Origin of the sequence: Microbacterium sp. SD291 (assembly GCF_017355365.1) — a bacterium.
Classification (GTDB): Bacteria; Actinomycetota; Actinomycetes; order Actinomycetales; family Microbacteriaceae; genus Microbacterium.
Map to the genome: position 1 here is coordinate 56,315 of NZ_JADIJR010000011.1, position 55,190 is coordinate 111,504.

At 70.2% G+C, this 55,190-nt stretch carries 57 protein-coding genes and 1 tRNA gene (2 of these 58 running past the window's edge); 37 read left to right on the plus strand and 21 right to left on the minus strand.

Annotated features, from left to right (window positions below; translation table 11 throughout):
- The 3 genes from IPV10_RS08330 to IPV10_RS08340 form a co-directional block, all read right to left on the minus strand.
- On the minus strand, positions 1 to 680 hold the 5' portion of the coding sequence (locus IPV10_RS08330) for an ABC transporter permease (protein ID WP_207482683.1). It extends 271 nt beyond the left edge of the window; 680 of the gene's 951 nt are visible here — the first part of the coding sequence; it begins with the start codon at positions 678 to 680; the stop codon falls past the left edge of the window.
- Between the two features lie 16 nt (positions 681 to 696).
- Positions 697 to 2,214, minus strand: a complete 1,518-nt coding sequence (locus tag IPV10_RS08335; protein ID WP_207482685.1) for an ABC transporter substrate-binding protein — start codon at positions 2,212 to 2,214, stop codon at positions 697 to 699.
- A 92-nt stretch (positions 2,215 to 2,306) separates the two neighbouring features.
- The gene (locus tag IPV10_RS08340; protein ID WP_207482687.1) at positions 2,307 to 3,227 is read right to left on the minus strand and encodes an alpha/beta fold hydrolase; all 921 of its coding nucleotides are present in this window, start codon (positions 3,225 to 3,227) and stop codon (positions 2,307 to 2,309) included.
- Positions 3,228 to 3,398: 171 nt separating this feature from the next.
- Here IPV10_RS08340 and IPV10_RS08345 point away from each other — a divergent pair, with 171 nt between their 5' ends.
- The 3 genes from IPV10_RS08345 to IPV10_RS08355 are packed head-to-tail and all read left to right on the plus strand — an operon-like array spanning position 3,399 to position 5,114.
- Positions 3,399 to 3,875 (plus strand): carboxymuconolactone decarboxylase family protein, encoded by a 477-nt coding sequence (locus IPV10_RS08345; RefSeq protein ID WP_207482689.1) that lies wholly within the window; start codon positions 3,399 to 3,401, stop codon positions 3,873 to 3,875.
- Positions 3,872 to 4,609: a tyrosine-protein phosphatase gene (locus tag IPV10_RS08350; protein ID WP_207482691.1), complete on the plus strand. Its 738-nt coding sequence runs from the start codon at positions 3,872 to 3,874 to the stop codon at positions 4,607 to 4,609. The genes IPV10_RS08345 and IPV10_RS08350 overlap by 4 nt, the downstream gene beginning before the upstream one ends.
- A 34-nt stretch (positions 4,610 to 4,643) precedes the next feature.
- A complete protein-coding gene (locus IPV10_RS08355; protein WP_207482693.1) occupies positions 4,644 to 5,114 on the plus strand; it encodes an SIP domain-containing protein in 471 nt (156 codons plus the stop codon).
- On the opposite strand, the gene IPV10_RS08360 is transcribed toward IPV10_RS08355, so the two are convergent.
- The 4 genes from IPV10_RS08360 to IPV10_RS17175 form a co-directional block, all read right to left on the minus strand.
- A complete protein-coding gene (locus IPV10_RS08360; protein ID WP_307861088.1) occupies positions 5,115 to 5,552 on the minus strand; it encodes a Fe-S oxidoreductase in 438 nt (145 codons plus the stop codon).
- Positions 5,549 to 6,352, minus strand: a complete 804-nt coding sequence (locus IPV10_RS08365; RefSeq protein WP_207482695.1) for an arginase family protein — start codon at positions 6,350 to 6,352, stop codon at positions 5,549 to 5,551. Before IPV10_RS08365 ends, IPV10_RS08360 begins: the two co-directional genes overlap by 4 nt.
- Positions 6,353 to 6,418: 66 nt before the next feature.
- Positions 6,419 to 7,162, minus strand: a complete 744-nt coding sequence (locus IPV10_RS08370; protein WP_207482697.1) for a PspA/IM30 family protein — start codon at positions 7,160 to 7,162, stop codon at positions 6,419 to 6,421.
- 49 nt (positions 7,163 to 7,211) lie between these two features.
- On the minus strand, positions 7,212 to 9,242 hold the full coding sequence (locus IPV10_RS17175) for a TPM domain-containing protein (protein WP_207482699.1): 2,031 nt from the start codon (positions 9,240 to 9,242) through the stop codon (positions 7,212 to 7,214).
- Positions 9,243 to 9,364: 122 nt separating this feature from the next.
- On the opposite strand from IPV10_RS17175, the gene IPV10_RS08380 reads away from it, so the two are divergent.
- Genes IPV10_RS08380 through IPV10_RS08400 form a run of 5 tightly spaced genes read left to right on the plus strand, consistent with a single transcriptional unit; the run spans position 9,365 to position 13,354 of the window.
- Positions 9,365 to 10,204 (plus strand): DUF3097 domain-containing protein, encoded by an 840-nt coding sequence (locus IPV10_RS08380; RefSeq protein WP_207482701.1) that lies wholly within the window; start codon positions 9,365 to 9,367, stop codon positions 10,202 to 10,204.
- 29 nt (positions 10,205 to 10,233) lie between these two features.
- Positions 10,234 to 10,959 (plus strand): tRNA (guanosine(46)-N7)-methyltransferase TrmB, encoded by a 726-nt coding sequence (trmB, locus tag IPV10_RS08385; protein WP_207482703.1) that lies wholly within the window; start codon positions 10,234 to 10,236, stop codon positions 10,957 to 10,959.
- Complete coding sequence (locus IPV10_RS08390) at positions 10,956 to 11,789, plus strand: CPBP family intramembrane glutamic endopeptidase (protein ID WP_307861089.1); 834 nt, start codon at positions 10,956 to 10,958, stop codon at positions 11,787 to 11,789. The genes trmB and IPV10_RS08390 overlap by 4 nt, the downstream gene beginning before the upstream one ends.
- 35 nt (positions 11,790 to 11,824) lie before the next feature.
- Positions 11,825 to 12,217 (plus strand): DUF1304 domain-containing protein, encoded by a 393-nt coding sequence (locus tag IPV10_RS08395; protein WP_207482705.1) that lies wholly within the window; start codon positions 11,825 to 11,827, stop codon positions 12,215 to 12,217.
- Positions 12,218 to 12,277: 60 nt separating this feature from the next.
- The gene (locus tag IPV10_RS08400) at positions 12,278 to 13,354 is read left to right on the plus strand and encodes a DNA polymerase IV (RefSeq protein WP_207482707.1); all 1,077 of its coding nucleotides are present in this window, start codon (positions 12,278 to 12,280) and stop codon (positions 13,352 to 13,354) included.
- 13 nt (positions 13,355 to 13,367) lie between these two features.
- Here IPV10_RS08400 and IPV10_RS08405 read toward each other — a convergent pair whose 3' ends face one another.
- Positions 13,368 to 13,775 (minus strand): RidA family protein, encoded by a 408-nt coding sequence (locus IPV10_RS08405; protein WP_207482709.1) that lies wholly within the window; start codon positions 13,773 to 13,775, stop codon positions 13,368 to 13,370.
- A 97-nt stretch (positions 13,776 to 13,872) separates the two neighbouring features.
- Here IPV10_RS08405 and IPV10_RS08410 point away from each other — a divergent pair, with 97 nt between their 5' ends.
- Positions 13,873 to 14,121, plus strand: coding sequence for a DUF2510 domain-containing protein (locus IPV10_RS08410; RefSeq protein ID WP_242684780.1), 249 nt, complete (start codon positions 13,873 to 13,875; stop codon positions 14,119 to 14,121).
- Positions 14,122 to 14,204: 83 nt separating this feature from the next.
- Positions 14,205 to 14,507, plus strand: a complete 303-nt coding sequence (locus IPV10_RS08415; protein ID WP_207482711.1) for a DUF2188 domain-containing protein — start codon at positions 14,205 to 14,207, stop codon at positions 14,505 to 14,507.
- A 50-nt stretch (positions 14,508 to 14,557) separates the two neighbouring features.
- Here the strand turns inward: IPV10_RS08415 and IPV10_RS08420 are convergent.
- Both IPV10_RS08420 and IPV10_RS08425 read right to left on the minus strand, forming a co-directional pair.
- Positions 14,558 to 14,630 (minus strand) — tRNA-Arg (locus tag IPV10_RS08420).
- Positions 14,631 to 14,646: 16 nt separating this feature from the next.
- Entirely contained in the window at positions 14,647 to 15,456 is an 810-nt protein-coding gene (locus IPV10_RS08425) for an SGNH/GDSL hydrolase family protein (protein WP_207482713.1), read from the minus strand.
- Between the two features lie 71 nt (positions 15,457 to 15,527).
- On the opposite strand from IPV10_RS08425, the gene argS reads away from it, so the two are divergent.
- Together argS and IPV10_RS08435 are read left to right on the plus strand one after the other, a co-directional pair.
- A complete protein-coding gene (argS, locus tag IPV10_RS08430) occupies positions 15,528 to 17,192 on the plus strand; it encodes an arginine--tRNA ligase (RefSeq protein ID WP_207482715.1) in 1,665 nt (554 codons plus the stop codon).
- Positions 17,192 to 17,974, plus strand: a complete 783-nt coding sequence (locus IPV10_RS08435; protein WP_207482717.1) for a DUF2993 domain-containing protein — start codon at positions 17,192 to 17,194, stop codon at positions 17,972 to 17,974. Before argS ends, IPV10_RS08435 begins: the two co-directional genes overlap by 1 nt.
- A gap of 12 nt (positions 17,975 to 17,986) precedes the next feature.
- On the opposite strand, the gene IPV10_RS08440 is transcribed toward IPV10_RS08435, so the two are convergent.
- On the minus strand, positions 17,987 to 19,024 hold the full coding sequence (locus IPV10_RS08440; protein WP_207482719.1) for a YihY/virulence factor BrkB family protein: 1,038 nt from the start codon (positions 19,022 to 19,024) through the stop codon (positions 17,987 to 17,989).
- Between the two features lie 150 nt (positions 19,025 to 19,174).
- On the opposite strand from IPV10_RS08440, the gene lysA reads away from it, so the two are divergent.
- The 5 genes from lysA (at position 19,175) to prfA (ending at position 26,058) form a co-directional block, all read left to right on the plus strand.
- Positions 19,175 to 20,602 (plus strand): diaminopimelate decarboxylase, encoded by a 1,428-nt coding sequence (gene lysA, locus IPV10_RS08445; protein ID WP_207482721.1) that lies wholly within the window; start codon positions 19,175 to 19,177, stop codon positions 20,600 to 20,602.
- Positions 20,599 to 21,903, plus strand: coding sequence for a homoserine dehydrogenase (locus IPV10_RS08450; protein ID WP_207482723.1), 1,305 nt, complete (start codon positions 20,599 to 20,601; stop codon positions 21,901 to 21,903). Before lysA ends, IPV10_RS08450 begins: the two co-directional genes overlap by 4 nt.
- A 2-nt stretch (positions 21,904 to 21,905) precedes the next feature.
- Positions 21,906 to 22,892: a homoserine kinase gene (gene thrB, locus IPV10_RS08455; protein WP_207482725.1), complete on the plus strand. Its 987-nt coding sequence runs from the start codon at positions 21,906 to 21,908 to the stop codon at positions 22,890 to 22,892.
- 107 nt (positions 22,893 to 22,999) lie between these two features.
- Positions 23,000 to 24,967, plus strand: a complete 1,968-nt coding sequence (gene rho, locus IPV10_RS08460) for a transcription termination factor Rho (protein WP_207482728.1) — start codon at positions 23,000 to 23,002, stop codon at positions 24,965 to 24,967.
- Positions 24,968 to 24,978: 11 nt separating this feature from the next.
- Positions 24,979 to 26,058 (plus strand): peptide chain release factor 1, encoded by a 1,080-nt coding sequence (gene prfA, locus IPV10_RS08465; protein WP_207482730.1) that lies wholly within the window; start codon positions 24,979 to 24,981, stop codon positions 26,056 to 26,058.
- A 2-nt stretch (positions 26,059 to 26,060) separates the two neighbouring features.
- Here prfA and IPV10_RS08470 read toward each other — a convergent pair whose 3' ends face one another.
- The 3 genes from IPV10_RS08470 to cysK form a co-directional block, all read right to left on the minus strand.
- Entirely contained in the window at positions 26,061 to 26,423 is a 363-nt protein-coding gene (locus IPV10_RS08470) for a hypothetical protein (protein ID WP_207482732.1), read from the minus strand.
- Between the two features lie 160 nt (positions 26,424 to 26,583).
- Positions 26,584 to 27,153, minus strand: coding sequence for a serine O-acetyltransferase EpsC (gene epsC / locus IPV10_RS08475; RefSeq protein WP_207482733.1), 570 nt, complete (start codon positions 27,151 to 27,153; stop codon positions 26,584 to 26,586).
- Positions 27,153 to 28,091 carry a cysteine synthase A gene (gene cysK, locus IPV10_RS08480; RefSeq protein ID WP_207482735.1) on the minus strand — a complete coding sequence of 313 codons (939 nt, stop codon included), beginning with the start codon at positions 28,089 to 28,091 and terminating at the stop codon, positions 27,153 to 27,155. Before cysK ends, epsC begins: the two co-directional genes overlap by 1 nt.
- Before the next feature lie 132 nt (positions 28,092 to 28,223).
- On the opposite strand from cysK, the gene prmC reads away from it, so the two are divergent.
- From prmC to IPV10_RS08560, 16 genes are all read left to right on the plus strand, one after another.
- Positions 28,224 to 29,084, plus strand: a complete 861-nt coding sequence (gene prmC, locus IPV10_RS08485) for a peptide chain release factor N(5)-glutamine methyltransferase (protein ID WP_207482737.1) — start codon at positions 28,224 to 28,226, stop codon at positions 29,082 to 29,084.
- A gap of 50 nt (positions 29,085 to 29,134) precedes the next feature.
- Positions 29,135 to 29,839: an L-threonylcarbamoyladenylate synthase gene (locus IPV10_RS08490; protein WP_207482739.1), complete on the plus strand. Its 705-nt coding sequence runs from the start codon at positions 29,135 to 29,137 to the stop codon at positions 29,837 to 29,839.
- A complete protein-coding gene (locus IPV10_RS08495; protein ID WP_207482741.1) occupies positions 29,836 to 31,005 on the plus strand; it encodes a glycosyltransferase family 4 protein in 1,170 nt (389 codons plus the stop codon). Before IPV10_RS08490 ends, IPV10_RS08495 begins: the two co-directional genes overlap by 4 nt.
- Positions 31,005 to 31,511, plus strand: coding sequence for a hypothetical protein (locus IPV10_RS08500; protein WP_207482743.1), 507 nt, complete (start codon positions 31,005 to 31,007; stop codon positions 31,509 to 31,511). The genes IPV10_RS08495 and IPV10_RS08500 overlap by 1 nt, the downstream gene beginning before the upstream one ends.
- Positions 31,512 to 31,658: 147 nt before the next feature.
- Positions 31,659 to 32,444 (plus strand): F0F1 ATP synthase subunit A, encoded by a 786-nt coding sequence (atpB, locus tag IPV10_RS08505; RefSeq protein WP_207482744.1) that lies wholly within the window; start codon positions 31,659 to 31,661, stop codon positions 32,442 to 32,444.
- 46 nt (positions 32,445 to 32,490) lie between these two features.
- Positions 32,491 to 32,727: an ATP synthase F0 subunit C gene (gene atpE, locus IPV10_RS08510; protein ID WP_207482745.1), complete on the plus strand. Its 237-nt coding sequence runs from the start codon at positions 32,491 to 32,493 to the stop codon at positions 32,725 to 32,727.
- 25 nt (positions 32,728 to 32,752) lie between these two features.
- Complete coding sequence (locus IPV10_RS08515) at positions 32,753 to 33,304, plus strand: F0F1 ATP synthase subunit B (protein ID WP_207482747.1); 552 nt, start codon at positions 32,753 to 32,755, stop codon at positions 33,302 to 33,304.
- Positions 33,304 to 34,092, plus strand: coding sequence for a F0F1 ATP synthase subunit delta (locus IPV10_RS08520; protein ID WP_207482749.1), 789 nt, complete (start codon positions 33,304 to 33,306; stop codon positions 34,090 to 34,092). The genes IPV10_RS08515 and IPV10_RS08520 overlap by 1 nt, the downstream gene beginning before the upstream one ends.
- Before the next feature lie 52 nt (positions 34,093 to 34,144).
- The gene (gene atpA / locus IPV10_RS08525) at positions 34,145 to 35,785 is read left to right on the plus strand and encodes a F0F1 ATP synthase subunit alpha (RefSeq protein WP_207482751.1); all 1,641 of its coding nucleotides are present in this window, start codon (positions 34,145 to 34,147) and stop codon (positions 35,783 to 35,785) included.
- A gap of 19 nt (positions 35,786 to 35,804) precedes the next feature.
- Positions 35,805 to 36,704: a F0F1 ATP synthase subunit gamma gene (locus IPV10_RS08530; RefSeq protein ID WP_207482753.1), complete on the plus strand. Its 900-nt coding sequence runs from the start codon at positions 35,805 to 35,807 to the stop codon at positions 36,702 to 36,704.
- Positions 36,705 to 36,725: 21 nt separating this feature from the next.
- Entirely contained in the window at positions 36,726 to 38,180 is a 1,455-nt protein-coding gene (gene atpD, locus IPV10_RS08535; protein ID WP_207482755.1) for a F0F1 ATP synthase subunit beta, read from the plus strand.
- Between the two features lie 2 nt (positions 38,181 to 38,182).
- The gene (locus IPV10_RS08540) at positions 38,183 to 38,443 is read left to right on the plus strand and encodes a F0F1 ATP synthase subunit epsilon (protein ID WP_207482757.1); all 261 of its coding nucleotides are present in this window, start codon (positions 38,183 to 38,185) and stop codon (positions 38,441 to 38,443) included.
- Positions 38,444 to 38,512: 69 nt separating this feature from the next.
- The gene (locus IPV10_RS08545) at positions 38,513 to 39,259 is read left to right on the plus strand and encodes a YaaA family protein (RefSeq protein ID WP_207482759.1); all 747 of its coding nucleotides are present in this window, start codon (positions 38,513 to 38,515) and stop codon (positions 39,257 to 39,259) included.
- A 117-nt stretch (positions 39,260 to 39,376) separates the two neighbouring features.
- On the plus strand, positions 39,377 to 40,159 hold the full coding sequence (locus IPV10_RS08550; RefSeq protein ID WP_207482761.1) for a large exoprotein: 783 nt from the start codon (positions 39,377 to 39,379) through the stop codon (positions 40,157 to 40,159).
- Positions 40,160 to 40,376: 217 nt separating this feature from the next.
- Positions 40,377 to 41,174 (plus strand): PP2C family serine/threonine-protein phosphatase, encoded by a 798-nt coding sequence (locus IPV10_RS08555; RefSeq protein ID WP_207482763.1) that lies wholly within the window; start codon positions 40,377 to 40,379, stop codon positions 41,172 to 41,174.
- 59 nt (positions 41,175 to 41,233) lie between these two features.
- Complete coding sequence (locus IPV10_RS08560) at positions 41,234 to 44,005, plus strand: FtsK/SpoIIIE domain-containing protein (protein ID WP_207482765.1); 2,772 nt, start codon at positions 41,234 to 41,236, stop codon at positions 44,003 to 44,005.
- A gap of 17 nt (positions 44,006 to 44,022) precedes the next feature.
- Here the strand turns inward: IPV10_RS08560 and ald are convergent, their stop codons facing one another.
- Positions 44,023 to 45,135, minus strand: coding sequence for an alanine dehydrogenase (gene ald, locus IPV10_RS08565; protein WP_207482767.1), 1,113 nt, complete (start codon positions 45,133 to 45,135; stop codon positions 44,023 to 44,025).
- Between the two features lie 46 nt (positions 45,136 to 45,181).
- Positions 45,182 to 46,177 (minus strand): asparaginase, encoded by a 996-nt coding sequence (locus IPV10_RS08570; protein ID WP_207482769.1) that lies wholly within the window; start codon positions 46,175 to 46,177, stop codon positions 45,182 to 45,184.
- A gap of 77 nt (positions 46,178 to 46,254) precedes the next feature.
- Between IPV10_RS08570 and IPV10_RS08575 the strand changes: the two genes are divergently transcribed.
- Positions 46,255 to 46,746, plus strand: a complete 492-nt coding sequence (locus IPV10_RS08575; protein ID WP_207482771.1) for an OsmC family protein — start codon at positions 46,255 to 46,257, stop codon at positions 46,744 to 46,746.
- Positions 46,747 to 46,773: 27 nt separating this feature from the next.
- Here IPV10_RS08575 and IPV10_RS08580 read toward each other — a convergent pair whose 3' ends face one another.
- Positions 46,774 to 47,553 carry a 1-acyl-sn-glycerol-3-phosphate acyltransferase gene (locus IPV10_RS08580; protein WP_207482773.1) on the minus strand — a complete coding sequence of 260 codons (780 nt, stop codon included), beginning with the start codon at positions 47,551 to 47,553 and terminating at the stop codon, positions 46,774 to 46,776.
- Positions 47,554 to 47,678: 125 nt separating this feature from the next.
- On the opposite strand from IPV10_RS08580, the gene IPV10_RS08585 reads away from it, so the two are divergent.
- Positions 47,679 to 48,674 (plus strand): FKBP-type peptidyl-prolyl cis-trans isomerase, encoded by a 996-nt coding sequence (locus tag IPV10_RS08585; protein WP_207482775.1) that lies wholly within the window; start codon positions 47,679 to 47,681, stop codon positions 48,672 to 48,674.
- A 46-nt stretch (positions 48,675 to 48,720) separates the two neighbouring features.
- Positions 48,721 to 49,803, plus strand: a complete 1,083-nt coding sequence (gene dxr / locus IPV10_RS08590) for a 1-deoxy-D-xylulose-5-phosphate reductoisomerase (RefSeq protein ID WP_207482777.1) — start codon at positions 48,721 to 48,723, stop codon at positions 49,801 to 49,803.
- Between the two features lie 78 nt (positions 49,804 to 49,881).
- Here dxr and IPV10_RS08595 read toward each other — a convergent pair whose 3' ends face one another.
- The 3 genes from IPV10_RS08595 to IPV10_RS08605 form a co-directional block, all read right to left on the minus strand.
- A complete protein-coding gene (locus tag IPV10_RS08595; protein ID WP_207482779.1) occupies positions 49,882 to 51,504 on the minus strand; it encodes a Mur ligase family protein in 1,623 nt (540 codons plus the stop codon).
- Positions 51,505 to 51,599: 95 nt separating this feature from the next.
- The gene (locus IPV10_RS08600) at positions 51,600 to 52,301 is read right to left on the minus strand and encodes a YcnI family protein (protein ID WP_207482781.1); all 702 of its coding nucleotides are present in this window, start codon (positions 52,299 to 52,301) and stop codon (positions 51,600 to 51,602) included.
- 101 nt (positions 52,302 to 52,402) lie between these two features.
- The gene (locus tag IPV10_RS08605) at positions 52,403 to 52,984 is read right to left on the minus strand and encodes a hypothetical protein (protein WP_207482783.1); all 582 of its coding nucleotides are present in this window, start codon (positions 52,982 to 52,984) and stop codon (positions 52,403 to 52,405) included.
- A gap of 81 nt (positions 52,985 to 53,065) precedes the next feature.
- On the opposite strand from IPV10_RS08605, the gene IPV10_RS08610 reads away from it, so the two are divergent.
- Complete coding sequence (locus tag IPV10_RS08610) at positions 53,066 to 54,379, plus strand: site-2 protease family protein (RefSeq protein WP_307861090.1); 1,314 nt, start codon at positions 53,066 to 53,068, stop codon at positions 54,377 to 54,379.
- Positions 54,380 to 54,384: 5 nt separating this feature from the next.
- Here IPV10_RS08610 and IPV10_RS08615 read toward each other — a convergent pair whose 3' ends face one another.
- Positions 54,385 to 55,190, minus strand: partial view of a chorismate-binding protein gene (locus tag IPV10_RS08615; RefSeq protein ID WP_207482785.1) — the final stretch only. The gene runs 1,078 nt beyond the window's last position; 806 of the gene's 1,884 nt are visible here — the last part of the coding sequence; its start codon lies off the right edge, out of view; the stop codon is at positions 54,385 to 54,387.

Here is a 55,190-nt window from a genome sequence, read left to right on the forward strand (position 1 = left end):
GCCCTGGTGCGGGTGAGGCCCTTCGCCGCTGCCGTGCGCACGAAGTCCTGCCCTGCCGCCTGGAGGGTGGCGCTGCGGACGAACCGCATGAGCATGGCGCCCTCGACGATCCCGATCGTGAGCGCGGGGAGCAGGAGCGATTCGAGCGCCTTCCACGGCGTCGACCACCCGGTGCGCGGGAAGCCCTGGGGAGGCAGCCAGCCCAGCCATACCGAGAAGACGACGATGAGCATCATGCCTGCCCACACCACCGGCACGGCGGCGAGTGCCTGGGCGCCGAAGCTGAGAGCGGCGCCGCCGCGGCGCCCGCGCTGCAGGGCTGCCAGCACGCCGAAGGGCACGGCGATGAGGACGGCGATGAGCAGCGAGAGGATGCCGAGCGGCACGGTGACCTGTGACTTCTGCAGCAGCTCCTCTCCGACCGACGCGCCCGAGAGGAGTGAGGTTCCCAGGTCGCCCCGGAGGATGCCGCCGATCCACTCGGCGTACTGTGCGGGCAGCGGGCGGTTCAGCCCCAGGGACTCGCGGAGCGCCTCGACCTCGGCGGGGGAGGCCTGCGTGCCGGCGATCAGCTGCGCGACGTCGCCGGGGAAGACCCGCAGCGTCAGGAAGATCAGGACGCTCGACACGAGGAGCCCTGCGATGAGCAGGGCTCCTCGGACGAGCGCGTAGCGGATCACGGAGCGGCGGCCGCCGTCACTTCTCGGTGGCGACCGTGACGCCGGAGAGGTCGATCCGCGAGTTGATCGAGTCCTTCGGGAAGCCGGACACCAGCGGGCTCACCGCGGTGATGGTCGCACCGTTGTACAGCCAGTCGGCGGCGTGATCCTCGGAGACGATCTTCGCGGCCTCCGCGAGGAGCTTCGCTGACTCGTCGGGGTCGACCTCGGCGAGTGCGCGGTCGTACAGCGCCTGCACCTCCGAGTTGTCGTAGCCGAAGTAGTAGTCCGGGTTCGCGAAGTTGCCGAAGTCGCGAGGCTCGACGTGCAGCACGAAGCTGAGGTCGTAGTCGTGGTTGCTGTAGACGTCCTCGAGCCAGGTGGGGAACTCGACCGAGTCGACCTCGAGGGTCACGCCGACCTCGTTGAAGTCGGAGATGAGCACCTTCGGCACCGTGGTGCCGTAGAAGGACGGGATGGTCAGGGTCAGCTCGAGATCCTCCTGACCCGCCTCCGCGAGGAGGGCCTTGGCCTTCTCCGGGTCGTAGGAGATCACGTCGGAGAGGTCCTCGTAGCCGGGGTCGAGCTCGGGGATCGGGCCGTACAGCGTGGATCCGGCGCCCACGGCCTCCACCAGCGCCTCATGGTCGATCGCCAGTCGCAGGGCCTCGCGCACGCGCGGGTCGTCCAGAGGTGCCTTGGCGTTGTTGAACGCGAGGGTCGCCTTGTCGGTCGTCCTGCCCGTCGTCAGGGTGAAGTCGCCGGACTCCTCGAGCTGCGATGCGAGGTTCGGGTCGACGGCCGTGAGCACCTGCACACCGCCGTCGAGCGCCGTGTTCACGCCCGCGGTGAAGTCGGGGATGTACTGGAACTCGACCTCGGCGACGCCGGCGGGCTCGCCCCAGTAGGCGTCGCTGCGAGCGAAGGTGATCGCGCTTCCCTTGCTCCAGCGGGTGAGGGTGAAGGGGCCGGTGCCGTTGGTCGCGGTCTTCAGGTCGGTGGTGTCGCCGTTCTGGAACACGAGCCCGGCGGGGCCCGTCAGCGCGAACAGGAAGTTCTGGTTGGGCTGCGTGAGCACGATCTGCACCGTGCTCGCGTCCGGGGCCGTGATCGATGCGACGGCGGCGAACTCGGCGTTCCCCTGCAGGGTGGGATCCGTGCGCACCGCTTCGTAGGAGGTCACGACGTCGGCGGAGGTGAGGGCGGCTCCGCTGTGGAACGCGACTCCCTCGTTGAGCGTGAACGTGTAGGTGAGCCCGTCGTCGGAGACCTCGAAGTCGGAGGCCAGGCGAGGGACGATCTCGTTGTCCTCCGCGCGGCTGACCAGGCCCTCGTAGATGTTGTCGATGAGGATCTGCTCAAGGGCGGCGCCGCTCGTGTGCCGGATGTCGAGGTTCGTCGGCTCGAGCACGAGACCGATCTGGAGCACGGCGGCAGGGTCCGGTTCGCCGGTGGGCGTCGCCGTCGGCTCGGGGGCGGGCGTGCAGGCGCTCAGGACGACGGCCGTGGCTGCGAGCGCGGTGATCAGCGCGAGGCGTCGCGTACGTCGGATCATGGGTGCTTCCTCTCGGTGCGGCAGTTGCTGTGTGCCGGTGGGACGAGCCTAGGGATGTGAGTGGTCGGGACGGTCGAAGACGGCACGGGACGTCACAAAGCGGGGACGGCGGAGGCGATCAGCGAGGCGAGGCCGGTCGGCGCCGTCTCCTGGACGTTGTGGGTCGCATCGATCGCCACGAGCCGGGCGCCGGACACCCGTCGCCCGAGCTCCTCGGCGTCGGCCTCGCTGACGAATCCGCTCGTCGCGCGCACGAGGGTGATCGGGGCGCTCGTTTGGAGGAGGTCGGCCCATCCGGTCTCGTGGAGCAGGGAGGGGGATGCCGGTGCACCGGCGTCGTGCGCGGCGAGCGTCTGAGCGGCCAGGTGCGCGAAGTGGTGTTTCCACTCCACGCGGCCGTCCGCGCGCACTCGCGTGTTGAGGAAGACCCCGCGCTCGGTGTCGGCGCGGGCGCCGCCGAAGCCGAACGCGATCGCACGATCGACGAGTTCGTCCCTGGTGGCGAAGTCCGTCGGACCGGCGTAGAACTCGCGCAGCGCCGCAGGGCCCGCGGACACGTCGATCCCCGGGGTGATGTCGACGACGATGAGCTCGGCGACCAGGTCGGGGCGTGCGGCGGCGAGGGCCGCGCCGGTGAGCCCGCCGAGGGAGTGGCCCACGACCACCTGGGGCGCTTCCGTCCACGCGTCGAGAGCCGCCGCGACGTCGGCGGCCAGCGTCCGAGGGGTGTAGTCCCGGTCGTCTCGCCACGAGGAATCGCCGTGGCCGGCGAGGTCGATGGCGAGCACGGGCCGCTGCAGAGACAGCACCGTCGTGTCCCACGTGTGCGCATTGAGTCCTGCGCCGTGCAGAAGCGTGACGCGGGGGGCGTCGGTGCCGTAGCGAAGAGCGCTGAGCGAGCGGCCGTCGGCGAGCTGAAGGGTCAGCCGCTCGACCGGGGGAACGGGGGCGCTCAGCGCCTGGGCCTGTGCGGGAAGATAGCGGAACTCGCTGATGTCGGTCACCACATCCATATTCTGCTCCCGCGCGACGGATGGAATGAAATGCGGGGGCGACATGGTAACTCGATCGGCTCGGACCCATGCAGAAAGCGCACTCAGAGTGTCCGCTTGGTGAGCATTATGTGTTTCGGGTGGATGCCGTGGGGTGGGAGTGGCGGCTCTGCGAGCGAATATCATTGAGCCATGAGCGAGACGCGAGTGCACCTCTCCAAGACCGAACCGGCCGCTTACCAGGCACTGGATGCCTTCTCCAAGACCGTGGGCGAGATCTGCGCCGCGAACGGCATCGACGATCGTCTCAAGGAGATCGTCATGATCCACTGCTCCCAGTTGAACGGCTGCGGCTACTGCACTCGGATCCATGTCGACCGGGCGCTCAAGGCGGGGCTCGACACCGACACGCTCATGCAGATCGCGACCTGGCGCGAGAGCGGCGTCTTCTCGGAGCGGGAGCAGGCCGCGCTGGAGCTCGCCGAGGCGTTCACCTTCATCTCGGAGGATGGCATCTCCGACGACGTGTACGACCGGGTCGGCGGCGTGTTCACTGAGAAGGAGTACGCGGCCCTGAGCTGGGCCTGCGTCTCCATCAACGCCTTCAACCGCATCGTCATCGCGGGGCGCTATCCGGTGCCGCCTCGCACGCCGCTGGCGCCGGCATGACCATCCTCGACATCGACGGCGTGAACAACGTCCGCGACGTCGGGGGGATGCCGGCTGCCGGCGGACGGATCCGCTCCGGCATCCTGCTGCGCTCGGGCCAGTTGTCCGGGGCCTCGACGGCGGGCGTCGACGAGCTCCGGCGACGCGTGCACCACATCGTCGACCTGCGTGACGGCGAGGAGGTCGCCGCCGAGCCGACCGAGATCGACGGGCCGGGCACCACCCATCTCCCGCTCTTCCTCGGCTCGGTCCGATCCTTCTTCGAGGCCGACACGAGCCTCGAAGACCTGTATCTGCACCTGCTGGAGGAGAGCGGCGAGCGGCTCGTCGCGGCCATCCGCATCATCGCCGAGGGCGAGTCGACGCTCGTGCACTGCACGGTGGGCAAGGACCGCACCGGTGTCACCGTGGCGCTGGCTCTCGCCGCCGTCGACGCCGATCGCGAGGCGATCGTCGCGGACTACGCGCTGACCCAGTCCCAGCTGCCGCTCGAGCGCTCCCGACGGATCGCGGCCTATCTCAGGGCGCAGCACCCGGAGGCCGTGCACGCGGTCGCCCTCGCCACGGAGTCACCCGCCCCGGTCATGCGCGCGCTGCTGGAGAAGATCGACGAGCGCTGGGGATCGGCGGCGGGCTACCTCCGGGCGAACGGGATGAGCGACCGCGAGCTCGATGCGCTTCGCGGGGTGCTGGTCGAGCGGATGCCGGGCGCGCAGCATTACGACGAAGGTTAGGCAACCCTTCACTCGGTGTTACGATGGGAGCACGATGAGCACCTCCCTCGAGACCCGCAGCACGCGCGCCGCACGCCGCGCGGAGCGCCGTCGCGCCCAGCATCTGGTGACGGCGGACGAGAACTCGCTTGGCGAACTCGAGGTCTTCCTCTCCACGCTGCCGCTGTGCGCCTCCGGTCGCATCTTCATCGAGGTCCCTGAGGCTTCCGACATCGGGATCATCGAGGCGCCTGCCCGGATGACGGTCACCTGGCTCGCCAGGGGAGCGCGCTCGGGGGCACCGGGAACGGGACGCTCGTGCGCACCCGGTCAGGCCCTGGCCAGGGCGACCTGCGCGTGGGCCGACGAGATGCTCTGCGACGACGCATCCGAGACGCAGATCACTCTGCTGGGCGGCTTTCTCGGCACCGCCGACATCGTCGACCATCTCACGGCGAGCCTCGAGGTGCAGCCGACGCGGATCAACGCCCCCGAGCGCTTCGGGCTGCTCCGCGCCGAGCGCTGATCAGCGCCCTCGACGCACGTAGTTGCCGTCTTCCAGGCCGGCCTCGATCTCGAAGCGGTTGCGCAGCGGATCGCGTCCCGCGAACAGGTACAGGATCGGCATCAGGAAGCCGTACCGCAGCCACTGCGCCTTGTGCACGGCCTCGTGCCGCAGCACCGCGTCGGACGGCCGCGCCTCGCCGGTGAGGAAGCACCCGCCCACGCAGACGCCGCCTCGAGCGAAGGTCCACGCCGGAAGTCCCCGGAACACCCAGAGGCCCGCCCTGCGCTCCACCGGGCCCGTGCTCCAGAGCGAGCCCCAGACCCAGCCGACCGAGGTGCCCCACCAATAGCCGATCCGGCTGATCGGCGAGCGCAGCAGGAACGAGGGGATGCGGCGGTCGACGCGGCGTCCGCGTTCGAGGATGCGTTCGGCCGCGGGACGCCAGTCGGCCGTCACGCCACGGACCCGACGAGCCGCAGCAGCGTGCCGAGATCATCGACCGCGGCGGCAGGGGAACGAGGTGCGAAGCCGGCGATGGTCGCTCCGGCGAGCGGCATCCGCTCCCGCAGCGCACGGACGGCCGCGCTCACCGCGGCGGCGGAGAGCCCGAAGGGCGCGGGGGAGGAGACCCCTGCGATCTCGGCCGGGTCGAGCACATCCACGTCGATATGAACCCACACGCGCTTCGCACCGGTGGCCTGCACCGCGTCCGCGAGGGCGTCTGCGCGATCCAGGTCGGCGACCGAGAGCTGCGTGAGATCGGAGATCGCCGTGATCTCCGCCTCGTCGAGGTTGCGCATGCCGACCGCCACGATGCGCTCTCGCGGGACGCCGGGCGACAGCACGAGCTGTGGTTCGCCCTCCCCGAGCACGGCGCGCAGCGCCATGCCGGAGAACGCTCCGGAGGGCGAGCTCGACGGGGTGTGCATGTCGGGATGGGCGTCGAACCAGACGACCGCGAGATCCTCGGTGCCGCCGGGAAGCGCGGCGAGGGCGGCCACGGTGACGCTGCAGTCGCCGCCGATCACGATCGTGCCGGTCATCATCTGCTCGGCGACGACCTCGCGGGTGCGCCGCAGCGCGCTGAGCCGGCGGACGCCGGTTCCGAGCGACTCACCCGCCTCGACCGGAACGTCGAGGACCGTGGTGGCTGCACGGGGGAGATCACCGGCGATCGCGGAAGCGCCGTCGACGAGAAGCATCGCCCGCGCAGCCGGAGAACCCTGCCACTGCGGGACCACGAGGAATCGCACCATGGGTGCCTCCAGTTGAGGGAAGTGCGGATGCCCCGGACCGCAGGTCCGAGGCATCCGCGGGGTGTGTCAGGATCCTTCGATCGCCTGACGGGGTGCTGCGCCGCCGGCCTTCAGCTCGGCGAGGCGTGCCTCGACCTCGGTGAGCTCACCCAGGTCCTCGAGGCTCTCGAACTGCGCATCCAGGCTGGATGCCGCAAGCTCGGCCTTGCCCTGAGCCAGCGCCTCCTGGCGACGGACCTTGTCCTCGAACCGGCCCAGCTCGCTGGTCGGGTCGAGGACGTTGATCGACGAGACGGCATCCTGGACCTTGGTCTGAGCCTCGGCGACCTTCGCGCGGGCGAGGAGCTCGCTGCGCTTGTTCTTCAGCTCGCCGAGCTTGTCCTTCATGCCGTTGAGGCCGGTCTTCAGCTTGTCGACGATCTCGGTCTGCGCGGCGATCTGCGGCTCTGCGCCGGTCGCCTCGCGCTCCGCGCTGATCTGACGCTGGAGGGCGATCTTGGCGAGGTTGTCGAACTTGTCGGCGTCGGGTGCGCTGCCGCCCGAGCGCATCTCGTCGGCCTTGCGGCTGGCGGCGAGAGCCTTGTTGCCCCACTCGGTGGCCGCCTGGACGTCCTCTTCGTGGTCGCGCTCGAGCAGACGCAGGTTGCCGATGGTCTCCGCGATCGCGGACTCGGCGTCGGCGATGCTGTTGGTGTAGTCCCGGACGAGCTGGTCGATCATCTTCTGCGGGTCCTCCGCAGAGTCCAGGAGGGCGTTGATGTTCGCGCGGACGAGGGTCGAGATACGTCCGAAGATGGACTGCTTGGTCATGCGTTTTCCTTTCAGAGGGTCGTAGTCGAGGTCTGTGCGTCGGTACGGATCAGAAGCGTCCACCTCCGCTGCGGCCGCTGCGTCCGCCGCCACCGCCGCCGAAGCCGGAGCTGCGGAAGCCGCCCCCGCCGCTGGAGCGCCAGCTGCTGCTGCGCGAAGAGCCGCCTCCGCCGCCACCGGAGAGCAGCCCGCCGATGATGCCGCCGAGGATGTCGCCGCCGAGGCCGGACGAGGTCGATCGCGAGCCGCCGCCTCCGAAGAGACCGCCGCCCCATCCGTCGTTCTCGTACCGGGCCGGGTTCATGGCTTCGACGTCCGACTGCGCGGAGGCCGTGGCCTGGCGGGCGAGATCGAGCGCGCGTCCCGCTTCGGTCAGTGCGGTCTCCGGTGAGCCGGCGCGGAGATCCACAGCCTGGGTCAGTGCCGCCTCGGCCTGGGACAGCCGGGTGCGGGCCGTCGAGCCGACAGTTCCCCTGCGGGTCTCGATGTAGTCGCGGGCCGCGCGGATCGCCGACGACGCCTGACTCAGGGTCTGCTCGAGCATCTGCTGCGTCCGGCGGGTGCGCTCGACGGCCTGGGTGCCCTGCGCGATCGCCGCATCGATCTGCGCGTTCGCGGCCGTGAGGGCCTCGAGGGTGCGCTGCGGGCTGCGCGCGGAGCCGGTGAGCTGAGACTGGGCCTGCTGCAGCTGCTGGGCGGTCGCCGTGGCGGCAGCGGCGAGCGTGCCCGTCGTGTCGGGGAGCTGCTGCGCCGCAGCGACATCGGCCTGCAGCTCGGCGATCAGAGCCTGCGCCTGCGCCTCGACGGTGGCCATCTCCTCGCCGAGGACGGTGATCGCCTGCACGAGCTGCGCGGCCTGGGCGACCGACTGCTCGGCCGTGCGGATCGCGAATGCCGCCTCGCCGCTCCTGCCCGCCGTGATGGCGGCCTCGGCGCCTTCGATCGACCGGTCGGCGAGGGCCGCGCGCTCCTGTGCCTGAGCGGGATTGTCGGCGACCGTGCTGAGGGATGCCGCGTCATAGGTGGCGGACAGGCTCGCGAGTGCACCCGATGCCCCGGCCAGTATCGGCTGCAGCATCGCGCGCTCGCCGCGCACGCGCTCGAGCTCCTGAGGCGCGTTCTGCTCGAGCCTGCGGAGCGCGTCGAACGCCTCGGTGTTCTGATCGAGCACGTCGTCGATCTCGTCGCAGATCCGGATGATGCGGATGTGCCATGCCCGGCGGTCGTGCACGGTGTCCTCGACCTCGTCGTCGAGCTTCTGCTTGAGGTCGAACGCCTCGGACATCTTCGACTTCGCCGTCTTGACGGCGCCGCTGAACTCGCCCGTCGCCGCTTCGCCGAACTGTGCGACGGCGAATCCGAGCTCTTCCCTGCTCGAGGTGATGGCGTCGTCGGCCTGCACGAGGGCTGCGCCGGCCTGCGATTCGACCTGCTCGTCGGTGAGCGTCGAGAAGGGGTCGTTCGGGTCGGGCGTCTCCGGCATGGCTCCGCGCCGGCGGATCGCGGCGTCGCGGCGCGCCCGCTTCACGAGGGACACGATCAGCCAGACGACCAGTGCGAGCGCGATGACTCCGCCGACGATCAGCATCGTGCGCAGCGCGCCCGCTCCGCCGTCGCCCTGGATCTCGTCGGCGGCGAGGACGATCGCGCCGTCCCAGTCCTCCTGCGCGAGCAGGGGCTGGATCCTGTCCTCGACATCGTCGAGCTTGCCGTCGCTCAGCGGTCCGCCAGCGGCCGCCGAGATGTAGTAGTTCCGCCCCTCGACGGCGATCGCCAGCAAGTACTGCTCCGGGCCGAGGTTGTTGTTCTCGGCGACGGTGTCGGCCCACGCCACGTTGTCGGCGGGGGAGGAGAAGTCGTCGACGAGCACGACGAAGAGATCGGCGCTGGAGTTCTCCGTGAGCTCGAGCAGCCGGGCCTCGACGGCTTCCTTCTCCGAGCCGCTCAGCACGCCGGCGTCGTCGGTCACATAACCCTGGTCGAGTGTGACCGGGTCGGTGGCGGACGCGGCGGAGACCGACAGCACCCCTGCGGTCGCGGCCAGTGTCAGTGCGGCCAGCGTGAGCCACCGAGTCCTCATAGCGATCCCTCCGACCGGCAGCCATGCCCCATGGCACGAGTCTATGCACACACGCCGACACGCGACAGCATCCGGCCGGTGTTCGCCGTTCGCCGTCAGCGGAGACGCATACGCTGGAAGGCATGGACGACAGGTATGGATCCGATGTGCTCTCCGCCGGCTGGCGCGAGCGCGCAGCGAAACCGGTGCCGCAGGTCGCGGCGGAGATCGATCTGGTCGTGGAGGTCGCCGAAGACGGCTACTGCGGCGCGGTCACGCGCGTGCAGGGAGGCAACGTCGAGCTCGAAGACCGCCTCGGGCGCAAGCGCCTCTTCCCGCTCGGCGGCGGATTCCTGATCGACGGGGCCCCCGTGCGCCTGGGGCCTCCGGCGCCGAAGACGCAGGGGCCGCGGCGCACGGCATCCGGATCCTTCGTCGTCGCCGACCAGCGCGCGCGGATCGCGCTGCCCAGCCGCATCCTGGTCGAGGGGCGCCACGACGCCGAGCTGGTCGAGAAGGTGTGGGGTGCCGACCTCCGGGTGGAGGGCGTCGTCGTGGAGTACCTGCAGGGTGTCGACCTCCTCGACGAGCTGCTCGCGGACGAGCCGCCGAGCGCCACGCGCCGGTACGGCGTGCTCGTGGATCACCTCGTACCAGGCTCGAAGGAATCCCGGATCGCGGATGCCGTGGCCCGCGGGCCCCACGGCCGGCATCTCCGCATCGTCGGCCATCCCTTCGTCGACGTCTGGCAGTGCGTCACCCCCCGCGCCCTCGGCATCGCCAGGTGGCCTGAGATCCCCCGGGGGACGGACTGGAAGACCGGCATCTGCCGCGCGTTCGGGTGGCCGCATGAGACGCAGGCCGACACGGCGCGCGCGTGGCAGCACATCCTGTCGAAGGTGCGCACCTACCGTGATCTGGAGCCGGCGCTGCTCGGCCGGGTCGAAGAGCTGATCGACTTCGTCACATCGCCCGCGGCGTGAGCGGCGGCTGCGCCGACTACCCTGGAAGCATGCCCGAACCCCGCATCTTCCGCGACGAACCGGTGTCCTTCGTGCGCCGGAGCGGCCGGATGTCCGACGCGCAGGAGCGCGCCTTCGAAGAGCTCGCCCCGCACTACCTGCTCGACGTGCCGCGCGACATCGCCTGGACTTCCGTGCACCCCGAGGCGCGTCTGGACCCCGCCGCCGAGTACGGCCGCGACGCGGATCTGTACGTCGAGATCGGCTCGGGGCAGGGGCATGCGATCGTCGCGGCCGCCACGGCCCGGCCGGATGACGACTTCCTCGCCGTGGAGGTGTTCCGGGCGGGTCTCGCCCGCACGATGCTGGACGCCGACCGGGAGGGCGCCCGCAATCTGCGGGTCGTCGAGGCGAACGCCCCCGAGGTGCTCTCGTCGTATCTGCCGGAGGCTGCGACCGCCGAGGTGTGGATCTTCTTCCCCGACCCGTGGCACAAGAAGAAGCACACGAAGCGCCGGCTCGTCCGGCCCGGCTTCGGAGACGCGGCCGCCAGGGCGCTGCGCGACGGCGGACTGCTCCGGCTCGCGACCGACTGGGAGGACTACGCCCTGCAGATGCGCGAGGTCCTCGATGCCGAGCCGCTGTTCGAGCGCGCGTTCGAGGGGGAGTGGGCCGAGAGGTTCGACGGTCGCGTGATGACCGCGTTCGAGCGCAAGGGGATCGCCAAGGGGCGCGACATCCGCGATCTGGTCTACCGGCGCCGGCCCCGCGCGTGATCGACGAGCCCGGCCGGACCGCCCTCAAGGCCGGCATCGCACCGGCCCTGCTCGTGTGCGCTGCGGCTCCCGCGTTCTTCGTGCTGCAGATCGCATGGCTCGGCTGGGTGCTGCTCGCGCTCGGGATCGGTGCCGCATGGCTCACCGAGCGGGGACGCGTGACGGCATCCGCGCCATCGCTCACCCGCGACCTCTCGCTGATCGCGATCGGCCTCCTTATCGTCAGCATCATCCCGCTCGCCGCCGAACTCGACGACCTCGCGATGGTGCGCTTCACGCTCGCACTCGGCGGCGCGGTCGCGGTGCCGTACGTGATCTCGCGCTTCGTGTACCGGGACAGGGCGATCGGCTTCCCGTGGCGGGCGCATCGCCCGTGGGGCCGACTGCAATGGGGCTGGCTGATCGCCGTCCTGGTGCTGGGCTGGCTGATCCTGCCGTTCTACTTCATCACCAGCGGCGTCTACCAGAACTGGCCGGTCGTCGACTCACCCGAGCTCATCGCCCGGCTCTTCGTCGGCGTCGGAGCGGTCGGCATCTGGGACGAGCTGTTCTTCATCTGCACGGTGTTCGCACTGCTGCGAAGGCACTTCCCCGATGCCGTCGCGAACGTCCTGCAGGCGATCGTGTTCGTGTCGTTCCTGTGGGAGCTCGGCTACCGTGAGTGGGGTCCGGTGCTGACCATCCCGTTCGCCCTCCTCCAGGGCTTCATCTTCCTGCGGACGCACTCGCTCGGGTACGTGGTCACGGTGCATCTGCTCTTCGACGCGGTCGTGTTCGGGGTGCTCGTGCACGCGCACAACCCAGGTCTGCTGCCGATCTTCCTCGTCTGAGGTCTCCGGCGGCCGGAGTGCGGCAGAATCAGAGCATGCTCATCGCCGGACTCGTACTCGCTGCGGCAGCCGCAGCCTTCCATGTCTTCATCTTCGCGCTCGAGTCCCTCAAATGGACCGAGCCGGAGACCAGGAGGATCTTCGGCGTGGCGAGCGAGGCGGATGCCGTCACGATGAAGCAGCTCGCGTTCAACCAGGGCTTCTACAACCTCTTCCTCGCCCTGACTGCGCTTCTCGGAGTCGGGCTCGTGATCGTCGGTGCCGCCACGGTCGGGCTCACGCTCGTCTTCGCGGGCACCGGCATGATGCTCGCAGCGGCGCTGGTGCTGATCCTCTCCGACCGCAGCAAGGCCCGCGCCGCGATCATGCAGGGCACGCTGCCGCTGCTCGCCGTCGTGGTCACCGCCATCGCCGTCTCGATCGGCTGAACTCGATCGGTCGCCGCCGCGACGGGTGACATCCGCAGCGGCAGGCGGCACACTCGTTGCATGAGCGACTGGGTGCTGCACGTCGACATGGACCAGTTCATCGCGGCGGTCGAGGTGCTTCGAAGGCCCGAGCTGGCGGGGCGGCCGGTGATCGTCGGGGGCGGCGGCGACCCCACCGAGCGCGCTGTCGTGTCGACCGCGTCGTACGAGGCGCGTGCCTTCGGCATCGGCTCTGGGATGCCGCTGAAGATCGCCGCGCGGAAGGCGCCGGAGGACGCCGTCTTCCTCCCGGTCGATCACGAGGCCTACGCGGCCGCCTCCCACGAGGTGATGGCCGCGCTCCGGTCGCTCCCGGGCGTCGTGCTCGAGGTCATCGGCTGGGACGAGTGCTTTCTCGGCGTGACGACGGATGACCCGGAGAGGCTCGCGCGCGAGGCGCAGGAGGCGGTGCTGGCGGCCACGGACCTGCACTGCTCCGTCGGCATCGGCGACAACAAGGTGCGCGCCAAGATCGCGACGGACTTCGGCAAGCCGCGCGGGATGTTCCGGCTGACGGCCGAGAACTGGTTCGAGGTGATGGGGGAGAAGGGCACACGCGAGCTCTGGGGCGTCGGCCCGAAGGTGCAGAAGCGCCTCGCAGGTCACGGGATCGAGACCGTCCGCCAGCTCGCGGATGCCGACGAGCAGGCGCTGGTCGCGGAGTTCGGCCCGCGGATGGGCATCTGGTATCGCGAACTGGGCTCGGGCATCGGGCCGCGCGTCGTCGACGACACCCCGTGGGTGGCGCGCAGCCACAGCAGGGAGACGACGTATCAGCAGAACCTCACCACACCGACCGAGGTCGAGGCGGCGGTGATCGAGCTCGCCGGGCACGCGTTCGACGACTGCGCAGCGGAAGGACGCCCGGTGATCCGCGTGCACCTCAAGGTGCGCTACGCGCCGTTCGAGACCAAGACCTTCGGTCGCAAGCTGCCGGCGCCGACGGCCGAGCGCGACGACGTTGTCGCCGCCGCAGTGACGCTCGCCGGCACGCTGGACACAGACCGAGAGGTGCGTCTGCTGGGAGTCCGCGCCGAGATGGCGATGCCGGACGACGGTGATCCTGCCGAGCGGACGCCGGTGCGAGGGAGGATCTGACGCCGCGGGCCGTTCAGACGCCGTCGCGGATCACGGCTGCGACGGCGCTCACTTCGATCAGTGCGCCAGGCACCCCGAGTCCTGCGACGATCGCCGTGGTGACCAGCGGCGGGGCGCCTTCCCGCGCGAGCTTCGATGCGACGGCGCCGTAGGCGGCGCGCAGGTCGGCATCCTGGCGGATCAGGACGGTCCAGCCGATCACGTCCTCGAGGCCGGCGCCGGCGGCCTCCAGCGCGATCCGCGCGTTCTCGACGGCGCGCAGCGACTGCTCGCCGGCATCCGCCGAGACGACCTCCCCGGTCTCATCGACGCCGTTCTGTCCGCCGACGTAGATCGTCGTCGCTCCCGGCGGCACGACGGCGACCTGGCTGAACGCGGGACTGACGACGAGACCGGCTGGTTGCAGGAGTGAGATGTCCATGCCTGAAGTATTCCGAGGGGCACTGACATCGTGTCAGCGGTTGCGCCGCGCGGGGCGACGTGATCGAATCGCCTGCAGAGTCTGAGGGGGGAAGCGCATGTTCGCAGGGTTGATGGGCTGGCATCTCATGATGCTCGTGGTCCCCGTCCTGATTCTCGCGGCGGTCGCCGCGGTCGTCGTCGTGGTGCTCGTCGCGTCTCGGCGGAGGGGAGCGGTACCGGCCGGCGCCGTCGTCGCAGGCTGGTATCCGGACCCCGCCGGCGGCGGCGGACGGCGGTTCTGGGACGGCATCCGGTGGACCGAGCACACGGACCCGCCGGCAGCCACCGCCGAACCTCGGCCCTGATCAAGGGGGTGGCGCGAGCCCGGCGCCGGACGTATCCTCGCCGTCCGAGCACCCGCCTGCATCGCACGTGTGAGGAGGACGAGTTGTCCGAACGAGACGTCACCACCAGGAACAAGAACGGCCAGTGGGTCAACGAGGTCGAGGGGTATCGCGAGCTCTCCCGCAGCTTCTCCAGCCGGGACGAGGCTGTCGAGGCCGGTCGCGAATTCGCCCGGCAATACGGGGCCAGGCACACGGTGGAGGAAGCCGCCGCCAGCGGAGTGATCACCGACGGGGGAGCGCCGGATGACGACGTGGCCGTCGTCGGCGAGAAGCCGGAGAGAACCGACGGCCTGCCCGACACGACCGACGATGAGGGGTTTCCCGGCGACAATCCGTCGGGCTGAGCGGGACGTGAAAAGGTCCGCCCAGCTGGGCGGACCTCTTCACACGCGTGTGCCCCCGGAGGGATTCGAACCCCCGACCTACGGTACCGGAAACCGGCGCTCTATCCCCTGAGCTACGGAGGCGTACCGAAAGACGATATCACTGCTCGAGGGGTGTCTCCGACCCGCCGGCCTCCGTCACCGGCGCGCCGCCGAGTTCGGCCAGCGCCGCCGCCACCTTCTCCGCGAGGTAGCGGTGCCCGTCGGTCGACGGATGCTTGCGTCCGATCTCGACGTCGATGACCTCGAGATAGTTCTGCGGGGTGATCCACTCCTGCGCGACCGGGGAGACGTACCACCAGCCGCGGGCAGCGGCGAGCTCGGACAGATCCGCGTCGATGCGCGCTGTGGCGGCTCCGACGGGTAGCTCATGCGGGGCAGGCCCCAGGATCACGATCGTCGCCTCGGGGTACTTCGCGGCCATCGCGTCCCACGCCGCCGTCACAGCCTCCCGGTAGCCGGCCTCGTCCTGGGCGCGATCGTTGATGGACCCCTGGATCACGATCAGGTCGGGCGCGAGGGCAGGGTCGAGCGCGTCGATGCGCGCGCCGAAGGCGGGTCCGTCGGCGCCGGGCTTGAGGTAGCCGCTGCCGCGCACGCCGTTCACGATCGTCTCGCCGTCGATCAGATCCGCGAGCAGGTAGGCGTAGCCGAGCGTCGGGTCGCTCGCGGCGGAGCCGTAGGTCCAGGAATCCCCGAACACGAGGACCGTCGGATGCTCGGGCAGGGCGAGCGGAGCGGGAGCGACCGTGACGGTCTCCTCACCCGCGGCCGCCGCCACCACGGGGGCGGTCTCCGGTGCCGGGATCCACGGCCGCCACACTCCCAGAACGACCGCCGCGAACGCCAGGATCACGGCGATCGCGACGCCGGCGAAGGGCCGGCGTCGAGGGGCGGAATCGCGATTCATGGGATGACTGTAGATCACCGCGCCGCACACGCAAATTCGGCACCGCCGCCGCGCCGTAAACTGGGTCATCTATGAACCCTGAAACGCTCGCCGAAGCCCTCCTCGCCGTCCTCGCACCACTCAACGAGGAACGACGTCCCGGCGAGCCGCTCGCGCTCGCAGCATCCGACATCGTGTTCGAGCGCCCGCGCAACCGCGACCACGGCGACTGGGCCTCGAACATCGCGATGCGCCTCGCGAAGCCGTTCGGCACGAACCCGCGCGATCTCGCCCAGCAGATCGCCGACGGTCTCGCACAGGTCGACGGCGTCGCCAGCGCCGAGGTCGCAGGCCCCGGGTTCATCAACATCCGCCTCGACGCCGCGGCCGCCGGCGCGCTCGCGAAGACGATCGTCGACGCCGGCGCCGCGTACGGACACAACGACACCCAGGCCGGGCGCTCGATCAACATCGAGTTCGTCAGCGCGAACCCGACCGGTCCGCTGCACATCGGCCACACGCGCTGGGCGGCGCTCGGCGACGCGATCGCACGCGTGCTCGCCGCCTCCGGCGCGACGGTGGCGCGGGAGTTCTACATCAACGACGCCGGCGCCCAGATGGAGCGCTTCGCCGCGTCGATCGTCGCCGCAGCGAACGGGCAGCCCACGCCGGAGGGCGGCTACGCCGGCAGCTACATCGGCGACCTCGCGACCCGCGTGATCGCCGCACGCCCGGAGTTCCTCGAGCTCCCGGCCGACGAGCAGCAGCTCGTCGCGCGTGAGCTCGGCTACGAGTACCAGCTCGCCGAGCAGCAGGACTCGCTGTCGAAGTTCAACGTCGACTTCGACGTCTGGTTCTCCGAGCGCACGCTCCACGCGAAGAACGACGACGGCGTGAGCCTCGTCGATCAGGCCGTCGACCGCCTGCGCGAGCAGGGCCACGTGCTCGATCAGGATGACGCCGTGTGGGTGCGCACCACCGATTTCGGCGACGACAAGGACCGTGTCATCCGCCGCTCCAACGGCGAGTACACGTACTTCGCCGCCGACGCCGCCTACTACCTGAACAAGGGCGACCGCGGCTTCGAGCACAAGATCTACCTGCTGGGAGCCGATCACCACGGCTACGTGCACCGCCTCAAGGCGCTCGCGGGCGCGGCAGGAGACGACCCGGAGAAGGACGTCGAGGTGCTGATCGGCCAGCTGGTGTCGGTCGGCGGGGCCCGCCTCAGCAAGCGCGCGGGCAACATCATCGAGATGGACGACCTGCGCGAATGGCTCGGCACCGACGCCCTGCGCTACTCCCTCGAGCGTTCGCCCGCGGACTCGCCGCTCGCCCTCGACCCGGAGCTGCTGCAGAAGCGCACGAACGACAACCCGGTGTTCTACGTGCAGTACGCCCACGCGCGCACGCACAACGTCGCCCGCAACGCCGCAGACTCCGGAGTCGACCGCTCCGAGTTCGCGCCCGAGACGCTCACGCACGAGACCGAGGCCGCGCTGCTCGGTGCGCTGCAGGAGTTCCCGCGCATCGTCGCCTTCGCCGCTGAGGTCCGTGAGCCGCACCGCATCGCGCGCTACCTCGAGGAGCTCGCAGGCCTCTACCACCGCTGGTACGACAACTGCCGAGTCATCCCGCAGGGCGACGACCCGCTCGAGAGCGTGCACCGCACCCGCCTGTGGCTGAACGACGCCGCGGGCCAGGTGTTCCGCAACGGCCTCGGCCTCCTCGGCGTGTCGGCACCGGAGCGGATGTAGTGGTCGATCCCGGCGGGGGATTCGCCCCGGCGAAGCGCCGGCGGCGCTGGCCGTGGGTGCTCCTGGTCGTCGTGGTGCTGCTCGCGGCTCTCGTGGTCGCGGCGGAGTTCGTCGCCAGGGCGGTTCTCCCCGGCATCGTGCGCGGACTCGTCATCGAACAGCTCGACCTGCCCGCGGATCAGCAGCTCGACGTCGAGGCCGACGGCATCCTGCTGCCCCAGCTCCTCGCCGGAAGGCTCGACCGCCTGGACCTGTCGACCGAGTCGGTGACGCTCGAGGGCATCACCGGCGCCGCCGATGTCACCGCGACCGGCATCCCGTTGCAGGGCGGCGACCTGGCCGGCGCCTCCGGCACCATCCGGGTCGACCAGGCCGAGTTCACGAGCCTGCTCGCCGGCACCGACCTGCCCATCGACGAGGTCGCGTTCGAGGCCCCGAACGCGACGGTGAGCGGGTCCGTGGCGGTCTTCGGCGCGAACATCCCTGTGTCGCTCACGCTCACACCCGGTGCGGTCGACGGCGACCTTGAGCTCACCCCGGTGAGACTCGGCATCGGCGGGATGGAGGTCGACGCCGCGCAGGTCGGGTCGAGTCTCGGCGAGCTGGGGGAGCGCCTCACGCAGCCGCAGCGCATCTGCATCGCGGATCAGCTCCCGGCCGGGCTCACCCTCGTCGGCCTCGCGATCGAGGGCAGCCAGGCCGTCATCGACATCGACGTGAACGGTGCGATCGTCACGGATCAGAGCCTTCTGGAGAAGGGCGCGTGCCCGGGCCGCAGCTGATCGCCGCTGAGCTCAGAAGCCGTCCTTCACCGCCTTCTGCGCCGCGCGGAGCTCGGTCGTGGCGACGGCGACCTCCGCCTCGGCCCGCTGCACGCGCCGCTGCGCGAAGGTTGTGGCCGCGAAGCGGGCGTGCACGCGGTCGCGCCGCTCATCCTCGCCGGTGACGATGTAGGCACAGGCGATCAGGATGACCTGGGCCGACAGGTTGAGCCAGATCAGCAGGGCCAGCAGCGAGGCGAAGGACGCCAGCAGCGGGTTGCTCGTGGCGCCGCCGACGAACAGCCCTGACAGCTCCTGCAGCACCAGGAGGCCGATCGCGCCGATCAGGGCGCCGCTCCAGAGCGAGCGCGGCGACGGCCGCACGCCGGACAGCACCAGGAACACCCCGGCGATCAGCACGGCATCCAGCGCGAACACGACGGCGAGGGACAGCAGGCGGATGCTCCACGTCGACACCGCCGAGTCCTCGGGCAGGCCGAGGAGGCCGCTCAGCCAGCCGACGCCGAGGCGTCCCGCGAACGTGAGTGCGGCAGCGAGCACGAACGACGCGCCGATCCCGACGGCGAGCATCAGGTTGCGCAGCAGCACCCAGATCCAGAGCGCGTCGGCCTGCGCAGTGGAGGCCAGCACCCGCACCGCGGTGCGGAGCGACCCGATCGCTCCGAGCGCGGAACCCGCCAGCACGACGACCGAGACGGCTCCGGCGATCGAGAGCGACACGGGTTCCCGCAGGTCGGACGGCTTCACGACGCCGTCCTCGCCGATCAGCCCGGGGATCACCGACTGCACGGCCCCGAGGATCGCGTCCCACGCCACCGGGTTGCCGGAGAGCCACAGCGCTGCGATCGAGAAGCCGAGGAGCACGCCGGCGAAGACGCTGAACAGCGCCCGGTAGGTCACGCTGTCCGCGAGCATGGGGCCCCGGCGCTCGACGTAGAGCAGCACGGCGCGCACCGGCTTGCGGGCCAGCGCCCACCGGATCACGGCCGCGACAGCACGGGGAATCGGAGCGGGGCGGGCCGCGGCTTCGGCGTCTGATTCGGCATCCATCACTCCCACCCTATGAGCTGGGACTGTGCCGGCGCAGGGGGTTGACGCAGCGCGTCACCGAGGCGGGTCCGGCGCGGCAGGTGCCCTAGAATCGGGTCATCCTCGAAGTGCGCGTGCCCGAGACGCGTTCCGTCCCACGATTGGTGCTCCTTGCTTTCCCCTGCCGATTCGATCGTCCCGGAATGGCTCGTCGTGCCCGACGACGCGAACGATCTCGCAGTCGCCGTGTGGCCGGCATCCGCCACTCGCGACGCCGACGGAGCGCTCGTGCTCGCCGGCATCCGCGCGACGACGCTCGCGCAGACCTACGGCACTCCGTTGCTCGTGATCGACGAGGACGAGGTGCGCACCAGGGCCAGGGCGTTCCGGCTGGCGTTCGACGCCGCCGCAGGCGACAACGGCACGACGGCCCAGGTCTATTACGCCGGAAAGGCCTTCCTCTGCGCGACCGTCGCCCGCTGGGTGGTCGATGAGGGCCTCCGGGTCGACGTGTGCACAGGGGGAGAGCTCGAGGTCGCCCTGGCCGCGGGCGTCGCGCCAGGGTCGATCGGGTTCCACGGCAACAACAAGTCCGTCGCCGAGCTCGAGCGGGCGGTCGCCGTCGGCGTCGGCACGATCATCGTGGACAGCGCGATCGAGATCGAGCGCCTCGCGGCGATCACAGCGCGCGTCGACACCGCCCAGCGAGTGCTCGTCCGCGTCATCAGCGGCGTGCACGCCGAGACCCACGACTTCCTCGCCACCGCGCACGAGGATCAGAAGTTCGGCTTCCCGCTGCCGGAGGCCGAGGCCGCCGTGGCCCGGATCCGCGAGATCCCCGGCCTGGAGTTCGCCGGACTCCACTGCCACATCGGCTCGCAGATCTTCGGCGTCGCAGGCTTCCGCGAATCGGCGTCGCGCGTGCTCGAGCTGCACGCAGCTCTCCTCGAGGGCGGACCTGTGCCGCAGCTGAACCTCGGCGGCGGATTCGGCATCGCCTACACGCGTGTCGACGACCCGACGCCCATCGAGACCCTCGCCGGCGAGATCGTCGCCGCGGTCGCCGAGGGGTGCGCGGCGCGCGGCATCCCGCTGCCGGCGCTCTCCTTCGAACCCGGGCGGGCGATCGTCGGCACCGCCGGCGTGACCCTGTACGAAGTCGGCACGACGAAGGACGTCGAGCTCGACTCCGGGGCGACGCGGCGCTACGTCAGCGTCGACGGCGGCATGAGCGACAACGCGCGGACGGCGCTGTACGGCGCCCAGTTCTCCGCCCGCCTCGCCTCCCGCGCCGGCATCGGCGCCCCGCAGCTCAGCCGCGTCGTCGGCAAGCATTGCGAATCCGGCGACATCGTCGTCGACCACGAGTACCTGCCGGCGGATCTCGCCCCCGGCGACCTCCTAGCGGTCCCGTCGACCGGGGCCTACTGCGCTGCGCTCTCGAACAACTACAACCACGTGCCCCGGCCTCCGATCGTCGCAGTCCGCGACGGCAGGGCCGGCGTCATCGTGCGAGGGGAGACCGTCGCCGACCTGCTGTCGCGCGATGCGGGTCTCGAGACAGGAACGATGAACCACGATGAAGGAGTGGCCGAATGACTGAGTACCGACGACTTCGGGTGGCGCTGCTGGGCGCCGGAGCGGTCGGCTCCCAGGTCGCAGCCCTCCTGCTGCGCCACGGCGACGAGCTCGCCGACCGCGCGGGCGCATCGCTCGAGCTCGCAGGCATCGCCGTGCGAGACCTCGACGCGCAGCGCGACGTGGACCTGCCGAAGGAGCTGTTCACCACGGATGCCGAGTCGCTGATCCTCGGATCCGACATCGTGATCGAGCTGATCGGCGGGATCGAGCCCGCGCGCACGAGCATCCTCCAGGCGATCGGCTCGGGAGCCGACGTGGTCACGGCCAACAAGGCGCTGCTCGCGACCCATGGCCCCGAGCTGTTCGAGGCGGCCGACCGGGTCGGGGCATCCGTGTACTACGAGGCCGCCGCGGCGGGCGCCATCCCGATCATCCGTCCGCTGCGCGACTCGCTCGCCGGCGACCGCGTCGTCCGCATCATGGGGATCGTCAACGGCACCACGAACTACATCCTCGACCGGATGGACACCGAGGGCGCCGACTTCGCCGACGTCCTCGCCGATGCCCAGCGTCTCGGCTACGCGGAGTCCGACCCCACGGCCGACGTCGAGGGTTATGACGCCGCTCAGAAGGCGGCGATCCTCGCGAGCCTCGCGTTCCACACCGCGGTGCCGCTCGACGCCGTGCACCGCGAGGGCATCACCTCGGTGACGGCCTCCATGATCCAGGAGGCCCGCACCGCCGGCTTCGTGATCAAGCTGCTCGCCGTCTGCGAGCGCATCGAGGCGAACGGCACCGAGTCGATCTCGGTGCGCGTGTACCCGGCGCTGGTGCCGCAGTCGCACCCGCTGGCGTCCGTGCACGGCGCGAACAATGCCGTGTTCGTCGAGGCGGAGGCGGCCGGCTCGCTGATGTTCTACGGCGCGGGCGCCGGTGGCGTGCAGACGGCATCCGCGGTCCTCGGCGACGTGGTCTCGGCGGCGCGCCGTCACATCGCCGGAGGCGTGGGAGTCGGCGAATCCACCAGGGCCAACCTGCCGGTCGTGCCGATCGGCCATGTGACCACCCGCTACCAGATCACGCTCGAGGTCTCCGACGCGACCGGCGTGCTCGCGACCGTCGCCGGCATCCTCAGCGACGGGGGCGTCTCTGTCGCGACGGTCGTGCAGACCGTCGAGGGCGAGGACGAGCCGACGGCCCGTCTCGTGATCGGCACGCACCGCGCCACAGAGGAGGCGCTGAGCGCGACGGTCGACGCGCTGGCGGCGACCTCCGTCGTCGAGCGCGTCGTCTCCGTGCTGCGCGTGGAAGGCGAGTGAGGATGCCGGTCGGCCGCACCGTCGAGGTCACCGTCCCCGCGACCAGCGCGAACCTCGGTCCCGGCTTCGACACCCTCGGACTCGCCCTCAGCGTCTACGACACCCTGGTGGTCACCGAGCGCCCCGCCGGTGAGCTCGAGATCGAGGTCTCCGGCACCGGTGCCGAGGAGATCCCGCGGGACGCCTCGAACCTTATCGTCAGGACCGTCGCGCACGTGTACGCCGACGTCGGCAGGCCGGCTCCCGGCCTGCGCATCGTCGCGGAGAACGGGGTACCGCACGGCCGGGGGCTCGGCTCCTCGGGTGCGGCGGTCACCGCCGGCATCCTCGCGGCCAAGGGCCTGCTGGAAGGCGACGTCGAGTTCAGCGAGACCGATCTGCTCCGCCTCGCGACGGAGCTGGAGGGGCACCCCGACAACGTCGCCCCGGCTCTGTTCGGCGGCCTCACCATCGCCTGGGTGGGAGAGCGCGGACCGCAGCACAAGAAGCTTCTGGTGCACAGGGGCGTCTCGCCGCTCGTGCTCGTGCCGTCGTACACGATGTCGACGTCGAAGGCGCGCTCGCTGCAGCCGCCGCACGTCTCCACCGCCGATGCCGTCTTCAACGTGTCCCGTTCGGCGCTGCTGATCGCCGCGCTGATGCAGAGCCCCGAGCTGCTGCTCGACGCCACGGCCGACCGACTGCATCAGGACTACCGCGCGGAGGCCATGCCGGAGACGCAGAAGCTGGTGCAGACGCTGCGCAGGGCCGGCTTCGCCGCGGTGGTCTCAGGCGCTGGTCCCAGCGTGCTCGTGCTCGCCGACGGGCCCGGCAGCCGCCAGGACGCCGTCGAGCTCGCGAACGCCACGACCGACACCCCGTGGGACGCGCTCCTGCTCGCGGTCGACGTGCGTGGTGGTACAGTGGAGGCTCGAGCGGAGGGCTCCACGCAACTGCGTGAATCTGGCCCCATTGCAACTCTTGCAAGACCCGCACGCAAACCCCTATGACACACGTGTCAAGGCTGGCTGGCGCCGAGCGTCAGCCCGTGCGATCGCGCGCAGCACCCGTTGTGCGCGTACACGCTCATGTCCCCGAGACCGAAGAGGGAGTACTCGTGGAGAATTTCTCCGAGACCCAGAACGACCAGACGGCTTCGGTCGTCGAGGCTCCGGCCGCTGCCGCCGTGAGCACTGAGGCGACCGCTCCGGCGCGCAAGCGCGCGCCGCGCCGCGCCACCACCGCGACCGCGGCGGCGAAGACGGCGAAGGCCGCCGCAGGCGATGCCGCCGAGGCTCCTGCCGCCGCCGCCGAGGCGCCCGCCGCCGCCGACGCGACCGACGCCGCTCCGAAGGCGAAGGCGCCGCGTCGCAGTCGCGCGAAGAAGGCCGATGCCGCAGACGCTCCCGCCGCGGAGGCTCCTGCCGCCGAGGCGCCCGCCGAGAAGGCCGCCGCGAAGACCGCGGAGGCTCCGGCCGAGAATCCGACGGAAGCTCCCGCCGCTGAAGCCCCGGCTCCCAGGACCACCGGTCGTGGCCGTCGCGCACCCAGGGCCGCAGCCGACGCCGAGGCGCCCGCCGCCGAGAAGCCGGCCGAGGCCGCACCTGCCGCCGAGGCCGCCTCCGCCGTCGAGAACGCCGCTGCCGCACAGGGCGCCGCCGGCGCCGCAGACTCCGCGGACGGCGATGACCAGGGCAGCCGCAACCGCAGCCGCAACCGCAGCCGCAACCGCGGACGCGGCCAGAACGGCACCGCAGGCGGGAACGGCGCCGGAAACGGCGCCGGCAACGGCCCGGAGCAGCAGAACGCCCCCGCCGACGATGACCAGGGGGCAGCTGGCGCCCGCGGACGCCAGCGCAACAAGCGCCGCACCGGCGCCCCGACCGACGAGTTCGACACCGAGATCGGCGAGGACGACGTCCTGATCCCGATCGCCGGCATCCTCGACGTGCTCGACAACTACGCGTTCGTGCGCACCACCGGCTACCTCGCCGGACCCAGCGACGTCTACGTCTCGCTCGGTCAGGTGAAGAAGTACAACCTGCGCAAGGGCGACGCCGTCGTCGGCTCCATCAAGCAGCCCCGCGAGAACGAGCAGCAGGGCCGCCAGAAGTACAACGCCCTGGTGAAGGTCGACTCGATCAACGGTCTGTCCGTCGACGATGCGGCCACCCGCGTCGAGTTCGGCAAGCTGACCCCCCTCTACCCGCAGGAGCGCCTGCGCCTGGAGACGGCGCCGGAGAAGCTCACGCAGCGCATCATCGACCTGGTCGCCCCGATCGGCAAGGGCCAGCGCGGCCTGATCGTCGCACCGCCCAAGGCGGGCAAGACGATCGTCCTGCAGCAGATCGCCAACGCGATCGCGCAGAACAACCCCGAGGTGCACCTGATGGTCGTGCTCGTGGACGAGCGCCCCGAAGAGGTCACCGACATGGAGCGCACGGTCAAGGGCGAGGTCATCGCCTCGACGTTCGACCGCCCAGCCGAGGACCACACCACGGTCGCCGAGCTCGCCATCGAGCGTGCCAAGCGCCTGGTCGAGCTGGGCCGCGACGTCGTCGTGCTCCTCGACTCGATCACCCGCCTCGGCCGTGCGTACAACCTGGCTGCCCCGGCATCCGGTCGCGTGCTCACCGGCGGTGTCGACGCCTCCGCGCTGTACCCGCCCAAGCGCTTCTTCGGTGCCGCCCGCAACATCGAGAACGGCGGATCGCTCACGATCCTCGCCACCGCGCTCGTGGAGACCGGCTCCAAGATGGACGAGGTCATCTTCGAGGAGTTCAAGGGAACCGGCAACAGCGAGCTCCGCCTGTCCCGCGCCCTCGCCGACAAGCGGATCTTCCCCGCCGTCGACGTGAACGCGTCGAGCACCCGCCGCGAGGAGATGCTGCTCTCCGCGGACGAGGTCAAGATCACCTGGAAGCTGCGCCGCGCCCTCGCAGGGCTCGACCAGCAGCAGGCGCTCGAGGTCGTCCTCGGCAAGCTCCGCGAGACGCACTCGAACGTCGAGTTCCTGGTGCAGATGCAGAAGTCGATCCCGACGCTCCCCTCGGGCGCGCACGGGCACGACAACAACATCCGCTGAGCGGAGCCGCCGTGTTCGAGTCCGTCCAGACTCTGATCGACGAGCATCGCCGGGTCCAGGAGGAGCTCTCCGACCCGGCGGTGCACGCCGACGCCGCTCGCGCGAAGCGCGTGAACCGCCGCTACGCCGAGCTGTCGAGGATCGTCGCGGCGCATGAGGCGTGGGCTGCGGCATCCGAGGACCTGGATGCCGCGCGGGAGCTCGCCCGTGAGGACGACGCGTTCGCTGAGGAGATCCCCGCCCTGGAGCAGGGTCTGCAGGCCGCGCAGGAGCGGCTCCGTCGCCTGCTGATCCCGCGCGACCCTGACGATGCCCGTGACGTGATCATGGAGATCAAGGCGGGGGAGGGCGGTGCCGAGTCGGCGCTGTTCGCCGCCGACCTGCTGCGGATGTACGTGCAGTATGCGGCATCCAAGGGCTGGAAGACCGAGCTGCTCGAGCGCAACGAGTCCGACCTCGGCGGCTACAAGGACGTCCAGGTCGCGATCAAGGGCACCTCGACCGACCCGGCTCAGGGCGTCTGGGCGCACCTGAAGTACGAGGGCGGCGTGCACCGGGTGCAGCGCGTGCCGGCGACCGAGTCGCAGGGCCGCATCCACACCTCGACCACCGGCGTGCTCGTCTTCCCCGAGGTCGATGAGCCCGAGGAGATCCAGATCGACCAGAACGATCTGAAGATCGACGTGTTCCGCTCGTCGGGCCCTGGTGGGCAGTCGGTGAACACGACCGATTCGGCCGTGCGCATCACGCACCTGCCCAGCGGCATCGTCGTCTCCATGCAGAACGAGAAGTCGCAGCTGCAGAACCGCGAGGCCGCGATGCGCGTGCTCCGCGCCCGGCTGCTCGCGAAGCAGCAGGAGGAGCTGGACGCCGTGGCATCGGATGCCCGCAGGTCCCAGATCCGCACGATGGATCGTTCCGAGCGCATCCGCACGTACAACTTCCCGGAGAACCGGATCGCCGACCATCGCACCGGCTTCAAGGCGTACAACCTCGACCAGGTCATGGACGGCGCCCTCGAGCCGATCATCGAGAGCGCGATCCAGGCGGACGAAGAGGCCCGGCTCGCCGCCGTCGGCTCCACGTCCTGACTTCAAGACCCCGGTGGATTCCAGCCGGTGACGGAGGTGGCCGTCGCGACTCGCGCGAAGCTCGAGACCTTCGCCGAGCGCATCCTGGCGCGCCGAAGCTGAGGCGGGCGCTCGATCTCGCCCGCACGGGCGCCGCGTCGCCGCCGGAGACGCAGATCCGGCTGATCATCCGGGATGCGGGTCTGCCCGAGCCGTCGCTGGACGTCGACGCGTACGACGAGTTCGGGCGCTTTCTCGGCTGCAGCGAGCTCGCGTACCCGGAACTCACAGTCGCCATCGAGTACGAGAGCGACGGGCACCTCGTCCGAAGCCAGCTGGAGCGCGACATCGACAAGTATCAGGCGTACGCGGAGGCGGGCTGGCATGTCGTGCGGCTCACATCGGAGCATGTGCACTGGACGCCGAGCGAGTCCGTGCGCCGGATCCGTGCCGCTCGCAACCGCTGAAGCCCGAACACCCGTCTGTTTGCGCCGAACGCATGCTCCGGGGCCGCCGGAACATGCGTCCGACGCAAACAGACGGTCTTCAGATCGAGTAGTCGGGGGCGGTGAGCAGCGCGCGGGTGTCCTCGCCGGGAGTGCGCGTGCGCGCCTTCGCCGGGATGCCGACCAGGACGCTGTCGGCGGGGGCGTCGCGTGTCACGACCGCGTTCGCGCCGACCACGGAACCCGCGCCGATCGTGATCGGGCCGAGGATCTTCGCGCCGGCGCCGACTGCGACGCCATCGCCGAGGGTCGGATGCCGTTTGCCGGAGTCGCGCGTGCGACCGCCCAGCGTCACTCCGTGATAGAGCATCACGTCATCGCCGATCTCGGCGGTCTCGCCGATCACGACGCCCATGCCGTGATCGATGAAGAAGCGGTGGCCGATCGTGGCGCCGGGGTGGATCTCGATCCCGGTCAGCCATCGCGTGAGCTGCGAGCCGACGCGGGCGACGAAACGCGCCCTGTGGGTCCAGAGCCAGTGCCACGCGCGGTGCCCCCACATGGCGTGCAGCCCGGGGTACAGCAGCGCGATCTCCAGGCTCGAGCGCGCGGCGGGATCCCGCAGCTTGGCAGCTGCGAGATCCTCGCGCATTCGTGAGACGGCGCTCATCAGTCTTCGCGGATGTCCTCGAACAGTGCGGTCGACAGGTAGCGCTCGCCCGTGTCGGGGATGATCACGACGATCTTCTTGCCCGCGTTCTCCGGACGGGCCGCGACCTGCAGTGCAGCCCATGCGGCGGCGCCGCTGGAGATGCCGACCAGCAGGCCCTCCTTCGCAGCGAGCGCGCGAGCGGTCGACAGTGCGTCCTCGAACTCGACGGTGACGACCTCGTCGAAGATGTCGGTGTCGAGGATCGGCGGGACGAAGTTCGGGCCGATGCCCTGGATCTTCGCGGGGCCGGGCGTGCCCTGCGAGAGCAGAGGAGAGGCGGTCGGCTCGACGGCGATCACCTTGACGTCGGGCTTGCGCTGCTTGAGCACCTGGCCGACGCCGGTGATGGTTCCGCCGGTGCCGATGCCGGCGACGAAGATGTCGACCTCGCCGTCGGTGTCGCGCCAGATCTCCTCCGCCGTGGTGCGGCGGTGGATCTCGGCGTTGGCCTCGTTCTCGAACTGCTTCGCCAGGATCGCACCGGGCGTCTCGGCGGCGATGCGCTCGGCCTCGGCGACCGCGCCCTTCATGCCGAGCGTCGGGTCGGTGAGCACGAGCTGCGCGCCGAACGCCTTGAGCAGCACGCGGCGCTCCTTCGACATCGACGCCGGCATCGTGAGGATCACGTTGTAACCGCGGGCGGCGCCGACCAGGGACAGCGCGATGCCGGTGTTGCCGCTCGTCGCCTCGACGATCGTGCCGCCGGGTGCGAGCGTGCCCGCCTCCTCGGCCGCGTTGATGATCGCGATCCCGAGACGGTCCTTCACGCTGGAGCCGGGGTTGAAGTACTCGAGCTTGGCGTAGACCTCGGCGCCGCTGCCTTCGGTCACGCGGTTCAGGCGCACGAGAGGGGTGTTGCCGAAAGCGGTCGTGATATCGGGATGGATGCCGGGCATTGGCGGACCTTTCCTGGGCGAGACTGTGTGTCGCCCAGCCTAGGTGAGTGCGCGTCCGGTTCCGCCGATGCGACGGATTGTGACGCATCTTTCCAGGAGGGCGCGGACGGCCAGTGCCTCTACGCTGGAGACATGCCAGACGACTCCCTCGCCGCCCTCGTGCGCGCCTCGGCGCAGCGCCTCGCCGAAGCAGGAGTGCCCGACCCCCTGGTAGACGCCGAGCTCCTGGCCGGCCACGTGCTCGGCCGGCGCCGCGGCGAAGTGCAGGCGGCCCTCATCCGCGGCGATGCCCTCGACGAGGCGGATGCCGCGAGGCTCGATGCCCTCGTCGCCCGCCGGGCCGCCCGCGAGCCGCTGCAGCACATCACGGGCACCGCGCCCTTCCGTCATCTCGAGCTCGCCGTCGGCCCCGGCGTGTTCGTGCCGCGGCCGGAGACCGAGACTGTCGTGCAGTTCGCGATCGACGCGCTGCTGAGCTCGCCTGAACCCGATCCGATCGGCGTCGACCTCGGCACCGGCAGCGGCGCGATCGCGCTCGCCATGGCGACCGAGGTGCCGCACGCCCGCATCTTCGCCGCGGAGCTCTCCGCCGACGCCTTTCCCTGGGCGCAGCGCAACACGGCGGGCGTGACGAACCTCACGCTCGTCAACGACGATCTCGCCCACGCGTTCGCGGAACTCGACGGCACGGCATCCGTCGTGATCTCCAACCCGCCCTACGTTCCGGACGCCGCGATCCCGCGCGACCCGGAGGTGCGGCTCTTCGACCCGGCCATGGCGCTGTACGGGGGAGAGGACGGCCTCGACATCGTCCGGGTCCTCAGCACGCGGGCGCTCGGACTGCTGCGCGGGGGCGGGACGCTGGTGATCGAGCACGGCGAACTCCAGGGCGAGGAGATCCGCCGCCTCCTCGACGCGGACGGCTGGCGCGCGACGGCGACCCACCACGACCTGACCCTGCGCGACCGCGCGACCACCGCAGTCCGGCCCTGAAGACTCACTCCCCGTTCACCCAGCCTCATCACAACTAGAATCGAACAGTCATGTCCTCCATCTTCGATTGCGGCGACGAGGCGCAGCTCCTCGCCGGAATGCGCCACGCACGTCAGGCCATCGGCCGCGGCGAGCTCATCGTCATGCCCACCGACACGGTCTACGGCGTCGCAGCCGACGCGTTCTCGCCGGCGGCGGTCCAGCGTCTGCTCGATGCGAAGGGACGCGGCCGGGACCAGCCGCCGCCCGTGCTGATCGGCACGAAGGAGACTCTCGCGGCTCTCGCCGAGACGGTCCCCGAGCCGGTCGAGCGCCTCGTCGAGGCGTTCTGGCCCGGCGGGCTGACCATCGTCCTGCCCGCCCAGCAGTCCCTGGTGTGGGATCTCGGCGAGACCGAGGGGACGGTCGCCGTGCGGATGCCGGAGGGCAGGGTGGCTCTCGAGCTGCTCGCAGAGACCGGCCCGCTGGCCGTGTCCAGCGCCAACCTCACCGGGCGCAGCGCCGCGATCTCGGCGCTCGACGCGGAGCGGATGCTGGGCGACAGCGTCGCCGTGTACCTCGCAGACGGCCTGAGCAGGGACGGCATCGCGTCGACGATCGTGGACGCGACCTCGCTCGTGCGGCGCGACCCTGAGGCCGAGCCCGGACGCGTGCGCATCCTCCGCGCCGGCGCGGTCTCGCGCGAGCAGCTGCGGGAGGTCCTCGGCGAGCTGCTCGAACCCGACGAGCAGGAGGAAGCGGACGGGGATTCGTGAAGCAGTACCTCTTCACGATCATCATCACCGCCGCGATCACGTTCGCACTGACCTGGGCGGTCTGGCGGCTGAGTCTTCGGTTCAAGCTCTACCCGAGCATCCGCGAGCGCGACGTGCACACCACGCCGACGCCGCGTCTGGGTGGCGTCGCGATCTTCCTCGGGATAGCCGCCGCGATCGGCTTCTCCGCGCTGAACCCGTTCTTCGCCACGATGTGGATGCCGCCGCAGACCATGTGGTCGATCCTCGCCGCGGGTCTCCTGATCGCGATCATCGGCGTCGTGGACGACTTGTGGGATCTGGACTGGATGATCAAGCTCGGGGCGCAGTTCCTCGCCGCCGGCATCATCACGGTCGGCGGGGGACTCCAGATCCTGTCGCTGCCGTTCGGGGACATGCTGGTGTTCTCCAGCTGGCTGAGCATCACGATGACGATGTTCGCGATCGTGATCGTGATGAACGCCGTGAACTTCATCGACGGCCTCGACGGGCTCGTCGCCGGCGTCTGCCTGATCTCCAACGGCGTGTTCTTCGCGTACTCCTACATCGTCACGCGCGACACCGGGGCGTCGACCTACTTCAACCTCTCCACGTTCCTCGCTGCGGTGCTGATCGGGGCGTGCCTGGGCTTCCTGCCGCTGAACTGGAGCCCCGCGAAGCTGTTCATGGGCGACTCCGGGGCGCTCGTGATGGGACTGCTGATGGCGACGAGCGCGATCGCCCTCACCGGTCAGCTGGACCCGTCGGTCATCGACCCCGAGCGCATCGGCCGCTCCGGCCTCCTCGGCGCGTTCATCCCGATCCTGCTGCCCCTGCTCGTGGTGCTCCTGCCCTTGCTGGACTTCGGCCTCGCGGTGCTGCGCCGCATGAGCGCGGGCAAGTCCCCGTTCTCACCCGATCGCAAGCACCTGCACCACCGGATGCTGGACCTGGGGCATCGCGACCGCGACGCCGTCCTCATCTTCTACGCGTGGACCGCGGTGATCTCCCTCGCCGTGCTGCTGATGTACGTCGGCGCGCGCGAGGACTGGCCGGGGCAGTATCTGCCGGGCGTCGGCTTCGGCGTCGTCGGCATCGTGGCCTGCCTCTTGATCACCCTGAACCCCTCCCGCCCCCGCAGACCGGCGGCGGGAGCCGCGCCCGACCCGACATCCGTGGAGTCCTGATGAGCCCGAACCCCGTTTCCAGCACGCCGATCCTGCGGCGCACCCTGATCTGGTCGGCGGTGGCGACTGTGGTCCTGGCGGTCGTCGCCGGCGGCGTCGGCTTCCTGGTCGCACAGGGGGAGGGGCTGGTCAGCGGCCTGCTCGGCGTGCTGCTCGCCGCGCTCTTCCTGGCGATCACCGGCATCAGCATCCTGATCGCGAACCGCTGGTACGGGGAGCCGCTCTACGTCCAGCTGTTCTTCGCGATCGTGCTCGGCGGCTGGCTGCTCAAGCTCGGCGTCTTCTTCCTGATCATGGTGTCGGTGAGCGGGCAGCCGTGGATCCATCCGACCGTGTTCCTGCTCTCGATCGTCGCCGGTGTCCTGATGTCGCTCGTGATCGACGCGATCGTGCTGATGAAGATGCGCCTGCCCGCCGTGAGCGACGCGTCGCTGCCGACGGAGGTCCCGGAGGACCGGGCGCCCGGCGCTCCGGAGCGGCCCTCAGAGGGCGGCGCCGCGTCTTAGGGAACCCTCAGATTCTGATAGGGTTGACACGTGCCCGCCGCTCGTCCGCGAGCGCTTGCGCTGTGAAGCACACCGACCATCGTCGCCCCGGTTTTGACCGGTGCCCCGAAGCTGGAGCCCGCGCTGTTCAATCTTGCTGCGACCCTGATGCCCCGACTTGCCTCCGACGACGGCGAGTTCCACGGACCGTCGATCGATGAGTTCTTCCCGGATGCCGTCTTCCAGATCGGCGACCTGGTCATCCACCGCATCCACCTGATCCAGTTCCTCGCGACGGCGATCGTGGTGATCGTCCTCGTGCTGGGCACCCGGAAGATGCGAGTCGTCCCCGGCCGCTTCCAGAGCGTCGTCGAGATGGGTCTCGACTTCGTCCGCGTGAACATCGCCGAAGACCTGCTCGGCCGGAAGGACGGCCGCCGGTTCCTGCCGATCCTCACGACGCTGTTCTTCATGATCCTGTTCATGAACCTCACGGGCATCATCCCGTTCCTGAACATCGCCGGAACCAGCATCATCGCCGTTCCGCTGCTGCTCGCGGCCGTGAGCTACGTGACGTTCATCTACGCGGGCATCAGGAAGAGCCCGAAGAACTTCTTCAAGAACTCGCTCTTCCCCTCCGGCGTGCCGCCGTTCCTCTACATCATCGTGACCCCGCTCGAGATCATCTCGACGTTCATCATCCGGCCGGTGACGCTGACGCTCCGACTCCTGATGAACATGATCGTCGGGCACCTCATGCTGGTGCTGTTCTTCTCGGCGACGCAGTTCTTCGTGTTCACGCTCGGCAACGGCTGGATCGCCGTCGGCGCCGGAACCCTCGCCTTCGGCTTCGCCTTCACCCTGTTCGAGGTCCTCGTGGCCTTCCTGCAGGCCTACGTCTTCACCATCCTCACCGCGGTCTACATCCAGCTCGCGGTCGCAGAAGAGCACTGAGCGGGTCGGCAACACCTGCCTTCCCACCCAACGAAAGGAAAAACCCGTGGACGCAACTACGGTTCTCGCTGAAGTCTCCGGCAACATCGCGACGGTCGGCTACGGCCTCGCAGCCATCGGCCCGGCCATCGGCGTGGGCATCGTCGTCGGCAAGACGATCGAGGGCGTCGCCCGTCAGCCCGAGCTGGCCGGTCGCCTGCAGGTCCTGATGTGGATCGGTATCGCCTTCACCGAGGCGCTCGCCTTCATCGGCATCGCGACGTACTTCATCTTCACCAACTGATCGCCGAACTCGACAAGGAGACAGGATGCTGAACGCTCTTGTCACGTCCGCAGCGGAAGAGGCGGCTCACAACCCGCTGATCCCCGAGTGGTACGACATCATCTGGTCGGGCGTCTGCTTCGTCATCATCCTGGGTGTGGTGTGGAAGGTCGCACTGCCCAAGATGTACGCGCTGCTCGACGCGCGCTCCGCCGCCATCGAGGGCAACATCGCCAAGGCCGACGCGGCGCAGAAGCAGGCTGAGGCGGCACTCGAGGAGTACACCCGCCAGCTCGCCGAGGCACGCACCGAGGCCGGTGAGATCCGTGAGGCCGCCCGCGAGGACGGCAAGAAGATCGTCGCCGAGGCGAAGGATGCCGCTGCCTCCGAGGCTGCCCGTCTCACGGCGACCGCGCACACGCAGATCGAAGCCGAGCGCCAGACCGCGCTCGTCTCGCTGCGCAGCGAGGTCGGCTCGCTCGCTCTCGACCTCGCCGGCGGCGTGGTCGGAGAGACGCTCTCCGAGGATGCTCGTGCGGCGGCCGTCGTCGACCGCTTCCTCGCCGAGCTCGAGGCTTCCGAGAAGGCGGCTCAGTAATGGGCAGCGCGACCACTCAGGCACTCGCGGCATCCGCACACGCGCTTGCCGCGGCGTCCGGCGTCACCCTCGACACCGCGCGGGAGCTCTTCGCCGCCGCGCGTGCCGTGAGCGAGTCGTCCCAGCTGAGCGGCGCGCTCGCCGACCCCGCGGCTCCGGCCGTGGCGCGACAGAACGTCGTCGCAGCGGTGTTCGGCGGGTTCTCTCAGGGCGCGCAGAGCGTTCTGAAGACCGTCGTCGCCGAGCGCTGGTCGTCGGCCTCGGAGCTGCTGGACGGCATCGAGGAGCTGGCGATCCGCGCTGCGGCGATCGCCGAGCCGCAGGCGGACATCGAGGGGGAGCTGTTCGGCTTCTCCCGCGTGATCGCCGCGAACCCCGAGCTCGAGCTCGCTCTCGGCGGGCGTCTCGGGGGACAGCAGGCGAAGGGCGCTCTCGTCGAGCAGCTGCTCGCCGGCGGCGCCAGTGCTCCCGCCACGCTGATCGTCTCGTCGCTCGTGCGGCTGCCGCGCGGGCGCCGGGTGCGTCAGCTGCTCAGCCGCGCGATGCGCATCGTCTCGAGCCAGCGCGACCGCGTGGTCGCGACCGTGCACAGTGCGACGCCGCTCACCGAGGCTCAGCGCACCCGTCTCAGCGACTCGCTCTCGCGTCGCTACGACGGAAACGTCTCGCTCAATGTGGTCATCGACCCCGCAGTCGTCGGAGGCCTGCGCGTGCAGATCGCCGATGACGTGATCGATGGCAGCATCTCCGCCCGTCTCGCCGATCTTCGCCAGAAGCTCGCCGGCTAACACGATTTCGCGCGGGGAACCGCGCAGACTCTCTCAATACAAAGGGAAGACAATGGCAGAACTATCGATCAGCCCCGACGTCATCCGTGACGCGCTGAAGGACTTCGCCGCAGCATACGAGCCCACAGGGGCCGCGGCGACCGAGGTCGGCACCGTCATCGACGCGGCCGACGGCATCGCGCACGTCGAGGGACTGCCCGGCGTCATGGCTAACGAGCTCGTGACCTTCGGCGACGGCACCAAGGGCCTGGCCCTGAACCTCGACGAGCACGAGATCGGCGTGGTCGTCCTCGGCGACTTCACCGGTGTCCAGGCCGGTATGGAGGTCACCCGCACCGGTGAGGTCCTCTCGGTGCCCGTCGGCGACGGCTACCTCGGCCGCGTCGTCGACCCGCTCGGCAACCCGATCGACGGCCTCGGCTCGATCGCGACCGAGGGCTCCCGCGAGCTCGAGCTGCAGGCGCCCGGCGTCATGCAGCGCAAGTCGGTCCACGAGCCGATGCAGACCGGCATCAAGGCCATCGACGCGATGATCCCCGTCGGCCGCGGCCAGCGCCAGCTCATCATCGGCGACCGCCAGACCGGCAAGACCGCGATCGCGATCGACACGATCATCAACCAGAAGGCCAACTGGGAGTCGGGCGACGTCAACAAGCAGGTGCGCTGCATCTACGTCGCCATCGGCCAGAAGGGCTCGACCATCGCCTCGGTGAAGGGCGCGCTCGAGGAAGCAGGCGCTCTGGAGTACACCACGATCGTGGCGGCTCCCGCATCCGACCCGGCCGGCTTCAAGTACCTGGCTCCCTACACGGGCTCCGCCATCGGCCAGCACTGGATGTACGGCGGCAAGCACGTCCTCATCATCTTCGACGACCTGTCGAAGCAGGCCGAGGCCTACCGTGCCGTGTCGCTCCTGCTGCGCCGCCCGCCGGGCCGCGAGGCCTACCCGGGTGACGTCTTCTACCTGCACTCCCGTCTGCTCGAGCGCTGCGCGAAGCTCTCCGACGAGCTCGGCGCAGGGTCGATGACGGGTCTGCCGATCATCGAGACCAAGGCGAACGACGTCTCGGCCTACATCCCGACCAACGTGATCTCGATCACCGACGGCCAGATCTTCCTCCAGTCCGACCTCTTCAACGCCAACCAGCGTCCTGCGGTCGACGTGGGAATCTCGGTGTCGCGAGTCGGCGGTGACGCTCAGGTGAAGTCGATCAAGAAGGTCTCCGGAACGCTGAAGCTGGAGCTCGCGCAGTACCGCTCGCTCGAGGCGTTCGCGATGTTCGCATCCGACCTCGACCAGGCCTCGCGTCGTCAGCTGTCGCGTGGTGCGCGACTGACCGAGCTGCTCAAGCAGCCGCAGTACTCGCCGTACCCCGTCGAGGAGCAGGTCGTCTCGATCTGGGCAGGCACCAACGGCAAGCTCGACACGATCGAGGTCGAGGACGTCCTGCGCTTCGAGCGCGAGCTCCTGGACTACCTGCGTCGCAACACCAAGGTGCTCGACACCCTGCGTGAGACCAACGTCCTCGATGACGACACGGTCGCGGAGCTGGGCAAGCAGACGGATGCCTTCGTCCTGGAGTTCCGGGGTGGCAAGGGCCACGCCATCGGCGCCCCCGGTCACGAGGAGCACGCCGCAGCCGAGGCTGAGGACGTCAACCAGGAGAAGATCGTCAAGGGTCGTCGCGCGTAACCGCGTGAGGTACTGAAACATGGGCGCTCAACTCAGGGTCTACAAGCAGAAGATCTCTTCTGCTCAGACGACCAAGAAGATCACGAAGGCGATGGAACTCATCGCGGCTTCGCGCATCCAGAAGGCGATGGCGCGCGTCAGGGCGTCCAGCCCCTTCGCGCGGGCCGTGACGAGGGCCGTCTCGGCCGTCGCGACGCACTCCAACGTCGACCACCCGCTCACCCGCGAGCCCGAGAACATCCGCCGCTCCGCGGTCGTGATCTTCTCGTCCGACCGCGGTCTCGCCGGAGCCTTCAACTCGCAGATCCTCCGTGAGGGTCTCGAGGTCGCGGAGCTCCTGCGCGAGCAGGGCAAGGAGCCGGTGTTCTACCTCATCGGCCGGAAGGCGGTCGGGTACTTCCAGTTCCGGCGCCTCGCGGCCGCTGCGGAGTGGACCGGCGACACCGACACCCCGTCGTTCCACACCGCGGAGGAGATCTCGGCGACACTGCTCGAGGCGTTCACCCGTGGCGGCGATGCGGGCGGCGTCGACGAGATCCACCTCGTCTTCAACCGCTTCATCAGCATGATGACGCAGGAGCCGGAATCCGTGCGCCTGCTCCCGCTCGAGATCGCGGAGGCAGACGACTCGGAGGCGGGCACCACCGTCTACCCGCTGTACGAGTTCGAGCCGGATGCCGAGACCGTGCTGGACGCGATCCTGCCCGTCTACATCCAGAGCCGCGTCTTCAACGCGCTCCTGCAGTCGTCTGCTGCCAAGCAGGCGGCGACGCAGAAGGCGATGAAGTCGGCCAGCGACAATGCGGACAAGCTCATCACCGACTACACCCGTCTGCGCAACAACGCGCGCCAGGCGGAGATCACGCAGCAGATCGCAGAGATCGTCGGCGGCGCCGACGCGCTCTCCTCGAGCAAATAGACCATCAGGAAAGAGACGAAAATGACCCCCACCGCCACGGCTGACAAGCCGGCGACCGCGGTCGTCGGGCGCGTCGCACGCGTCAACGGTCCGGTTGTCGACATCGAGTTCCCGCACGACTCGATCCCCGACATCTACAACGCGCTGAAGACCACGATCACGATCGGCGAGGAGTCGACCGAGATCACCCTCGAGGTTGCTCAGCACCTCGGTGACGACCTGGTCCGCGCCATCGCGCTGAAGCCCACCGACGGCATCGTCCGCGGCCAGGAGGTGCGCGACACCGGCGAGGCCATCTCGGTCCCCGTCGGCGACGTCACCAAGGGCAAGGTCTTCAACGTGATCGGCGAGGTCCTGAACCTCGAGCCCGGTGAGACCATCGAGGTCACCGAGCGCTGGCCGATCCACCGCAAGGCGCCCAACTTCGACCAGCTCGAGTCGAAGACCACGATGTTCGAGACCGGCATCAAGTCGATCGACCTCCTCACCCCGTACGTCCTCGGCGGCAAGATCGGCCTGTTCGGCGGTGCCGGCGTCGGCAAGACCGTCCTCATCCAGGAGATGATCCAGCGCGTCGCGCAGGACCACGGTGGCGTTTCGGTGTTCGCCGGTGTCGGCGAGCGCACCCGTGAGGGCAACGACCTCATCCACGAGATGGAGGAGGCCGGCGTCTTCGACAAGACGGCCCTGGTCTTCGGCCAGATGGACGAGCCGCCGGGAACGCGTCTGCGCGTCGCCCTCTCGGCTCTGACGATGGCGGAGTATTTCCGTGATGTGCAGAAGCAAGACGTGCTGCTCTTCATCGACAACATCTTCCGCTTCACGCAGGCCGGTTCCGAGGTCTCCACGCTGCTCGGCCGCATGCCGTCCGCGGTGGGCTACCAGCCGAACCTCGCCGACGAGATGGGTCTCCTCCAGGAGCGCATCACCTCGACGCGCGGTCACTCGATCACCTCGCTGCAGGCGATCTACGTGCCGGCCGATGACTACACCGACCCGGCTCCGGCGACCACGTTCGCGCACCTCGACGCCACCACCGAGCTGTCGCGTGAGATCGCCTCGAAGGGTCTGTACCCGGCCATCGACCCGCTGACCTCGACGTCGCGCATCATGGACCCGCGCTACTTGGGCGAGGACCACTACCGCGTCGCCACCACGGTCAAGCAGATCCTCCAGAAGAACAAGGAGCTGCAGGAGATCATCGCCATCCTCGGTGTCGATGAGCTCTCCGAAGAGGACAAGATCGTCGTGTCGCGTGCACGTCGCATCCAGCAGTTCCTCTCGCAGAACACCTACATGGCCAAGAAGTTCACCGGCGTCGAGGGCTCGACCGTCCCGCTGAAGGAGACCATCGAGTCGTTCGATGCGATCACCCGCGGTGACTTCGACCACGTCGCAGAGCAGGCCTTCTTCAACGTCGGCGGCATCTCCGACGTCGAAGAGCAGTGGGCCAAGATCCAGAAGGAGAACGCCTGACCATGGCATTGCATGTCAGCCTCGTCTCCGCCGAGGCGGAGGTCTGGACGGGTGAGGCGAGCCTCGTGGTCGCCAAGACCGTCGAGGGCGAGATCGGCTTCATGACCGGCCATGAGCCGGTGCTGGCCATCCTCGCCGAGGGTCAGGTCCGCATCACCCAGGCCGACGGCACCAAGGTGCTCGCGAACGCGCAGGACGGATTCCTCTCCATGGAGGGCGACGTGCTGACGATCGTCGCCGGCAACGCGGCTCTCATCGCCTGAATCATCGTTCGATCCGAAGCGCAAGGTCCGTCCTCGGGCCTTGCGCTTCGGCGTATCACCCGAGGTCCCATGAAGATCCTGCTGCCGCCGTCCGAGACCAAGCGCGAGGGCGGAACCGGCCGCCCACTCGATCTGGCCGGGCTCTCCCTTCCTGCGCTGCACGCGCAGCGGAGAGCCGTCGTCGATGCTCTGGTCGACCTCGCCGCCGATGAGGATGCCGCGCGGAAGGTGCTGAAGCTCAGCGTCAGGCAGCTCGGAGACGTCGCGCACAACAGAGCGCTGCACTCCGCCGCCACGATGCCGGCGGTCGACCGCTACACCGGCGTGCTCTTCGACGCCCTGGATGCGCCGACTCTTCCCGCAGCGTCCCGTCGCTGGCTCGCGTCGCACGTGTGGATCCATTCCGCGCCGTTCGGCCCGGTCGGGGCGCTCGACGAGATCCCTGTCTACCGGTTGGCGGCCGGGACATCCCTGCCGGGCGTCGCTGCACTCCGACGGCACTGGGCGGATGCCACGGCCGCGGCGATCGCGGATGCCGAGCCGTCGTTCGTCCTCGACCTGCGCAGCGAGGCCTACGTCGCGCTCGGACCCGTCCCGGCATCCGTCCCCTCGGCATACGTGCGTGTCGTCACGGCGCAGGGCAGGGCCCTCAATCACTTCAACAAGAAGTCCAAGGGGCTGCTCGTCAGGGCACTCGCCGAGGACCGGCCGCGGATCGCCTCCCTTCGGTCGCTCCGCAACTGGACGGCTCGCCGCGGATTCGAGCTCCGTGACGCGCCGGAGCGCGGCATTCTGGAGCTCGTCGTCGCGGAATGACGTCGCGGAGCAGGCGGGCAGTTCTGCCCGCGTGGTTCTTTGCCTGGTCTGTGCGACCCCGCTAGTGTGGTGTCGCGACGCGATCCGCGTCAGCACCATTCGGATCCGGAGGGGATCATGCCCAACTACGATGACACCGGCGCTTACGCCGCACTCGCGCTTCTGACGGTCTTCGGTTTTCTTTTCGCGATCGTGGGGTACGTTCTCGTCGCGCTCTTCCTGATGAAGATCTTCGAGAAGGCCGGCGTCCAGGGCAAGTGGCGCGCCTGGGTCCCCGTCTACAACTACCTCATCTTCGCCAAGCTCGGTGACGTGTCGCCGTGGGTGATGCTCATCGGGATGGGCCTCTCATTCATCCCGTACCTGAACTTCCTCACCGGCATCGCGCTCGCGGTCGTGATGGCGATGGCGGCATGGCGCATCGGCCTCAAGCTGCAGAAGGATGCCGTCTGGGTCGTCCTCTGGGTGCTGCTCGGCATCGTCTGGCTCGGCATCAACGCGTTCGACAAGTCGCGCTGGAACCCGAACATCCCGCCGGCCCCGTGGGCGGGCAACGGCTTCCTCGCCGACAACACCGTGTGGGAGGGTGTCCCGGCGCAGCCTCGCGCCGCAGCAGGCCCCGGATACGGCGCCGCGCCGCAGGGCTACGCACCGCCTGCCCCGCAGGGCTACGCCCCGCCTGCTCAGCCGGGTTACGCTCCGCCGGCTCAGCCGGGTTACGCTCCGCCCGCTCAGCCGGGTTACGCTCCGCCCGCGCAGCCGGGCTACGCCCCTCCGTCGACCGGTGCCCCGGTTCCGCCGGCCACCCCGCCGGCACCGCCGGCTCCTCCCGCCACGCCGCCGGCTCCGCCGACCGCCCCGCCGGCACCGCCCGCCGACCCCACGCAGCCGCCTGCGTGATCGTCTGACACAGAGCCCTCGACCTCGGTCGGGGGCTCTGTGCGTGCCGGGCCCGGTGTGGTGTCGGGCTCTGTGCGGTGTCGGGCTCTCGCCGGCTCCGAGGGCAGTAACGTTGTGGGCATGCCCGGGAGCGCGAAGGTGAACGGAACGGAGTCCACTACGATGTGTGTGTATCCTGAGGCCCCCCGAATCGCCGCAGGCAATTCGGAGGCAGCACGTGGCTGAGACGACGACGAAGACGCACGACGTCACTGTTGCGCAGCGGCAGCTGGTGCTGTCCTGGGCGGGGGTGACCGATGTCGGACGCCGCAGGGAGGCGAACCAGGACGCCTTCTTCGCCGAGTACCCTCTCTTCATCGTCGCCGACGGCATGGGCGGTCATGCGGGCGGCGAGATCGCCAGCCGGAGCACCGTGCACCATCTCAGCGCGCTCGTGGCGGAGGAGAAGGTGCAGCGCGAGGCGATCGAGGCCGCGCTCGAAGCCGCGGTCCGGGACATCGCCGATCATCCGGAGGCGACGGACGAGGGCACGGGGACGACGCTGACCGGCGTGTTCCTGGAGTTCGACGAGAACGGGCCGCACTGGGTGACGCTGAACATCGGCGACTCCCGGGTCTATCTCCTCAGGGACGAGCGCCTCGTGCAGGTCACGACCGATCACTCCGTCGTGCAGGAGCTGATCGCGGCGGGCAAGATCAGTCCGGAGGAGGCCGAGGGCCACCCCTACAGCAACGTCATCACCCGGGCCGTGGGTGCGAGCGAGCTGACGGCGCCCGACTATGTGACGCTCGACATCCGCGCGGGCGATCGTTTCGTGATCTGCTCCGACGGGCTCACGAAGGAACTCACCGACTACGGCATCCAGCATTTCCTCCGCGAGCATGCCGAGCCTGCCGCCGCCGTCGATGCCATGCTGGTCGCGGCCCTGGAGAACGGCGGCCGCGACAACGTGACGGTCGTCGTGGTGCAGGTGGAGGACGACTCGTCCTCCACATCCGGCCCCCCGGCCGAATAGCGCGCCCAAGCCTGTGGAAGGCCCTCCGCGAGCGGGCTCCATGGGGTCGAATGATCGACATGGAATCCCCGTCGATCGTCGTTCCCGCCGACCCCGCGCCCGTGCGACGCCCTCCGGTGCCGTTCATGGCGGCGCTCGTGCCGGTCGCTGCGGGCGTCGTGCTGTGGCTCGTGACCGGATCGATCTTCGCCCTCTGCTTCGCCGTACTGGGGCCGCTGATGATCTTCGCGTCGCTGATCGACGCCGCCCGCTCGCGACGCAGAGCGCGCAGGACCGCCCACGCGGAGAACGAGGGTGCCTGGGCCAGGGTCGAGGCCGAGCTCGTCACGCGGCTGGACGAGGAGCGCGAGAGCCGATGGCACCGGCAGCCTGACGCGGCATCCTGCCTCGCGCAGCCGCCGTTGCGCGGAGTCGACCGCCCGGATGCCGGAACCGAGCTGGTCGTCGGCCGGGGCTCGGTGCCGAGCGGCATCCGCTCGACTGGTGCGGAGGGGGAGCGCGCGAGGGGCTTCCAGGACCGCTGCAGCAGCCTCGACGACGCACCGGTGAGCGTGCCGATCGGCGGAGGAGTGTGCCTGCGCGGATCCGCCGTTATCGTGGAGGCCATGGCCCGCGCTCTCGTCGTCCAGCTCTGCCTGCGCTTCGGCGCCGCGCAGGTCGCGATGGTGGGTGAGCGCCTCGACGACTGGGGCCTCGCAGGCTTCCCGCACGCGAAGACACGTCGTCGCGGCCCCTTCCGCATCGGCGTCGCCGCGACCGGCGACACCCGACCGGACGCCGACGCCGTCATCTGGGCGGTAGGGGGCGGCGACGATGTGCCGGAGGGCGTCACCACGGTGATCGACGTCGTAGAGCCCCGCCGTGCCTCCCTGCGCACACCACGGGGCATCATCGAGATCGCGGCCGAGTGCGTCTCCCTCGCGCAGGCTTCGGCGATCGCGGCGGAGCGCACGGCGAACGGGGAGGAGCTCGACGTGCTCCCCGATCTGGTCTCGCTGAGCGAGCTGGGCCAGCGCGCGTCGGCCGGCGGTCTGCCCGCGGCGATCGGCCGTGGCGAACGAGGGGATGTCGTGGTCGACATCGTGGAGGACGGCCCCCACGCGATCGTGACCGGCACCACAGGGACGGGCAAGAGCGAGCTGCTCGTGTCGTGGGTGACGGCCATCGCATCCGAGCACGGGCCGGACCGGGTGACCTTCGTGCTGGCCGACTTCAAGGGCGGCACCGCCTTCGAGCCGTTGCGCGCACTGCCGCAGGTCGCGGCCGTGATCACCGACCTCGACGAGACCGCGGCACGTCGCGGGGTGTCGAGCCTCACCGCGGAGCTCCGACGGCGCGAGGCGGCCCTCGCCGCAGCGGGTGTGCGCGACGTCGGGGACATCGGGATGCCGCGGCTCGTGATCGTGGTCGACGAGTTCGCGGCGCTCATCCAGGAGCACTCCGACCTCGCCGTCGTCTTCACGGACATCGCCGCCCGCGGGCGCGCGCTCGGAATGCACCTGATCATCGGGACGCAGCGCGCCTCGGGCGTCATCAGGGAGGCCCTGGCCGCGAACTGTCCGCTCCGGCTGAGCCTCCGCGTGGCGGAGGCGGCCGACAGCCGCCTGGTGCTGGGCACGGATGCCGCCGCCGAGCTCCCCGGCGGCACCGCCTCGCGCGGGCTCGCCTTCGTGCGCCGTCCGCAGGATGCGGAGCCCGTGGCGGCGCGTGTGGCCCTCACCGGCGCCGCCGATCTGAGGTCCGCCGGTATCCGCTGGGCGCAGGCCGACGTGCCGCAGAGCCCCTGGCTGCCAGCCCTGCCCGCGCTGCTGACGCTCGACGAGGTCATCGACGAGGTCCCGCACGGGAGCATCCTGGTCGGTCTCGCCGACGATCCGGAGCACCAGCGGCAGCCTCTGGAGCTGCTGCGCCCGGGCCGCGACCGGGGACTCGCGCTGCTCGGCGCTCCCGGTTCGGGGAGGACGTCGGCCCTTCGCGCGCTGAGTGCTCAGCATCCGGATGCGCTCGTGATCCCCCGAGACCTCGAGCGCGCGTGGGATGCGGTGATCGCGCTCTCCGAGCAGGGCGCGGCGCCGTCTCTCGTACTCTGCGACGACCTGGATGCGCAGCTCGCCGACCTCCCCGTCGAGCATGCCCAGCACCTGGCGCAGCGGTGGGAGCAGATCCTGCGGGGCGCGGCGGGCTCCACGTTCGTGCTCACGGCCTCGCGGTCCTCCGGCCTCGTCGGCAGGATCCTCGACGCGCTGCCGCGTCGCGTGCTGCTGCGGATGCCGAGCCGGGTGGAGCACCTCGCCGCCGGTGGCGAGTCAGCCGGGTTCGAGCGGGACCGCCCGCCTGGCCGGGGCAGGATCGGTGATCGCGAGGTGCAGCTGGCCTGGGTCGCGGAGGATGCGGGCACCGGGGACGGCATGGACCGCGTCGCCCCCGACGCCCGCGAGGACGCGAGCTGGGTGCCGCGCAGTCTCCTCACCGCGGTCGTCACGTCCGGCGCGCTCGACGTCGTGCACCGGCTCGCGGACGCCTACCCGGATCGCCAGGTGCTCCTCGCGTCGTCCGAGCCGGCGGACCCGTCGCGTCCCCGCATCCTCGTCGGCGAGGCCGAGACGTGGCAGCGCAACTGGAACCTGTGGCAGCGGGTGCGCGGCGAGGGGGAGATCCTGATCCGTGCGGAGAGCCCCTCGGATCTCCGGCAGCTGGCAGGGGTGCGCGAGCTGCCGCCGTTCGCCCGTGCTCATGCCGGGCGCGCCTGGTCGCTGAGCGGCGCAGACGGTCCTCGGCGGGTGGTCGTGCCCGCCCTCGCGCCGGTTCGAGCCGCTCCCGCGAAATGGTGAGGAGGCGTCCCGAAGGGTCAGAGGACCTCGTCGATCGGCGTGCGGGTCATGCCGTGCGCGGTCGCCACACCCTCGTTCACGATGCCGCCGGCTGCCACGTTGAGCCCGGCCGCCAGTGCGGCATCCGCCCGGAGCGCGGCCCGCCAGCCGTGAGCGGCGATCTGGCGCGCGTACGGGAGCGTGGCGTTGGTCAGTGCCGAGGTCGAGGTGTTCGGCACTGCTCCGGGCATGTTCGCCACGCAGTAGAACACGGTGTCGTGCACTGGGAACGTCGGGTCGTCGTGGGTGGTCGGATGCGTGTCCTCGAAGCATCCGCCCTGGTCCACCGCGATGTCCACCAGGACGCTGCCCGGCCGCATCAGGGCGACCGTGTCGCTCGTCACGAGCTTCGGTGCCCGCGCCCCCGGGATCAGCACCGAGCCGATCACCAGATCCGAGCCGATCACGGCCCTGCGCAGGTCGAGGGGATTGGAGGCGCCGGTCTTCACGCGGCCGGCGAAATGATCGTCGAGCAGCCGGAGCCGTGCGATGTTCGTGTCGAAGATCGTGACGTCGGCGCCCATCCCGCTCGCGATGACCGCGGCGTTCGCGCCGGCGACGCCGCCGCCGATCACCGTCACGGTCGCCGGCCGCGTTCCGGGAACCCCCGACATCAGCAGACCGAGGCCGCCCTGCGATCGCATGAGCGTGTGCGCACCGACCAGCGGCGCCAGACGTCCGGCCACTTCGCTCATCGGCGCCAGCAGCGGGAGGCCGCCGGACGCGAGCTGCACCGTCTCGTACGCGATCGCCGTCACCCCCGCGCCCTGCAGACTCTCGGTGAGCGCGCGATCGGCCGCGAGATGCAGGTACGTGAACAGCACCAGGTCGTCCCGGAAATGCCGGTACTCGCTCTCGATCGGCTCCTTCACCTTGAGCAGCAGCTCGGCGCGATCCCAGACCTCGTCGGCGTCCTGCAGCATCATGGCGCCGGCCTCGACGTACTCGGCATCCGGCATCGAGGAGCCCGCCCCGGCCCCGGACTGCACGAAGACCTCATGACCGGCGAGGACCAGATCATGCACGCCGGACGGCGTGAGCGCGACGCGGTACTCGTTGTTCTTCACCTCGGTGGGGACGGAGATCCTCATCGTGCGTCCTTTCCTGCACCGGCCGGGCGCGGCCCGGATCGGAGCGTCAGATCCCGCTGCCGGGGCGGATCACCCCGACCTCTTGTCCTCCGCCCATAACCGAGAGCGCAAGCGCATCGCCGAGAGCCGCGACATCGGCTTCGGCCAGACCTCCGGCGCGTGCGAGCAGCGTCGCCGCGACGATCGTCGACGCGCGAGCGGCGCCGTCGAGCATCTTCAGGGCCACGGTCGTGCCGTTGGGCGCGACCATCACCATGACGCCCTCTGCACCGCCCTTCGTGAAGACGCCCAGCCGCTCGATCGCGATCGTGTCAGGCCGGCCTGGCCCTTCGATGGTCCACGGATGCTCTCGCACCGCGCGCACGAGCGAGCCCGCCACGCGATGCAGCGCGAAGGGGGAGCGATCGGACGCGCTCCCGATCCGGTGGATCGACCTGGCGAGTCCCGTGAGGGTCAGCGCGTACACCGGCGCGCCGCAGCCGTCGATCGCCGTGTGCGCGACCTTCTCGCCGGTGAGACGCTCGATCACGTCACGGATGTGGGCCTGCAGCGGGTGGGACGGATCGAGGTAGCCGTCCGTCGCCCAGCCGGTCGCGACACAGGCGCGGAGCATCGCCGCATGCTTGCCGGAGCAGTTCATGCGGATGCGGGACCTGCTGCCGTGCTCGCGCACCATCTCGTCGCGCGTGGCGGCGTCGCTCGGCCACGCGGGCGGGCACCCGAGGTCGTCTTCGGTGAGGCCGCCCGCGGTGAGCACCTCGCGCACGACCGCCGCATGGCGGTCGGTGCCGGTGTGGCTCGCCGTCGACAGCGCGAGCTGCTCCCCGTCGAGCGCGGCGCCCGCCGTGATGCACGCGACGGCCTGGAGCGGCTTGAGGCTGGACCGCGGCAGAATCAGGGCGTCGGCATTGCCATGACGGGCGATCACGTCGCCGTCAGGCGATAGCACGACCGCCGCGCCCGCGTGGCGGGACTCGACGAAGCCGCTGCGTTCGACGATGGCGAGTTCGACAGCATCCTGAACGGTGAGAGTCTCCGGCACCAGCCAAGAATACCGCCGCCGGGTCGCAACCCCGCGGCGCCGCCCCGGGTGTCGGAGGCAGCTGGCAGACTGGCGGCATGGCAGAACACAGGGCCGCCCTCGGCGAGCACCACTACGCGCTCACCTCGACATGGACTGGCAACACCGGCTCCGGCACCAGCGGATACCGCGACTACCGTCGCGACGTCACGCTCGAGGTGCAGGGCAAGCCCGAGATCCTCGCCTCCTCCGACAAGCCGTTCCGCGGTGACACGTCCAGGTGGAACCCGGAGGACCTTCTCCTCGCGTCGCTGTCGGAGTGCCACCTGCTCTCGTACCTGCACGCCTGCGTGACGGCCGGCGTCGTCGTCGTGTCCTACCGCGACACGGCATCGGGCATGATGCGCGAGAACGGCGCAGGCGGAGGAGCCTTCGTCGAGGTCATGCTCCGCCCTGAGGTCGTGGTCGCCGAGCAGTCGATGATCGAAGCCGCGGAGGCCGCGCACGCGCAGGCGAACGAGTGGTGCTTCATCGCGAACTCGATGAACTTCCCGGTCAGGCACGCGGCCACGGTGACCTCGCAGGCCTGAGCGGCCAGCGGACGCGGCTGGCGACGGTCAGCGGCGCTCGTGGGGGAGCGCCTGCCTGATCTTCTCGATCGTGCCCTGGGCCGGCGCCTCGTTGTAGGCGGCCGCGAGCTCCTGCCCGGAGAGAGCGTGGATCGCGGCCATGATCTCGTCGGTGGCGAGACGACGTGCGCGGCCGCTGGTGGCCGGTCCGTGCGGGGAGAGGTCGAGCGGCTCTCCGAAGCGGACGGTGATGCGCTCCTTGAGGGTCGGCACCTTCGCGCCGACCGGCATGACCTTGTCGGTGCCGGTCAGGCCGACCGGCACGACCGGCGCACCGGTCTGCAGCGCCAGGAACGCCACGCCCGTCCGGCCCTTGTACAGGCGGCCGTCGGTGGATCTGGTGCCCTCCGGATAGAGGGCGACGGCGAGTCCGTCATCGAGGAGCTGTCGCTGCAGATCGAGCGCGTCGAGCGCGGCCTGGCCGGCACCGCGGCGCACCGGGATGGCGCCGATCGACTCGAAGAACGTCTTGCTGAGCCAGCCGCGGGCGCCGGTGCCTTCGAAGTAGCTGGACTTCGCGAGGAAATGCACGGGCCGGGGAGCCGCCACCGGGATCGCGATCGAGTCGATGAAGGACAGATGATTGCTCGCGAAGATCACGGCGCCCTCGAGAGGCACGTTCTCCCTGCCCTCGATACGAGGCCGGTAGATGAGCCGGGCGAGCGGGCTGATCAGGCTGCGGCCGAGCGTGTAGGTGAAGCCGGCACGACGAGGCTTCGCAGTCTCAGCGGGCGAAGATTCGGGCTCCACGGACTGCTCAGAGGTCATCAGAGAAGACTACTCCGAGACCCATGCCGTCTCAGGAATGAAGCGCGAGGGCCGCGCCTCCCAGCGAGGACCGATGCGGATGCGAGAGGATGGGGTGTCCCGCCCGCGATCCCAGAGGTTCCACCGTGCGCAAGCGTCCGCTCATCATCCTGTCCACCGTCGCCGCAGCGACCCTTCTCCTGGCCGGATGCTCCGGCTCAGCGGATCCGGAGGCGACGGGCACCCCGAGCCCGGATGCCGCGCAGACCTCGTGTCTCGCCGATCTGAAGTCCGGGGCAGGCTCCGACGCCGTCACTGTCGACGGCACCGGCGCCGCCGCCAAGGTCACCGTGCCGGAGGGCACCGAGATGGTCGCCGCTGAGCGCTCCGTGGTCGTCGAGGGCGACGGCGACGAGGTACTGCCCGGCGACCTGGTCTCGCTGCGCTACCAGCTGGTCGATGCCACCACGAACGAGGTGCTCAGCAGCTCCGAGCGCGGACAGGACGGCGTCCTCGCAGCGCTCCTGCCGCAGCAGCAGCCGCAGCAGATCGTCGACCCCACGCAGTCCACCGTCTTCACGGTCGCGGCCGAGTGCCTTCCGGTCGGGTCCAGCATCGTGCTGACGCTCCCGGCCGCCCAGGAGGGCATGCACGCGAGCGTCCTCTACGTCGAGACGATCGAGCACCTGCCGACCACCGCGACGGGTTCGGATGTCGACGCGACCGAGGGGATGCCCGCGGTCGAACTCGATGACGCCGGCTCGCCGAGCATCACGATCCCGGAGGGCGAGGCGCCGGCCGAGACCGAGGTCGCAACTCTCAAGGAGGGCGACGGAGCCGTCGTCGCATCGGGTGACCTCGTCACCGTGCAGTACCGCGGCGTGAAGTGGTCGGACGGCAGCGAGTTCGACTCGAGCTGGAGTCGCGACGCCGCGCCGGCGCAGTTCCAGACCACGAGCGTCGTCACCGGCTTCAAGCTCGCACTGGAGGGCCAGAAGGTCGGCTCCCAGGTCGTCGTCGTGATGCCGCCGAAGGACGGCTACGGCGAGGGCGAGATCAACGAGGCCGACCTCGTCGGCGAGTCCCTGGTGTTCGTGGTCGACATCCTCGCCACGACTCCGCTCGAGCAGCCGGCCCAGTGACCTGACCGGACCCGGCGGGGCTGAGGACGTGTCATAGGCTGACGCTATGCGTCGCGTCATCATCCTCGGCTCCACCGGCTCCATCGGCACTCAGGCGCTGGAGGTCATCCGCGCGAATCCCCGCCGCTTCGAGCTGGTCGGCCTCGCCGCGGGCTCGAACTCCGAGATGCTCGCCGCGCAGGCGGCGCAGTTCCAGGTGGAGGACACGGCCCTCGGCGCCGATGAGGCCGAGCAGCTGGTGCGAGACGTCGACGCCGACGTCGTCCTCAACGCGATCACAGGGTCGATCGGGCTCGGCTCGACGCTCGCCGCGCTGAAGGCCGGGCGCACCCTGGCGCTCGCGAACAAGGAGTCGCTCATCGTCGGCGGGCAGCTCGTGCTCGCGGCATCCGCACCCGGACAGATCGTCCCGGTGGACTCGGAGCACTCCGCACTCGCTCAGGCGCTGCGAAGCGGCACGGGCGACGAGGTGCGACGGCTCGTCGTCACGGCATCCGGAGGCCCTTTCCGCGGGCGCACGCGTGCCGAGATGGAGAGCGTCACGCCGCAGGAGGCACTCGCGCACCCCACCTGGGACATGGGCAGGATGGTGACCACCAACTCCGCGACCCTCGTCAACAAGGGGCTCGAGGTCATCGAGGCGCATCTGCTGTTCGGGGTCGACTACGACGACATCGAGGTCGTCGTGCATCCGCAGTCGATCGTGCACTCCATGGTCGAGTTCATCGACGGGTCCACCATCGCCCAGGCCTCGCCCCCCGACATGCGGCTTCCGATCTCGCTCGGCCTGGACTGGCCGAGCCGCGTCGGCGGTGTCGGCCGGCCGCTGGACTGGACCAGGGCGTCCTCGTGGACGTTCGAGCCGCTGGACGACTCAGCCTTCCCGGCTGTCGCGCTCGCGAAGGCCGTCGGGCGCGCCGGGGCGACGTTCCCGGCCGTCTACAACGCGGCCAACGAGCAGGCCGTCGAGGCATTCCACGAGGGACGGCTGACGTTCCTCGGGATCGTCGACACGATCTCCCGGGTCGTCGACGCGCACGAGCCGCCGGATGCCCTGACCGTCGAGTCGCTCGCGGATGCCGAGGGCTGGGCCCGGCGCAAGGCCGACCAGCTGATCGCCGCGGCCTGATACGGCCCGCGAGACTTCACGAATGTCACGTTTCCAGCGGGAAAACGTGACATTCGTGAAGTCTCGCGAGCTGTGGAGTCAGTCCTCGTCGGGGTAGGGGACGGGCCAGCGTGAGTCGGGCACCGGCCAGCCGGCGGCCTTGAGCGCACGACGCGCGAGCTCGCGGGCCGAGTACGGGGTCCGCATTCCGCGGATGTCGCGATAGTCCTGGTGCCCGGGGCCCGCCCAGAGGATGGCGTCGCCCTCGCCGACCATGCCGACGGCCTCCACGATGGCCGTCTCCGGCGGGGAGGACTCGTGGATCTCGGCATCCGGCCGCGCCCTGCGTGCGCCTGCGACCAGAGTCGCTCTGATCGAGTCCGGGTCCTCGAACCGCGGGTGGTGATCGGTGACCACGAGGATGTCGCTGCCCTCGACGGCGGTGCGGGCCATGTCGTAGCGCTTGCTGGCGTCGCGGTCGCCGTCGGCGCCGAAGAGCATCAGCACGCGGCCGGGCGTCACACGGCGGACGGCCGCGAGAGTCTTCTCGAACGCGTCGGGGGAGTGCCCGAAGTCGACGAAGACCGCGGGTCCGGACTCTCCCGAGATGAGCTGGGTGCGGCCGGGCAGGTGGGCGCGGATGCCGCCGTCGCGGCGGAGCGCCTCGGCGATGCGCTCCCACGCGTACCCGCCCTCGAGCAGCATCACGATCGCGAGCGCCGCGTTCGCCGCCATGTGCGGTCCGATCACCGGGACGGTGGTCGTGAGGGTTCCGGCAGGGCCGGTCATCGTGAAGGTGGTGCCGGCGGCGCGCTCGTCGTCGATCACGACGACCCAGTCGGCGCGTGCTGCTGTCTCAGGGTCTGCGGCGATCGACGGGGTGCCGATCGTGACCACGGGGATCTCGGCGCGCTCGACCACGGTCGCGCCGAACGGCGAGTCGAGGCAGATCACGCTGCGCCTGGCGCGGTCCGGCCGGAACAGGGCCAGCTTCGCCTCGAAGTACTCCGCCATGTCGGCGTAGTCGTCGAGGTGGTCGTGGCTGAGGTTGGTGAATCCGGCGACGTCGAAGAGGATGCCGTCGACGCGGTGCCGGGAGAGCGCCTGCGCGCTGACCTCCACAGCGACGGCTTCGACCTGACGCTCGCGCATCAGCGCCAGCAGGGCGTGCATCTCGGATGCTTCGGGCGTGGTCAGGCGGGAGACGATGACCTCGCCGGCGATGTGCCGCTCGGCGGTGGAGGAGAGCCCGGTGACGACGCCGAGCTGGTCGAGGATCCCCTCGAGCAGGTGCGACACGCTGGTCTTGCCGTTCGTGCCCGTCGGGGCGAACAGCAGCGGCAGTGACTCGCCGGCGCCGGTGCCGTACACCCAGGCGCTCAGGTCGCCGAGCGTGCCGCGCGGGTCGTCGACGACCAGCACCGGCAGCCCCGCGGGTTCGGCGATCACGGCGCCCGCCTCGTCGGTGATGATGGCGACGGCGCCCTTCTCCGCGGCAGTGACCGCGAATTCGGCGCCGTGGCGATTCACGCCATGGATCGCGACGAAGGCCTCTCCGGCGCGGAGGTCGGCGGTGGCGAGGGTGATCCCCGAGACCGTGATCCCCGTGACGTCGCCGCGGACGTCGCGGGCGAATCGGGAGGCGAGTTCGGACAGCTCACGCCGGGGCGGGTTCGCGGGGCGGAGCACGGGAGGCAGGCTCGGTTGTTGTTCAATCGACATGTCGCCTCCATGATCTCACGGCCGCGCGCGAAGCCGAGGTTCGGCACGTCCCCTCATGAGGTGAGGACCTCGGGTGCGAGGGGACGTGCCGTCCCTCAGGCGCGGCGGCGGTAGGCGAGAACCGCGACGACGAGCGCCGCGACGCCCGCGACGAGCCCGCCGGCGCCGAGGATCGTGCCGACCGGATCGGCCGGGGGAGCGGCGACGGCGTCCGCGGTCTCCGCGGTCGCCTGGTCGTGCTCGCCGTGCCCGTCACCCGCGGCCGGAACGACGCTCACGACCGGTGCCGGCGCATCCAGGCTGTGCGGATCCTCGCCGTCCTGGGCGAGCTGGGTCCACTCGGTGCTGCCCTCGACGCACGTCTGCACGACCGGGAACGCGAGCGTCTCAGGCGTGCCCTCATCGAGGCCGACCGACATGCTGACCGCGCCGCGAAGCTCGTTCGGCACCGGCGCGATCGCGGTGTAGGTGACGGCGCTGACCAGGCCGTCGTCGCCGCGCTCGACCTCGATCCTCCAGTCGCCGTCCATGGTCGGCGCGACCGACGCGAGGCCGTCGGGGATCGTGACCCGGAGCGCCGTCGTGGGGGAGTCCTCGCAGCCGTGCGTGAAGGAGAAGGTGAGGACGCCGTGGTCGCCGGCGGTCAGTTCATCGGGGCTGACGCCGACGTGGGCGCCGGCCATGGCGGGCGCGGCGAGGGCCAGCACGGTGCCGATGACGGTGCCGCCGATCACGCCCGCGGCGATCCTGGCGAACGGGCGGGCGGTCGTGCGGGTGGTGATGTGGGTGGTGCGCATGATGGAACTCCTGAAGGCTCGTTGCGGGCGCGCGAAGAAGCGCGCGGGAGACCGCGGTGAAGAGAGGGTGCCTCGACGGGCGGGCCGAGACGATGAGGCGATCAGGCGAGCGCAGGAGGTCCGCGGCGGGACACCGTCGTGCGGACGACGGCGTCGACGAGCGGGTGGATGTCGCAGAGCAGAGAGGCTGGGCGCTCGTGCGCCGGGCGGATCAGCGCCACGGGGTGACGCAGCAGTGCCAGCATCCATCCCGCGACGATCCGGACCATGGACTCGCCGCGCCAGAGCAGTGCTGACGTGAGCACTGCGGCGATCACGTGACCCGTGAGCATCGCGGCGTCGGGGGAAGCGGAGGCGAGGACAGGGCCGAGCGAGGTCAGGTCCTGGTGGTGGGCGTGCTCGCCGCCCCCACCGGTCACGGCTCCGCCGGTGGGGGACCCCAGCACCTGGAACACGAGATGGAAGGCCGCCTGGCTCGCGAGCACGGTGAGCGCGAGACGGGAGCGCGATGCGCGGGCGCCGATCAGAAAGGCCGCCGGCGGCACCAGGACGGTCGCCATGGCGAGCATCAGCAGCGGATGCGGTGCCGCGCCGCCGGCAATCGTGTGGGACGTGGCAGCCACCAGTGTGGCGACCGAGGACGCCGAGGCCGCGCGCACGAGTCGCAGCTGCCGGGAGTTCACGGTCCCACTCTATTCGTGTCGCCGAGTGCGCCCGATTCGTCGCGCGGCGGATTCCTAGGCTGCGCCCACTAGCGTGGGGACGTGGAAGCACTGCTCTATGCGGCCGGCCTCGTGTTCATGCTGATCGGCCTCGGCCTGTCGATCGGCCTGCACGAGATCGGCCACCTCGTCCCCGCCAAGCTCTTCGGCGTGCGCGTCGGCCAGTACATGATCGGATTCGGCCCGAGGCTGTGGTCGAGGCGCATCGGCGAGACCGAGTACGGCTTCAAGCTGCTTCCGCTCGGCGGGTTCATCTCGATGTCGGGCATGTATCCGGCGTCTGCGAGCGCCGGGCCGGCGAAGGGGCTGTTCCGCTCGCTGATCCAGGATGCCCGCTCGGCCAACGACGAGACGATCGCCGAGGGCGCCGAGGAGCGCGTGTTCTATCGCCTGCCGGTGTGGAAGCGGGTGGTCGTCATGCTCGGCGGTCCGCTGATGAACCTCATCCTCGCGGTCGTGATCTTCACCGTCCTGGTCTCCGGCATCGGGGTGCAGCAGGGCACCACGACCATCGCCTCGGTCACGGAATGCGTGCTGCCCGCCGGCTCCACCGCCACGGAGTGCGCAGCGGACGACCCCGCTTCTCCTGCTGCCGAGGCCGGGATCAGGCCCGGCGACGTCCTGGTCTCGATCGACGGGCAGGCAGTCTCGACGTTCGCCGAGGCGACGGCGATCGTGCAGGCCGCTCCCGGTGAGACGCTCGACCTCGTCGTCAGCCGCGACGGCGCCGACAAGACGCTCGCGATCACGCCCATCGAGGCGGAGCGGACCATCACGGATGCCAGCGGTCAGCCGACCCTCGACGAGAACGGCGAGCCCGTCGTCAAGAAGGTCGGTTACGTCGGCATGGGGTCTCAGATGGGCTTCGTGCAGCAGCCGCTCAGTGCGGGACCGCAATTCGCCGCCGAGAACGTCGGGCGGGTGGCATCTCTGATCGTCAACCTGCCGGTTCGCCTGTGGGACGTCGGCGTGTCGCTGGTGACCGGCGGAGAGCGCGACCCCGACGGCCCGCTGAGCGTCGTCGGCGTCGGGCGGATCGCCGGCGAGGTCGCCGCCACAGACGCCCCGATCCTGAACAGGTTCTCAGTGCTGCTGGGGCTGCTGGGCTCGCTGAACATCGCCCTCTTCGTCTTCAACCTGATCCCACTGCTGCCGCTCGACGGCGGTCACGTCGTCGTCGCGCTCTGGGACGGCCTCAAGCGGGTCTGGGCCAGGGTCTTCCGACGGCCTCCGCCCGCTCCGGTCGACGCGACGAAGCTCGTGCCGCTGACGGTCGTCGTCGCGGTGCTGCTGATCGCCATGGGCGCCCTGCTGCTCGTCGCCGACCTCTTCAACCCGGTCGACATCCTGCAGTAGCGCGATCAGGCGAGAGCCTGGGTCACCAGCCGTTCGAGGGTGCGGATGCCGTCACGGGACAGGATCGACTCAAGGTGCCCCTGCACGGAGGCGAAGCGCTCGCCGCGGAGGGCGTAGACGTCACCCGTCGCAGGGTCCGCCGACACACCGGCGTCGCCGACCTTCGTCGTCCCGGGTGCCACGCGTGCGGTGAACGTGTTGTAGAACCCGATCGACGCGTCTTCGCCGAACACCGGCACGGCCTTCTGCAGCCCCTGATGCGGGGTGTCCAGCGGCGCGAGATCGATGCCGAGCCGGTCGGCGAGGATCTGGTGGCTGAGGCACACCGCGAGGAGCGGCGCCGTCTGGTCGAGGCGGCGCGCCACGATCTCGCGCATGCGGGCGATGCGGTCGTTCGCGCCGTCACGCGGGTCGCCGGGGCCGGGGCCTGCGATGACGAGGTCGGCGGCGTCGAGGTCGGCATCCTGCACCTCGCTCCACTGCGCGATGGTGACGTCCAGGCCCAGGTGGCGCAGCTGGTGCGCGAGCATCGTGGTGAAGCGGTCCTCCGCATCGACGACGACGGCCGTCCGGCCGGCGAACGGACCGGTGAAGTCGTCGCCCTGCGGGTTGAGCCAGAAATCGGCCAGGCGGGAGTTCCGAGAGGAGAGCAGCTCGGCGACCAGCGGGTCGTCGGCGAGCGAACGGGTCTCGCCCGGCGCATCCGCATCGCTGCGGGCCTCGGCGACGCTGTCGCGATCGATCGCGCCGATCGCACCGAGGACACCTGCTGCCTTGCCGTGCGTCTCGGAGACCTCGCCGTGCGGGTCGG

What these genes read in the sequence shown, in the direction of transcription:
- IPV10_RS08335 (WP_207482685.1), bottom strand. Translation starts at nt 2,214, where the DNA reads ATGATCCGACGTACGCGACGCCTCGCGCTGATCACCGCGCTCGCAGCC.
- IPV10_RS08340 (WP_207482687.1), bottom strand. Translation starts at nt 3,227, where the DNA reads ATGGATGTGGTGACCGACATCAGCGAGTTCCGCTATCTTCCCGCACAG.
- IPV10_RS08345 (WP_207482689.1), top strand. Translation starts at nt 3,399, where the DNA reads ATGAGCGAGACGCGAGTGCACCTCTCCAAGACCGAACCGGCCGCTTAC.
- IPV10_RS08350 (WP_207482691.1), top strand. Translation starts at nt 3,872, where the DNA reads ATGACCATCCTCGACATCGACGGCGTGAACAACGTCCGCGACGTCGGG.
- IPV10_RS08355 (WP_207482693.1), top strand. Translation starts at nt 4,644, where the DNA reads ATGAGCACCTCCCTCGAGACCCGCAGCACGCGCGCCGCACGCCGCGCG.
- IPV10_RS08365 (WP_207482695.1), bottom strand. Translation starts at nt 6,352, where the DNA reads ATGGTGCGATTCCTCGTGGTCCCGCAGTGGCAGGGTTCTCCGGCTGCG.
- IPV10_RS08370 (WP_207482697.1), bottom strand. Translation starts at nt 7,162, where the DNA reads ATGACCAAGCAGTCCATCTTCGGACGTATCTCGACCCTCGTCCGCGCG.
- IPV10_RS17175 (WP_207482699.1), bottom strand. Translation starts at nt 9,242, where the DNA reads ATGAGGACTCGGTGGCTCACGCTGGCCGCACTGACACTGGCCGCGACC.
- IPV10_RS08380 (WP_207482701.1), top strand. Translation starts at nt 9,365, where the DNA reads ATGGACGACAGGTATGGATCCGATGTGCTCTCCGCCGGCTGGCGCGAG.
- trmB (WP_207482703.1), top strand. Translation starts at nt 10,234, where the DNA reads ATGCCCGAACCCCGCATCTTCCGCGACGAACCGGTGTCCTTCGTGCGC.
- IPV10_RS08395 (WP_207482705.1), top strand. Translation starts at nt 11,825, where the DNA reads ATGCTCATCGCCGGACTCGTACTCGCTGCGGCAGCCGCAGCCTTCCAT.
- IPV10_RS08400 (WP_207482707.1), top strand. Translation starts at nt 12,278, where the DNA reads ATGAGCGACTGGGTGCTGCACGTCGACATGGACCAGTTCATCGCGGCG.
- IPV10_RS08405 (WP_207482709.1), bottom strand. Translation starts at nt 13,775, where the DNA reads ATGGACATCTCACTCCTGCAACCAGCCGGTCTCGTCGTCAGTCCCGCG.
- IPV10_RS08410 (WP_242684780.1), top strand. Translation starts at nt 13,873, where the DNA reads ATGTTCGCAGGGTTGATGGGCTGGCATCTCATGATGCTCGTGGTCCCC.
- IPV10_RS08425 (WP_207482713.1), bottom strand. Translation starts at nt 15,456, where the DNA reads ATGAATCGCGATTCCGCCCCTCGACGCCGGCCCTTCGCCGGCGTCGCG.
- argS (WP_207482715.1), top strand. Translation starts at nt 15,528, where the DNA reads ATGAACCCTGAAACGCTCGCCGAAGCCCTCCTCGCCGTCCTCGCACCA.
- IPV10_RS08440 (WP_207482719.1), bottom strand. Translation starts at nt 19,024, where the DNA reads ATGGATGCCGAATCAGACGCCGAAGCCGCGGCCCGCCCCGCTCCGATT.
- IPV10_RS08450 (WP_207482723.1), top strand. Translation starts at nt 20,599, where the DNA reads ATGACTGAGTACCGACGACTTCGGGTGGCGCTGCTGGGCGCCGGAGCG.
- thrB (WP_207482725.1), top strand. Translation starts at nt 21,906, where the DNA reads ATGCCGGTCGGCCGCACCGTCGAGGTCACCGTCCCCGCGACCAGCGCG.
- IPV10_RS08470 (WP_207482732.1), bottom strand. Translation starts at nt 26,423, where the DNA reads ATGCCAGCCCGCCTCCGCGTACGCCTGATACTTGTCGATGTCGCGCTC.
- epsC (WP_207482733.1), bottom strand. Translation starts at nt 27,153, where the DNA reads ATGAGCGCCGTCTCACGAATGCGCGAGGATCTCGCAGCTGCCAAGCTG.
- cysK (WP_207482735.1), bottom strand. Translation starts at nt 28,091, where the DNA reads ATGCCCGGCATCCATCCCGATATCACGACCGCTTTCGGCAACACCCCT.
- prmC (WP_207482737.1), top strand. Translation starts at nt 28,224, where the DNA reads ATGCCAGACGACTCCCTCGCCGCCCTCGTGCGCGCCTCGGCGCAGCGC.
- IPV10_RS08490 (WP_207482739.1), top strand. Translation starts at nt 29,135, where the DNA reads ATGTCCTCCATCTTCGATTGCGGCGACGAGGCGCAGCTCCTCGCCGGA.
- IPV10_RS08500 (WP_207482743.1), top strand. Translation starts at nt 31,005, where the DNA reads ATGAGCCCGAACCCCGTTTCCAGCACGCCGATCCTGCGGCGCACCCTG.
- atpB (WP_207482744.1), top strand. Translation starts at nt 31,659, where the DNA reads ATGCCCCGACTTGCCTCCGACGACGGCGAGTTCCACGGACCGTCGATC.
- IPV10_RS08515 (WP_207482747.1), top strand. Translation starts at nt 32,753, where the DNA reads ATGCTGAACGCTCTTGTCACGTCCGCAGCGGAAGAGGCGGCTCACAAC.
- IPV10_RS08520 (WP_207482749.1), top strand. Translation starts at nt 33,304, where the DNA reads ATGGGCAGCGCGACCACTCAGGCACTCGCGGCATCCGCACACGCGCTT.
- atpA (WP_207482751.1), top strand. Translation starts at nt 34,145, where the DNA reads ATGGCAGAACTATCGATCAGCCCCGACGTCATCCGTGACGCGCTGAAG.
- IPV10_RS08530 (WP_207482753.1), top strand. Translation starts at nt 35,805, where the DNA reads ATGGGCGCTCAACTCAGGGTCTACAAGCAGAAGATCTCTTCTGCTCAG.
- atpD (WP_207482755.1), top strand. Translation starts at nt 36,726, where the DNA reads ATGACCCCCACCGCCACGGCTGACAAGCCGGCGACCGCGGTCGTCGGG.
- IPV10_RS08540 (WP_207482757.1), top strand. Translation starts at nt 38,183, where the DNA reads ATGGCATTGCATGTCAGCCTCGTCTCCGCCGAGGCGGAGGTCTGGACG.
- IPV10_RS08545 (WP_207482759.1), top strand. Translation starts at nt 38,513, where the DNA reads ATGAAGATCCTGCTGCCGCCGTCCGAGACCAAGCGCGAGGGCGGAACC.
- IPV10_RS08550 (WP_207482761.1), top strand. Translation starts at nt 39,377, where the DNA reads ATGCCCAACTACGATGACACCGGCGCTTACGCCGCACTCGCGCTTCTG.
- IPV10_RS08560 (WP_207482765.1), top strand. Translation starts at nt 41,234, where the DNA reads ATGGAATCCCCGTCGATCGTCGTTCCCGCCGACCCCGCGCCCGTGCGA.
- ald (WP_207482767.1), bottom strand. Translation starts at nt 45,135, where the DNA reads ATGAGGATCTCCGTCCCCACCGAGGTGAAGAACAACGAGTACCGCGTC.
- IPV10_RS08575 (WP_207482771.1), top strand. Translation starts at nt 46,255, where the DNA reads ATGGCAGAACACAGGGCCGCCCTCGGCGAGCACCACTACGCGCTCACC.
- IPV10_RS08580 (WP_207482773.1), bottom strand. Translation starts at nt 47,553, where the DNA reads ATGACCTCTGAGCAGTCCGTGGAGCCCGAATCTTCGCCCGCTGAGACT.
- dxr (WP_207482777.1), top strand. Translation starts at nt 48,721, where the DNA reads ATGCGTCGCGTCATCATCCTCGGCTCCACCGGCTCCATCGGCACTCAG.
- IPV10_RS08595 (WP_207482779.1), bottom strand. Translation starts at nt 51,504, where the DNA reads ATGTCGATTGAACAACAACCGAGCCTGCCTCCCGTGCTCCGCCCCGCG.
- IPV10_RS08600 (WP_207482781.1), bottom strand. Translation starts at nt 52,301, where the DNA reads ATGCGCACCACCCACATCACCACCCGCACGACCGCCCGCCCGTTCGCC.